43 protein-coding genes are annotated in these 57643 nt (G+C 69.5%); 19 read left to right on the plus strand and 24 right to left on the minus strand.

Features of this window, described 5'->3' with window-relative positions; translation table 11 throughout:
- Positions 1-6477: 6477 nt before the first annotated feature.
- The 3 genes from M1L60_RS32180 to M1L60_RS32190 all read left to right on the plus strand — a co-directional run bounded on the left by M1L60_RS32180 (position 6478) and on the right by M1L60_RS32190 (position 9072).
- Complete coding sequence (locus tag M1L60_RS32180) at positions 6478-7356, plus strand: hypothetical protein (RefSeq protein WP_438862175.1); 879 nt, start codon at positions 6478-6480, stop codon at positions 7354-7356.
- Positions 7357-7697: 341 nt separating this feature from the next.
- Complete coding sequence (locus M1L60_RS32185) at positions 7698-7862, plus strand: hypothetical protein (RefSeq protein WP_253241319.1); 165 nt, start codon at positions 7698-7700, stop codon at positions 7860-7862.
- 70 nt (positions 7863-7932) lie between these two features.
- Positions 7933-9072 carry an aminoglycoside phosphotransferase family protein gene (locus tag M1L60_RS32190; protein WP_253241320.1) on the plus strand — a complete coding sequence of 380 codons (1140 nt, stop codon included), beginning with the start codon at positions 7933-7935 and terminating at the stop codon, positions 9070-9072.
- Positions 9073-9096: 24 nt separating this feature from the next.
- Here the strand turns inward: M1L60_RS32190 and M1L60_RS32195 are convergent, their stop codons facing one another.
- Together M1L60_RS32195 and M1L60_RS32200 are read right to left on the minus strand one after the other, a co-directional pair.
- Positions 9097-10065, minus strand: a complete 969-nt coding sequence (locus M1L60_RS32195; RefSeq protein ID WP_253241321.1) for a D-alanine--D-alanine ligase family protein — start codon at positions 10063-10065, stop codon at positions 9097-9099.
- The gene (locus M1L60_RS32200) at positions 10062-11372 is read right to left on the minus strand and encodes an aminotransferase-like domain-containing protein (RefSeq protein WP_253241322.1); all 1311 of its coding nucleotides are present in this window, start codon (positions 11370-11372) and stop codon (positions 10062-10064) included. The genes M1L60_RS32195 and M1L60_RS32200 overlap by 4 nt, the downstream gene beginning before the upstream one ends.
- 167 nt (positions 11373-11539) lie before the next feature.
- On the opposite strand from M1L60_RS32200, the gene M1L60_RS32205 reads away from it, so the two are divergent.
- Entirely contained in the window at positions 11540-12208 is a 669-nt protein-coding gene (locus M1L60_RS32205) for a GNAT family N-acetyltransferase (protein WP_253241323.1), read from the plus strand.
- On the opposite strand, the gene M1L60_RS32210 is transcribed toward M1L60_RS32205, so the two are convergent.
- The 8 genes from M1L60_RS32210 to M1L60_RS32245 all read right to left on the minus strand — a co-directional run bounded on the left by M1L60_RS32210 (position 12209) and on the right by M1L60_RS32245 (position 20974).
- Positions 12209-13357: an N-acetylmuramoyl-L-alanine amidase gene (locus M1L60_RS32210; protein ID WP_253241324.1), complete on the minus strand. Its 1149-nt coding sequence runs from the start codon at positions 13355-13357 to the stop codon at positions 12209-12211.
- 99 nt (positions 13358-13456) lie between these two features.
- Positions 13457-13783, minus strand: a complete 327-nt coding sequence (gene trxA, locus M1L60_RS32215) for a thioredoxin (RefSeq protein WP_253241325.1) — start codon at positions 13781-13783, stop codon at positions 13457-13459.
- Positions 13784-13815: 32 nt separating this feature from the next.
- Positions 13816-14775, minus strand: coding sequence for a thioredoxin-disulfide reductase (gene trxB, locus M1L60_RS32220; RefSeq protein ID WP_253241326.1), 960 nt, complete (start codon positions 14773-14775; stop codon positions 13816-13818).
- A 133-nt stretch (positions 14776-14908) separates the two neighbouring features.
- Complete coding sequence (locus M1L60_RS32225) at positions 14909-15760, minus strand: RsmA family anti-sigma factor (RefSeq protein WP_253241327.1); 852 nt, start codon at positions 15758-15760, stop codon at positions 14909-14911.
- A complete protein-coding gene (gene sigM, locus M1L60_RS32230) occupies positions 15757-16446 on the minus strand; it encodes an RNA polymerase sigma factor SigM (protein WP_253241328.1) in 690 nt (229 codons plus the stop codon). The genes M1L60_RS32225 and sigM overlap by 4 nt, the downstream gene beginning before the upstream one ends.
- Positions 16447-16483: 37 nt before the next feature.
- A complete protein-coding gene (locus M1L60_RS32235; RefSeq protein WP_253241329.1) occupies positions 16484-17962 on the minus strand; it encodes a protein kinase family protein in 1479 nt (492 codons plus the stop codon).
- A 278-nt stretch (positions 17963-18240) separates the two neighbouring features.
- Positions 18241-20052, minus strand: coding sequence for a murein biosynthesis integral membrane protein MurJ (gene murJ, locus M1L60_RS32240; protein WP_253241330.1), 1812 nt, complete (start codon positions 20050-20052; stop codon positions 18241-18243).
- Positions 20053-20101: 49 nt separating this feature from the next.
- A complete protein-coding gene (locus M1L60_RS32245) occupies positions 20102-20974 on the minus strand; it encodes a hypothetical protein (RefSeq protein ID WP_253241331.1) in 873 nt (290 codons plus the stop codon).
- Between the two features lie 102 nt (positions 20975-21076).
- On the opposite strand from M1L60_RS32245, the gene M1L60_RS32250 reads away from it, so the two are divergent.
- Entirely contained in the window at positions 21077-22510 is a 1434-nt protein-coding gene (locus M1L60_RS32250; RefSeq protein ID WP_253241332.1) for a CCA tRNA nucleotidyltransferase, read from the plus strand.
- Between the two features lie 33 nt (positions 22511-22543).
- Positions 22544-22999, plus strand: coding sequence for a methylated-DNA--[protein]-cysteine S-methyltransferase (locus tag M1L60_RS32255; protein WP_253241333.1), 456 nt, complete (start codon positions 22544-22546; stop codon positions 22997-22999).
- 48 nt (positions 23000-23047) lie between these two features.
- Here M1L60_RS32255 and M1L60_RS32260 read toward each other — a convergent pair whose 3' ends face one another.
- Positions 23048-24127 (minus strand): inositol-3-phosphate synthase, encoded by a 1080-nt coding sequence (locus M1L60_RS32260; protein ID WP_253241356.1) that lies wholly within the window; start codon positions 24125-24127, stop codon positions 23048-23050.
- Between the two features lie 20 nt (positions 24128-24147).
- Positions 24148-24780, minus strand: coding sequence for a PadR family transcriptional regulator (locus tag M1L60_RS32265; protein ID WP_253241334.1), 633 nt, complete (start codon positions 24778-24780; stop codon positions 24148-24150).
- Between the two features lie 158 nt (positions 24781-24938).
- On the opposite strand from M1L60_RS32265, the gene M1L60_RS32270 reads away from it, so the two are divergent.
- From M1L60_RS32270 to M1L60_RS32280, 3 genes are all read left to right on the plus strand, one after another.
- Positions 24939-25406 carry a DUF5318 domain-containing protein gene (locus tag M1L60_RS32270; RefSeq protein WP_253241335.1) on the plus strand — a complete coding sequence of 156 codons (468 nt, stop codon included), beginning with the start codon at positions 24939-24941 and terminating at the stop codon, positions 25404-25406.
- Positions 25407-25598: 192 nt separating this feature from the next.
- Entirely contained in the window at positions 25599-28289 is a 2691-nt protein-coding gene (locus M1L60_RS32275) for a transglycosylase domain-containing protein (protein WP_253241336.1), read from the plus strand.
- A gap of 57 nt (positions 28290-28346) precedes the next feature.
- Entirely contained in the window at positions 28347-29882 is a 1536-nt protein-coding gene (locus M1L60_RS32280; RefSeq protein WP_253241337.1) for a glycosyltransferase family 87 protein, read from the plus strand.
- 65 nt (positions 29883-29947) lie between these two features.
- On the opposite strand, the gene M1L60_RS32285 is transcribed toward M1L60_RS32280, so the two are convergent.
- The 4 genes from M1L60_RS32285 to M1L60_RS32300 form a co-directional block, all read right to left on the minus strand.
- A complete protein-coding gene (locus M1L60_RS32285) occupies positions 29948-30160 on the minus strand; it encodes a hypothetical protein (RefSeq protein ID WP_253241338.1) in 213 nt (70 codons plus the stop codon).
- Between the two features lie 20 nt (positions 30161-30180).
- A complete protein-coding gene (locus tag M1L60_RS32290; protein WP_253241339.1) occupies positions 30181-30444 on the minus strand; it encodes an SMI1/KNR4 family protein in 264 nt (87 codons plus the stop codon).
- A gap of 135 nt (positions 30445-30579) precedes the next feature.
- Positions 30580-32880, minus strand: coding sequence for a hypothetical protein (locus M1L60_RS32295; protein ID WP_253241340.1), 2301 nt, complete (start codon positions 32878-32880; stop codon positions 30580-30582).
- A gap of 22 nt (positions 32881-32902) precedes the next feature.
- A complete protein-coding gene (locus M1L60_RS32300) occupies positions 32903-33679 on the minus strand; it encodes a deoxyribonuclease IV (protein ID WP_253241341.1) in 777 nt (258 codons plus the stop codon).
- Between the two features lie 130 nt (positions 33680-33809).
- On the opposite strand from M1L60_RS32300, the gene M1L60_RS32305 reads away from it, so the two are divergent.
- From M1L60_RS32305 to rplI, 5 genes are all read left to right on the plus strand, one after another.
- Positions 33810-34802: a hypothetical protein gene (locus M1L60_RS32305; RefSeq protein WP_253241342.1), complete on the plus strand. Its 993-nt coding sequence runs from the start codon at positions 33810-33812 to the stop codon at positions 34800-34802.
- A gap of 293 nt (positions 34803-35095) precedes the next feature.
- Positions 35096-35386, plus strand: a complete 291-nt coding sequence (rpsF, locus tag M1L60_RS32310) for a 30S ribosomal protein S6 (protein ID WP_014448192.1) — start codon at positions 35096-35098, stop codon at positions 35384-35386.
- A gap of 66 nt (positions 35387-35452) precedes the next feature.
- Positions 35453-36034 carry a single-stranded DNA-binding protein gene (locus M1L60_RS32315; protein ID WP_253241343.1) on the plus strand — a complete coding sequence of 194 codons (582 nt, stop codon included), beginning with the start codon at positions 35453-35455 and terminating at the stop codon, positions 36032-36034.
- A gap of 36 nt (positions 36035-36070) precedes the next feature.
- Entirely contained in the window at positions 36071-36310 is a 240-nt protein-coding gene (rpsR, locus tag M1L60_RS32320) for a 30S ribosomal protein S18 (RefSeq protein WP_007073789.1), read from the plus strand.
- A gap of 14 nt (positions 36311-36324) precedes the next feature.
- Positions 36325-36774, plus strand: coding sequence for a 50S ribosomal protein L9 (gene rplI, locus M1L60_RS32325; RefSeq protein ID WP_253241344.1), 450 nt, complete (start codon positions 36325-36327; stop codon positions 36772-36774).
- Between the two features lie 84 nt (positions 36775-36858).
- Here the strand turns inward: rplI and M1L60_RS32330 are convergent, their stop codons facing one another.
- Positions 36859-40770 carry a hypothetical protein gene (locus tag M1L60_RS32330; RefSeq protein WP_253241345.1) on the minus strand — a complete coding sequence of 1304 codons (3912 nt, stop codon included), beginning with the start codon at positions 40768-40770 and terminating at the stop codon, positions 36859-36861.
- A 398-nt stretch (positions 40771-41168) separates the two neighbouring features.
- Here M1L60_RS32330 and dnaB point away from each other — a divergent pair, with 398 nt between their 5' ends.
- A complete protein-coding gene (dnaB, locus tag M1L60_RS32335) occupies positions 41169-42623 on the plus strand; it encodes a replicative DNA helicase (RefSeq protein WP_253241346.1) in 1455 nt (484 codons plus the stop codon).
- 4 nt (positions 42624-42627) lie between these two features.
- Here dnaB and M1L60_RS32340 read toward each other — a convergent pair whose 3' ends face one another.
- From M1L60_RS32340 to M1L60_RS32355, 4 genes are read right to left on the minus strand one after another with little or no spacing between them, the layout of a single operon-like run.
- Complete coding sequence (locus M1L60_RS32340; protein WP_253241347.1) at positions 42628-42957, minus strand: hypothetical protein; 330 nt, start codon at positions 42955-42957, stop codon at positions 42628-42630.
- Positions 42954-46586: a toxin glutamine deamidase domain-containing protein gene (locus tag M1L60_RS32345; RefSeq protein ID WP_253241348.1), complete on the minus strand. Its 3633-nt coding sequence runs from the start codon at positions 46584-46586 to the stop codon at positions 42954-42956. The genes M1L60_RS32340 and M1L60_RS32345 overlap by 4 nt, the downstream gene beginning before the upstream one ends.
- Positions 46583-46918: a hypothetical protein gene (locus tag M1L60_RS32350; protein WP_253241349.1), complete on the minus strand. Its 336-nt coding sequence runs from the start codon at positions 46916-46918 to the stop codon at positions 46583-46585. Before M1L60_RS32350 ends, M1L60_RS32345 begins: the two co-directional genes overlap by 4 nt.
- Complete coding sequence (locus M1L60_RS32355; protein WP_253241350.1) at positions 46911-47336, minus strand: YbaB/EbfC family nucleoid-associated protein; 426 nt, start codon at positions 47334-47336, stop codon at positions 46911-46913. Before M1L60_RS32355 ends, M1L60_RS32350 begins: the two co-directional genes overlap by 8 nt.
- A gap of 107 nt (positions 47337-47443) precedes the next feature.
- On the opposite strand from M1L60_RS32355, the gene M1L60_RS32360 reads away from it, so the two are divergent.
- The gene (locus tag M1L60_RS32360) at positions 47444-48640 is read left to right on the plus strand and encodes an SUKH-3 domain-containing protein (protein WP_253241351.1); all 1197 of its coding nucleotides are present in this window, start codon (positions 47444-47446) and stop codon (positions 48638-48640) included.
- Between the two features lie 119 nt (positions 48641-48759).
- On the opposite strand, the gene M1L60_RS32365 is transcribed toward M1L60_RS32360, so the two are convergent.
- The 3 genes from M1L60_RS32365 to M1L60_RS32375 form a co-directional block, all read right to left on the minus strand.
- Positions 48760-49167: a TFIIB-type zinc ribbon-containing protein gene (locus tag M1L60_RS32365; RefSeq protein ID WP_438862174.1), complete on the minus strand. Its 408-nt coding sequence runs from the start codon at positions 49165-49167 to the stop codon at positions 48760-48762.
- A 1-nt stretch (position 49168) separates the two neighbouring features.
- Positions 49169-50494, minus strand: a complete 1326-nt coding sequence (locus M1L60_RS32370; RefSeq protein ID WP_438862176.1) for a glycosyltransferase 87 family protein — start codon at positions 50492-50494, stop codon at positions 49169-49171.
- A 1799-nt stretch (positions 50495-52293) separates the two neighbouring features.
- The gene (locus M1L60_RS32375; RefSeq protein ID WP_253241353.1) at positions 52294-54825 is read right to left on the minus strand and encodes a putative bifunctional diguanylate cyclase/phosphodiesterase; all 2532 of its coding nucleotides are present in this window, start codon (positions 54823-54825) and stop codon (positions 52294-52296) included.
- 516 nt (positions 54826-55341) lie between these two features.
- Here M1L60_RS32375 and moaC point away from each other — a divergent pair.
- From moaC to M1L60_RS32390, 3 genes are read left to right on the plus strand one after another with little or no spacing between them, the layout of a single operon-like run.
- Positions 55342-55833 (plus strand): cyclic pyranopterin monophosphate synthase MoaC, encoded by a 492-nt coding sequence (gene moaC / locus M1L60_RS32380; protein ID WP_253241354.1) that lies wholly within the window; start codon positions 55342-55344, stop codon positions 55831-55833.
- Positions 55830-56324: a MogA/MoaB family molybdenum cofactor biosynthesis protein gene (locus M1L60_RS32385; protein ID WP_253241355.1), complete on the plus strand. Its 495-nt coding sequence runs from the start codon at positions 55830-55832 to the stop codon at positions 56322-56324. Before moaC ends, M1L60_RS32385 begins: the two co-directional genes overlap by 4 nt.
- A 15-nt stretch (positions 56325-56339) precedes the next feature.
- Positions 56340-57551: a molybdopterin molybdotransferase MoeA gene (locus tag M1L60_RS32390; protein WP_253241358.1), complete on the plus strand. Its 1212-nt coding sequence runs from the start codon at positions 56340-56342 to the stop codon at positions 57549-57551.
- Positions 57552-57643: the final 92 nt, after the last annotated feature.

The following is a 57643-nucleotide window of genomic DNA, read 5'->3' on the forward strand; positions in this document are numbered from 1 at the left end:
CGCCGCCCGCCGCCCGCCGCCCGCCGCCCGCCGCCCGCCGCCCGCCGCCCGCCGCCCGCGGTCTGCGGTCTGCGGTCTGTCACACTGCTGGCCAACAAGTCCCCCGGTCCGTCATTCCGTCGGCCGCCATCCCGCCGCCGCGGCTACCAACTCTGTTGGCCACCACCCGCGGCGACCTTGCGGCCTTCCCAGCCCGCTGCCCGGTTGGTCCGCTGCCCGGTTGGTCCGCTGCCCGATTGGTCCCTTGCCCGGTTGGTCCGCTGCCCGGTTGGTTCGTCGCGCGGGCCGTCCGTCGCTCGTTTGGTCCATCGCTCGGTTGGTCGTCACCCTGTCGGCCCGTCGCGCGGTCGGCACGCCGCTCTGCCGGCCCATTACCCTGCCTGCCCGCGACCGATGGCCATCTCTGCCGGCCTGGTCGCGCTCCCTTCTTTTTACCGGGCCTACCCCGTCTCGGCCCTTGAGTGCTGGCACAGGAGAGCCGGTAGTCCCGGTGCGAGGCCCGCTCGCGCACGTTGATCGGTGCTGGGTTGTAGGTCGGTTTCACGTGAAACGGCTAGTCACCATCGCTGATGGAGATCGCGGCAAGGTCGTGGCATTGCTTCACTTGGTTCGGGAAGTCGTGCCAGGCACCGGCAGCAGAAACTCGGCTAGACAATCTGGTCTTGTGCAAAGGGGCCGCCAACATTGTCGGCGCGTTTGCCGTGCTCGATCAAAATCGCCGATTCAGCTCGTACTGTGTGACAGCCCCGAGGCTTCTTCGGGCCTCTGAGGAGGGAACGCCTTTCCGTGGATGCTCGCGTGGGCAAAGGCCACGCATGGGTCCCTGTTCGTCGGTGGCGGCCATGTTCGGCGCCCAGTTCGCCGTAGGACTAGCCGAGCCGCCGGGGGCCTTCGAACCCTGCGCACAGAGTTGGTCAGCAACGCGACCGAGTGGTGAGCGAAGCTTTATCAATTTGCAGGACAGGTTCTCGTTCCTCGCTCCCCGTGCCTCGCTCCCCGCCTCTCGCTCCTCGCTCCCCGCCTCTCGCTCCCCGCCTCTCGCTCCCCGCTCCCGCTCCCCGCCCCTCGTTTCACGTGAAACAAGAGCGTGGAACGAGCAGAACCCTGGCCGATCTTGAAACACTTAAGCAATGGTTCAGCGCTGCTACCTCCGCCGCCTCCTCCACTCCCCCGGCGGCAGCGAGCCTGTCAGCAGACAAATGAGGAGGCCGACGGCCCCACACGGACGGTAGATCCAGCCATAGGCGGTCGAGGCTGGCCTTCGCTCTTCTATGCCAAGCAAAGGGTGACAACCGTCTTGGCGGCGTAACGACTCCTTCATTACCGCCACCCCAGCGATCTTTCCCGCTGAAGAGTGCTGGTGCGACGCGTGGTAGGCGTTACCACGCCGGCCCTCGAAGTCGGATCGGCGAACGCGGCTCGGTCAGGAAGCCAGTAAGGCCAGGCGGTCCTGCGCGATCTGATTCGCCCGCCGGCTGGAGCCGCTCGGCGCTGCCGGTCCGGGATGGTGAGCGGAGTTCGGTTGAGGGCCTGCTGATGCTTCGGTGCTACAGACCATGTTCGCTCAGCGTGGAAGCCCGACTCCAATGGCTCCGCTTACGTTCCACGTGAAACATGTCCGATGTCGACCCAGCTGGGTTGCAGTCACCAGGCCTCAGACCGCTCAGCCGGCATCGAACGAGATCAGTTCTGGTGCAGCCCGGACCAGACCTGATCCGTCCTCGGTCAGATCCTTGTCGTCAGAACGTATTGCGCGGCCTGGAAACCCAGAGCGCTCGGAGCGCGCTGCCGTACCTCTGCTTGCCGGACACCGGCCAGCCAACTGCTGGCTGCCGGCTAAGGTCCTACTGGCGATTCGACCCGCAAGATTCGATGTACTAGTCGTTTCACGTGAAACGACTAGCGAACTAGCATCCCCGGAGCCCGGAGCCCGGAGCCCGGAGCCCGGAGCCCGGAGCCCGGAGCCCGGAGCCCGGAGCCCGGAGCCCGGAGCCCGGAGCCCGGAGCCCGGAGCCCGGAGCCCGGAGCCCGGAGTCCGGAGCCCGGAGTCCGGAGTCCGGAGCCCGGAGCCCGGAGCCGTTTCACGTGAAACGTGTGCGAAAGGCGAAGCCCGCGGGCATGGTCATCGGGTGCTCGCAGGCTCGTCCGTCATGTGCACAGCGTGAGAGCGATGTCATCCGGCCTGAGGCGCGGCCAGATGGGCGCACTTCAGGACAGCGTCGTGGATCTTGCGAAGAATTTCAAACCCGAGCTGAAGCTGGACCACGACTTGCACGTCTGGTCGAGGAGTCGCACTGAATCAGCTCCTGCTGCCGGGCGGTTGTGGCTCTTCCCCGTCAGTTGCCAAAGCCGAAGCTCGAAGCCGAGTGACCGCCGAGCCTATCGGGATCGAGTCTCGGGCCCGGCGTTGCGGTGTCTTTGGTGCACGAGTCGTCCCGACGCTTGTACTTGGGCTGCGAATGCCATGAAGTACTCGCGTGCTTGATATCGCAGCGGCTGTGTTGGTCGCTCGGCTAAGCAAGGCTCGTCAAAGTGCCGGTTACGAAGCAGAGTGATGCAGCCCTGCTGCAGGCTGATTCCAAGCACATGCCAACGGCCGTTCCGCACTCGAGCGGACGGGCAGCGGACCAGAGTCAAAATCCAGCTGATTGCCGGCCGCCGGATCGGCTCGAACCTGACTAGCCAGGGACGCCCTCACCTGACCAGTCAGGGGTCTTTCCGAGTTCAAGGATTTGCGGGCTCTCGGCACTAGCGGGCGTAGCGACGATCAATCCGCGCGTAGCGCCTGCGTTCTTCCGCTCAACCCGTACCCGAGATCACCGTCCTGTCGGCAGATGTGGCCACCTGCCGACCGAGCTTGGCGGATTCCTCCCCGCGCCGTCACCACGATCCGACCCGACTCGGTTGCGGAGTCTCGGATGCACAGTCAGAGCAGCGATAGAGAGGCCGCGCGGGTCATGGTCAATTCGTCAACACTCAACAGCACGGCGGTAAAAGGCCCAGCCGGTCGCTGCCCCCGACGAGGCACAGTTTGTGACGAGATTCTTGGTGGGGCGCAGGTGTGATGAGGCGAAAGAGACGGCCAGGCTCACCGACGTCGGGACAGGCAGGTCGAACCTTCGCCACTTGCACAGAGCGCGCCGCGGCGTTTCAGGAGCCCCGTGATTGGGGCGCCTGCGCGTTGGGGTGCGCGCGTTGGAGGGGTGCGTGCGGGGTGGAGGGGTGCGTGCGCGTTGAAGAGATATTGCGTGCTGGAGGGTGGCCCGCATGTTGGCGGGGGTGGCCCGCATGTTGGCGGGGTACCTGCGCGTTGGCGGGGTGGCCGCGCGTTGGCAGGGTGGCCGCGCGTTGGCAGGGTGGCCGCGTTGAAAGATGCTTGCGCGTTGGAGGTGGCCACGCATTGGAGATGTGGCTGCGCACCGGAGGGGTGCTTGCGTGTTAGCGGGGTGCCTACAAGGTGGAGGCCAAACCTTGTCGGTGCGGACTGAGGTCAGGTGGAAGTCTTGGGGGACGGGCGACGTGTGTGATCGAGTCGGCCGCAGTCGGCTCGATGGTCGGGGTTGAGTAGAGGTCGCCCACGGGTCCGCGGTTGGTACTCCCCTGCTCTGAGCTCGCTCCGTCATCTGCCAGGAGGAACCGGTCTACTGTTCGACAACTCAGTGATCGGGTTACGGGTGACGAAGGGGTCCGCGTCAGAATCACTGTGCGGCTCAAGTGGCATCACATGTGGCTTGAAGGCACGTTGTGATCTGCGTGGCTCATCGCGTAGTTGTGCTTGGTCTCGATGGTGGCGAAACGCTCGTCCCGCCGGTCGACTCTCACCAGACCTACTTGGAAGCCACAGCAGCGTCGCCTGCTGCTCGGCCAGCGGCGCGGCGATCGGCCCACCTTCCCGGCGCGTCTCCCGTCGACAGGCATCAACTGGGCCGACCAGCCTGGTGGGCTCGATTGGAGGGAGGCGCGGCTCTCCACGGGCGGAGTTGGTTCAGCCGCCTGGTGTCCGTACCCGTTGCGGCCAGCGGGCGGCTCGGCCTCGGGCGAGCCGCCCACCGTGCCGCCGCCGACGCCAACGCCGCCGACGCCAACGCCGCCGACGTCAACGCCGCCGACGTCAACGCCGCCGACGTCAACGCCGCCGACGTCAACGCCGCCGACGTCAACGCCGCCGCCGCCAACGCCGCCGCCAACCCCAACCCCAACCCCCAACCCCAACCCCAACGCCGACGCCGACGCCGCCGACGCAGCCAACCCCGACGCCGACGCTGCAGTCGGCGATCTCAAGCGCCACTGCCCAGCGGTCGGAGGGACACGAGAGTGGGCGGTCTGCTTACGGGCCCAAAGCGACCTTCCCGGAACAGGTATCCGACGATGGCGGCAACCCGGCGTGCGGATCGGCGATGTGTGCAGCGGCGCCGAGACCGACATCCGCTGCTACTGCGGGCATGAGCCTCGTCTGTTGCAACTGCCTGAGGCGGCTGGTGGTGTGCTGCCAGATCTGCTGCGAGGAAGCTAGCTCATCACGACTGCATCCCTTCGAAACGATCGCTGTCTCAAGCCGACCCGCTCGCCCTGGAGCCGGCGGGCCGCATTCGAGCTTCTCTGCGGGGGTGCTTGCGCGTCCTTGCTCGGCAATCGATGAGAAGTTGGATTTAGTGCCGTGGCTGGCCGTTGGGGCCACCCCCTTCTTGGGTGCCGCTCATGCTTTGCAAGAGTTGGCTGCATCGGGCCTTACCGATGTGGGTCCGTGGATTGCGTTCGTGCTTGGGCGCGCTCCAGTTGGATCCTGATGCTCACGGCTAGCGGTGTGGAGCGCGGGATATTTATCCGTACCGCTGGTCGAATTTGGTCGGCCGGGCCGGCGCGCGTTGGTCGACGCGCTCGCATGAGGTGACCGGTGCTGGCGATGACCGTTGGCTCTGTCGGTCGCTGCGCGGCTGGACGCCGACGATGCCGACGTCGAACGCTCCCCGAGCTGATCTCAGTTGGACTGGCCGCTGACAAGCGAGAGGAGCGGAGGCTGCTCCGTAACCGCCCAGTCCTTTGCGCCCACGGTCGTGGAGACGGTTACGAATAGGGGGTCTGCGACGCCGATACGGGGCCCGATCTGGTCGGGCACGACCTGCCCTACCGCGACTCCATCGAGCAGGCCAGCGGTGGTGTGACGCGTGGTTGCGGTGCCGGCTGATCCCCCGAGGCCGTCATCGTTGGGGAGACTAACCGTGCTCGGCCATCCACGCCTCCGCGTTCGAAGCGCGACAAGGGCTCTTGGCGAAGCGAGCAACGTGGGCATAGCTGTCGGGTGGCTGGCAGAAGCTGCCTAGCACCAGGCGGCTGGATGCAGGCCCGAGGGCCAGGACGGGGCTCGAGTCAGAACCAATGCGAGTGCTTGGACCAGTGTCGGAGCCGGGCTGAGTCGGAACCAGAACCGAGGCTTCCGAAGCTAAGGCTCGGGGCTGGTACTGGAGGCGGGTCTGGCCCTGGTACTGGGACGCGGGGGCAGGCCGGAACCGTAGACAGGGCCGAGCCGAACTAGAGGCCCAGGACGCCGCAGCCGGAACCCGCCGCAGCCGGCCGAGCAAGAGCCAGGGACAGGCCGAGCTGGCACTAGAGGCCCGCGGCGCCGGAGCCGGGACCCGCCGCGGCGGGCCGGGCAAAGGCTGAGAGTGGGCGAGCTGGAACTAGTGGCCCAAGGTGCCGAAGCTGGGACCCGCCGCGGCGGGCCGGGCAAGAGCCGGAGAAAGGGCCGAGCCGGCACTAGAGGCCCAAGGTGCCGCAGCCGGGACCCGCCGCGGCAGGCCCAGTAAAACCAGAGACAGGGCCGAGCCGGAGCTGGACGCAAGGGCTGGGCGGGCTGGGGACTGGAAGCAGGGCCAGGTGTGGGACCGGGGTGGAGGGGCCGACGGTAGCGCCGGGTTCAGCGACGGCCCGGCGTCCGCCGGATTGGTTCGGCGCCAGGGCCGCCGCCGGCGCCCCATTCAGCGTTGTCGATGGGAGGTGGGGTTGATTTTGAGGGAGGGGTCTGGCCGTCCGAGTTTGGGTTGGGCTTGCGTTTGAGGGTGGGCCCAGCGGTTTGGTGTTGGTGTGAGGGGACGGCGGCGGGGAGTTATCCACAGGCTGTGTGTAACTGCTGTTGAGAACTTGGGGTGGCTGTTTCACGTGAAACGGCGTTGATGTGGTGTGTGGGGTGGGGTTCTGTATCCACAGGGTGCGCAAGTCTGCGACGTGGTGTTTCACGTGAAACTGAGTGGGCTGTGGATAACTTCTGTGGATAACTTTTGGCGTGTGGGGGTGTTCGCGGACGGTGACGATGATCTACGTCATCGGGCGGTGGTGGGGTGGGTTCTGAGGGTGGCTCAGTTACCGCGAAATTGACCCGGGACAGGGGGTCGGGGCTGGGCTAAGGTTCCCGTCGTGGCCGACAACATCCCCCCGCTGCCCGACTTCACGCGCTGGCCGTCGTTCCCGTTCGAGGGCGACATGAGGGTCAAACCGTTGGCTGCTCCCGTTGATGTCGAGCCGCCGCGTAGCGGTGAAGATGCGGCGGACTGCGTTGCCTGTAACACGCCCGACGAGGCGTACATCTGGATCAGCGAACGCTGGCGGGTGCGGGCGATGGACCGGCCTACGGGACTTCCTATGGTCCTCATTCTCGAGTGTCGATCGCACCTCGACATCGGGGACCTTCCGAACCTTCTGGCGGCTGAGTTGGGCGTCATGACTGTTCGGCTCGAGCGGGCGATTCGGTCGCTGGACGGTGTTGCTCGGGTTCACGTGAATCGTTGGGGTGACGGCTCGGCCCATCTGCACATGTGGTTCCTCGCGCGACCGCAGGGTCGGCTGCAGCTGCGCGGCACTTTCCTGACGCTGTGGGACGACATCCTGCCTGCCATCCCCGAGCAACAGTGGCGCGAAAACCTGGCCTTGGTTGCGGCCTGGCTCGCCGATTTCGGTGGCACCGCTCTGGCCGAGCCGCCGCACATCCAGTGGGAATCGCCCTCCACCATCAACTACGCCAGCGACCGATCCGACGCGCACGTTGATGAGCCCATTGACTCCCCCGCGCATCCGCCGTTCGGCACCACCGAGCGGGAGACTGACGCTGCGCCTCCGACCGTGGATCGGGAAACGCACGGAGCGCGCCCGACCACTGATCGGCAGACTGACACCGACCGTCCAACGGTGGACGCTGCGACCTCGGCCCAAGAAGCCGCGTGGTCGGGTGGCGCCAGCGATATTTCAACCTCGTCGAACCGGACTGCCGATGACTTGGCCGGCGAGTCGATCCCGGCCCAACGGACTGGTGATTTGGCGTCGGGCAACCCGGCTACGCTGCCCTCTCACATCACCCACGCATAGATACCACTCGCGCATTCCTCGGTGGCGAACGAGCCATCCCTACGGCTGGCGGATCAGTCGGCGGCGGTGAGGCGGGCGGTCGTACTTACGCGGTCAACCATCCTTCTCGGCTTGGTCGGGCCAATAAGGGTTTTGGCCGCCGCTGCGATCGCCACGACTCGGGCCAGTGAGTCCGGTTCCCGGACAGCACATCGCCGTATGCCATGGGCGGTGGAAGGCTCTTACACCACGCGAGCGGACGTGACCCCCTGGGCGCAGTCGTTCGTGCGACTCGCGAGTGTGGTTGAGCGAGCGCTGGCCGGCTCAACGTAGGCAACGTACCGGTCGCGTTGGCGCAACAGATGCGCGACCGCGCTGTCTTCGAGTGGTCGACCGACACGCTGCGGCTCAAACGCGCGCTACGTGGCTGGCTCGGCGCCGGCCTCGCCGCCCTGCTGCCGAGCACGGGCGCCTCGGCCGCCGGCCGGGGTAAGTCGGTGCGAGCAGGCGCGCGGCGCGGCACGTAGTCGCAGCAGTACGAGCGTGACTTGGTCGAGCGCGTAGATCGGCGCCACCAGCAGTGACGAGCACTGCGCGATGACGGTTACGAACCCGATCGAGAGTGTGGGCGCGCAGTCGGTGGTGGGCGCGGGTCGCGGGCGTCAGGATTTGGCGATGGAGTGGGGGCGTGTTGCCGACCGGTTCGGGCTGGGGGCGTTGACGGCTGAGCCGGTGCGGGTGGTGGGTGGGCTGTCCAATGAGCTGTGGCGGGTGGTGACTGCGGATGGGACGTTCGCGGTCAAGCGGATGGTGGTCAACGCCGAACAACCGCAGTTTGTGGGGAATGTCGAGGGTGCGTTCCGGGTGGAGAGCCACGCCTGGGCGGCGGGGATAGCGATGCCCGAGCCGATCGGGGAACCGGGGACCGGCCGTGCTTTGGTGCGCGTCGGGGGTGAGCTCTTTCGAGTCCATCACTGGGTGGAGGGCTGGGCGGCTACAGATGTGGCGGCCGCGCGGGGAGCGGAACTTCTGGCGGGTATCCATGAGGCCGGTGGTCCTCGGTGGGAGGTTGTCCCGGACATCCGATGGGACGGCTCGCGGTGGAGTCCGGAACTGGCCGAGCTGGGTGACCGGGTCGGGCGGGCGCCGGACCGGATGCTGATGGTGGACAGTCACCGAGACCTTGATCGGAAGAACGCGCTCGTTCGAGAGGACGGGCAGCTGCTCGCGCTCGACTGGGACGCCGCCGGGCCGATCGGGGCGATCCATGAAGTGGTGGCGCTGGCCCTCGACTGGTCACGCCCGGACGAGAAAACGAGCGCAGCCGCAGACGCAGCCGCGGCCGAGCAAGCAAGCAAAGGAGCGGACGCAGCCTCGAGCAGGAGGACGGGCGAAAGCCCGAACGAGAAGCCGGGCGCGACTCAGCTCGGGAGGACGGGATCAGACCGGAGCGGCGACGACCGCGGGCCGGGATTGGGTGATCGGGACGAGTTCGTTGAGGCGATCACGGCCTATCGTCGGCGGACGGGCCTGGTCGTGCCGGCCGAGCCGTGGGTCTTCGGCGGCTGGGTTGCTGCGCTGGGCGGCTGGCTCGACTACAACGCCGACCACCGCGCCGGCCAAGCAATCGGCCGCGCCGAGGTCGAAACGACAAGACAGCGCCTACATGCGCTCGCCGCCGACCTCGACGCGAGGGTGGAGGTGCTCGCGCTGATCAATCCGCGGAGCGAGCACTGATCAATCCGCGGAGCGAACCGCTGATCAATCCGCGGAGCGAGCCACCGCCCGGTCAACCAGCGTCTTGAGAATGTGGCCCAGGTCTTGCCCAGCCGCCTGCACGGCCAACGGCAGCAACGACGTCTCGGTCATGCCGGGCGACACGTTGATGCCCAGCACCTGAGGCGACCCGTCCTCAGCCACGATCAGGTCGACGCGGGACAGGTCGCGCAGTCCGAGGGCCTTGTGCGCGGCCAGCGCCGTCTCCGACACGCGCGCCGCCACCTCGGGCGACAGGCGGGCCGGCGTGTGCCAGGTGGTGAGGCCGGCCGTGTAGCGCGCCGCATAGTCGTAGACGCCGTCGCGCGGGACGATCTCGACGATCGGCAGGGTCTGCGGGCCGGCGCCCAGGTCGACGATCGACACCGCCACGTCCATGCCGGGCACGAACTTTTCAACCAGCGCCGTCGAGTCGTACGCGAAGCAGCCGACCATCGCCGGCGGCAGTGCACTTTCCTCGCGGACCACCGCGGCCCCCAGGCCCGAACCGCCCTGGGCCGGCTTGACCATCAGCGGCAGGCCGAGCCGGTCGACGATGCGGTCTAGCACCGCCACCGCGCCCAGCTCGGAGAACCGGTCGTGCGGCAGCGCCACCCAGTCCGGCGTCGGGATGCCGGCCTCGCGCAGCATCGACTTGGCCGACGGCTTGTCCCAGGCCAGGCGGGCCGCCCGGGCGTCGCAGCCCACGTAGGGCACGCCGCACAGGTCGAGCACCCCGCGCAGCGAACCGTCTTCGCCCGTGGCGCCGTGCAGAGCGATCACCACCGCATCGGGCGGATCCTCTTGCAGCGAGGGCAGCAGAGTTACGTCGGCGTCACGCATCTCGGCACTCAGGCCGGTGGCGCGCAGCGCGTCGAGGACGCGCCGGCCCGAGCGCAATGAGACGTCCCGTTCGTAGGAGAGGCCGCCGGCCAGAACCATCACGCGCACTTCGTCACCCATGCTGGAGATCATGCCAAGTCGGGGCCGGGAGCATCCGCGGCGGCCGTGCCCCGGCGCCGCGCGTGCGAGCCGCCGATGGACGGGCCGAAGACGGCCCGCATCGCCAGCTCTTGCTCCATCACCCCGGACAGGCGCCGGATGCCCTCGCGGATGCGCTCGGGCGAGGAGAACGAGAAGTTGAGCCGCATGTTGTTGCGGCCAGTGCCGTCGGCGTAGAAGCCCGTGCCGGGCACGTAGGCGACCCGCGCGGCGATCGCGCGCGGCATCATCGCCTTGGAGTCGAGGCCCTCGGGCAACGTCGCCCACACGAACAGGCCGCCGGTCGGGTGGGTCCAGCTGCTGCCGGGCGGCATGAGGTCGCGCAGTGAGGTGAGCATGGCGTCGCGGCGCTCGCGGTAGATCTCGCGATAGACCTTGATCTGCTCCTGCCACGGCATCGTCGACAGATACTGCGTCACCGCGCCCTGCGCGAACGCGCTCGGGCAGAGCACGTTGGCCTCGCTCATCATCACGAGCTTTTCCCGTACGGCGTGCGGCGCCAGAATCCAGCCGACGCGCAGCCCCGGGGCGAAGGTCTTGGAGAACGTGCTGACGTAGAAGACACCCTCACGACGGCGCGCCCGCATCGGCAACGGCGCCTCACCCTCGAACGACAACATGCCGTACGGATCGTCCTCGACCACCAGCAGGCCGGCCCGCTCGCAGATGTCGAGCACTTGTTCGCGCCGCTCGGCGGTCAGCGTGACGCCGGCCGGGTTTTGGAACGTCGGGATCGTGTAGAGGAACTTGGCCTTGCGGCCGGACCGTTCAACGGCGGCGATCGCCTCTTCCAGCGCGGCCGGGATGAGCCCGTCGTCGTCCATCGGGACGTGCTTGACCTGGGCCTGGGCCGCCTGAAAGACACCGAGCGCGCCCACGTAGCTGGGGCCCTCGGCCAGCACCACGTCGCCCGGGTCGAGGAACAGGCGGGCCAGCAGGTCGAGCGCCTGCTGACCGCCGACCGTGACCACCACGTCGTCGGGTGACGCACCGTGGATGCCGGACAGGGCCATGACCTCGCAGATGCGCTCGCGCAGGTCGACCGTGCCCTGGCCGATGCCGTACTGAAGAGAACTGGCACCTTGCTCGGCGGCGAGCTTGTTGAGCATTTCGCCGACCGCGTCGAGCGGCAGGGCGGCGATGTAGGGCGACCCGCCGGCGAGCGACACGACCTCGGGACGACTTGCCACTGCGAACAGTGCGCGGATCTCGGAGGTGGTCATGCCACGCACCCGACGCGCGTACCGATCGGTGTAGTCGTCCTGAGTAGTGCCGGTCATGCGGCTTCACCTCGCAGGTGAGAAGACAGTTGGTGGAATCGTAGCCGCGCGGTGCGACAGAAGCCCTCGATTAACCAGTCACTGTGCCCGAGCTGGTCCCGTTCATGACTATTGCGGCGTAGGATCCCACCCGGGGCGCTGGGCCCGATGACGCCGAGGGGGATGCAGTGTCGCGACGCCTGGTCAACCTCACGCTGGACACGCTCGGAGACCTTCCCCGGCCGTGCAGCCAGTGTGTCTTCTGGGAGCTCGACCCGGTCGCGGCCGAGCGCGCGTGCGCCTCGGGCGACCCGGGGCTCGAGAAAGAAGCGTGGGTCTCGCAGACCCTGCTCGAGTGGGGCTCCTGCGGCAAGCTGGCCTACGTCGACGGCATGCCGGCCGGTTTTGTGATGTACGCCCCGCCGGCTTATGTCCCCCGTTCGATGGCCTTCCCGACCTCGCCCGTGAGCGCCGACGCCGCCCTGCTGATGACCGCGCACGTGGTGGCCTCGTTTGCCGGGGGCGGGCTGGGCCGCATGCTCGTGCAGGGCGTCGCCCGCGACCTGACCAAGCGTGGGGTCAAGGCGATCGAGGCGTTCGGCGACGCGAAGTTCGGCGAGGCCGACGACGAGAAGCAGACGGGCTGTGTCGCCCCGGTCGACTTCTTCTTGTCGGTCGGCTTCAAGACCGTGCGCCCGCACCCGCGCTTCCCCCGGCTGCGCCTCGAGCTGCGCACCGCCCTGTCGTGGAAGTCCGACGTCGAGTACGCACTCGAGAAGCTTCTCGGTTCGATGAGCCCCGAGACGTTGCTGCGGCCGGTGCGCCCGGCCACAGCCACCCGTAGCGTCGAGAGCTGATCAGCCCTTGCTCGACAGCGCCATGCGCAGCTGGCGCACGTCGATCGAACCGGTGGGCACGTCGGCCTCGACGGGGTAGTACATGCGCTGCACGGCGGCCAGGATCGCCTCGACGATCTGCTCGCGGAACAGCGGGTTGACCAGCCGGTCCCGGTCAAGCGGCGAGGTCAGATAACCCAGATCCACCCGTACGGCGGGCATGCGGGTCAGTCGCAGCAGCTCCCACGTCTTGGCGTGGATGCGGCAGTCGCGCATGCCGGTGCGTACGACGATCTCGCGCTGGACCAGGTTGGCCAGCCGCTCCCCCACCGTCGAGCTGAGCCCGCTGCCGGTGCCGTAGTGGTAGGTCGCCACACCGTCGGCCACCTCGTTGTCGTGCCCGTCGAGGTGCAGCGAGATCAGCAGGTCGGCGCCGAGGCTGTTGGCCAGCCCGGCCCGCTCGGCGCTGCCGATGGACTCGGCCGGCTTGGGCCCGCGGGTCATGTGGACGCGCATGCCGGCCGCGGCGAGCCGGCCCTCGAGCCGGTTGGCCAGGTCGTAGACGAGGTCGGCCTCGCTCCAGCGCAGCGGACCGTCGGGCACCACGACGCCCTGGTCGTCACCGCCGCCGTGGCCCGGGTCGATCACGATCGTCTTGCCGACCAGGTTGGTGCCGGCCTGCCGGAACGCCTCGGCCTCGCGCAGCCACTGCGGGCGGCCGCCGACGACCTTGCGGCCGAGCTGGCGCAGCGCCTTCATGGTCTGGGGGCCGCAGGAGCCGTCGGAGGTCAGGCCGACCTCGCGCTGGAACTGGGCGACGGCGCGGGCCGTGCGCGGACCGTAGATCGAGTCGGGCCGACCGGAGTCGAAGCCCATCTCGAGGAGTCGTTCCTGCAGGGTGCGCACGTCCTCGCCGACCAGCGCGTCGGGCACCGAGTGGAACAGGGTGCGGGCGCCGAGCCGCCAGCGGGACGCGTCGAGCGCACCCCACGTCTCGTCGCCGACCAGACCGTCCACGCCGAGCCCGCGGCCCTGCTGGAAGGCCCGCACCGCGGTGTCCATGGCGTCGTCGAAGACATCCCCGGCGGACTCCAGCAGTTCGAGTCCGACCAGGATCGACCGGATCTCGGCAACGGCCGGGCCGCTGTCTCCACGTCGGATGGAACGCACGCGTGACTCCCTAGATAACGAAGGACGACTCTGCGCAGAGTACTCCGCACATGCCGACGCCCCGCATCCTCGAGGGGCGCGGGGCGTCGGAAATGACTGTCAGAGAGCCGATTCGATGAAGTTGACCAGGGCGCTCTTGGGCTTGGCGCCGGTGACCGAGCTGACCGGCTCACCGCCCTTGAAGATCGTGAGGGTCGGGACCGACATCACGCGGTAGGCCCGGGTGGTCTCCGGGTTCTCGTCGATGTTGACCTGGACGATCTCGACCTTGTCGCCCATCTCTTTGGCGATCTCGGCCAGCAGCGGGTCGACCTTCTTGCAGGGCGCGCACCACTCCGCCCAGAAGTCGACCAGCACGGGCTTGTCCGCTTGCAGCACGTCGCTCACAAAAGTGGCGTCCGTGACCGCCTTACCTGCAACTCCCACTACGACCCTCCAGGTCTTCTTGCCGCGACTCTTTACAGCTCGACGAATGAGGCGATGAAACGCTCGGCGTCCAGCGCCGCCGCGGTGCCGGTGCCGGCGGCGGTGATGGCCTGCCGGTAGGTGTGGTCGACCAGGTCACCGGCGGCGAAGACGCCCGGGATGTTGGTGCGGGTCGACGGGTGGTCGACCTTGACGTAACCCTCGTCGTCGAGCTCGATCTGGCCCTTGAACAGCTCGCTGCGTGGGTCGTGACCGATGGCCACGAACACACCGGTGACGTCGAGGACCTTTTCCTCGCCGGTCTTGATGTTGCGCAGACGGGCACCGGAGACCTTGCCGTCGTGGCCGATGATCTCTTCGACCGTCGAGTCCCACTCGACCTTGATCTTCTCGTTGTTGAGCGCCCGCAGCTGCATGACCTTGCTGGCCCGGAACGAGTCGCGCCGGTGCACGATCGTCACCGACTCGGCGAAGCGGGTGAGGAAGGTCGCCTCTTCCATCGCGGAGTCGCCACCGCCGACCACCACGATGTGGTGGTTGCGGAAGAAGAAGCCGTCACAGGTGGCACAGGACGAGACGCCGTGGCCGAGCAGTTCCTGCTCGCCGGGCACGCCCAGCGGGCGCCAGGCCGAGCCGGTGGAGAGGATCACGGCGCGGGCGAAGAACTGCTTGTCGCCGACCCAGACCGTCTTGAGGCCCTCGGTGCCGGCCTCGGTCGGCTTGTCGCCCAGCTCGACCCGGGTCACGTCGTCGGTGAGGAACTCGGCGCCGAACCGCTCGGCCTGGGCGCGCATGTTGTCCATGAGCTCGGGACCCATGATCCCGTCACGGAAGCCGGGGAAGTTCTCGACCTCGGTCGTGGTCATCAGGGCGCCGCCGGACTGAACGCCCTCGATCACGAGCGGCTTGAGGTTCGCCCGGGCGGCGTACAGCGCCGCGGTGTACCCGGACGGTCCCGAACCGATGATGATCAGATTACGGACCTCGTCCACTACCGACTCCTCAGTCTGCTCTTCGCCGGGATATCCGCTCGGCGACACTGCACGCTAGAACGCCATGTTGGGTACGCACCATTCCCGCACAGGCAGCCGTGGCCGACCTCACGCGAGTTGTCTGGGGTGCCGTTCAGCGTACCGGGACTTTGTCGAACTCGTCGGCGCCCGCCGGGCGCGTGCCGCAGTCGGCGCCGACGGCCCAGACCCAGTCACCGTTCTCAGCAGTGAATCGGACGATCAGCGCCGATACACCATCGAACCGGGCGAAGTCCACGGTTTGCACCCCGATGACGCCACCGGCGTTCTCGCGCTCGATCGCCTCGAAGCACTCCTGGAGCGCGGCCGGGGCGGACAGGCGGGTCAGGGCCGGATCCTCGAGAGCGATGCGGCTGCGGTCGGCCTCGGCCGCGCCCATGGCCGGCGGGGAGGCTTTGCCGCTCGAGGCGAGGGAACTCGCCGGTTCCGTGGCCAGGGTGGCCCGGGTGTAGTTGGTGCCCGTGGCCAGGATGACCTCGCTGGGGGCGGACATCGCCTGGTCGGCCGATCCGCCGCCGGCCGTGGAACTGGCCGACTCGTCGCTCTGGGTGTCGTTGCTGGTGCCGGCGAGATAGTCGGCGCCGAAGCCGACAAAAGCGATGAACCCCGCCGCGATGGCGATCGGAGTCACCCAGCGCCGGCGGCGGCCCGCGGGCTCGGCGGTGGGCGCCGCGGCGTCCCCCTTGACCAGGGTCAGGGCGGGCGCGCTGAACATGCCGTCGAGCCGCGCGGCCAGGTCGGCCGGCATCGGCTCGGGCTCGAGGCGGCCCAGCTCGGACTGGACCAGGGTGACGCCGCCGCTGAGCGACTCGTACGCCTCGCGCCAGTCCGGATCCTCAGCGATCAGGGTGGCCACCGCGGACTCGTCGGGGGTGCCCTCGAGGGCACCACCGATGTAGTCCGCCAGCAGGTCGATGTCGACCCCGCTGAACTCGGCCCCGGTCACCTCTGGTCCCTCCGTTCGTTGCGTCCGGGTGGCGGCTGCGCCGTACCCGGTCCGGATGGGACGGTTTCCGGCGCGTCCTGGTTCCCGGACCGGGGGTGACCGCTGTCTCTCCCCCGTAACTCGCCGAGCGCGAGCGCCATCCGGGCCCGGCCGCGGGCGCACCGGCTCTTGATCGTGCCGACCGCCACGTCGAGGATCTCGGCCGCCTCGGCCACCGGGTAACCCTGGACGTCGACCAGCACGATCGCGGCCCGCTGGTCGGCCGGCAGATCGGCCAGCGCCTGCCGCACGAGCAGCGACGTCTCGTGGTCGGTGACCGGCGCGGCCGGTTCCACACCCGACGGCCGGTCGTCGGACCGGCTGCCGTCGGGCAGCGGCACAGTCGGGTGGGCCTGGCGGCGCCGGATGCGGTCGAGCGAGGCGTTCACCACGATGCGGTGCAGCCAGGTGGTGACGGCCGAGTCGCCGCGGAACCGGGCGGCGTTGCGATGGGCCGAGAGCAGTGCGTCCTGCACCGCGTCGGCCGCCTCTTCACGGTCGCCGATCGTGCGCAGGGCCACCGCCCACAGCCGGTCACGATGGCGCCGGACCAGCTCGCCGAAGGCCTCGCGGTCGCCGTCGACGTGGGCGCGCAGAAGCTCGGCGTCGCTCGTCCCCGCGTTGTCGGGGCCGTCCCCGGTGTTCACGCTGACACGCTAACGAATAACTCGCGCGGGCGAGTGCTCAGTAACCGGTGAGCTCGATCTTCTCGACATCGACCTGGTAACGACCGTCGTCGCTCTTGGGCAGCTCGGTCAGGAAGACCAGCACGTACTGGTACTTCTGGTTCGGGTTGAAGCCGGAGAACACCTCGCGAGTGCCCTCGGTCTTCTCGGTGCCACCGTCGCCGAGCTTCTTGTACGTGTCGACGATCTTCTTGTCGCCGGCCGAGTTGTCGCCGAAGTCCTGCGTGCCGGTGCGGATGTCCATCGCCACGTTCGGGCTGGACGTCTCGACCGTGACCTCGGACAGCTGACGCGGGGTGCCGAGGTTGATCAGCACGCCCATGCCCTTCTTGATGTGCCCGAAGTTGGCCTGGTTGAAGTGCTCGGTGCTCCACACCGTTTCCGGGTCGTCGTCGACCGTGAACTTCGCCCGGTCGGACTGGCGGCGGTCGCCGTCCGGCGGGTCGACCATGCGGACCATGTCGGCGTTGAGCGGAATCTTCTTCGGCGTGGGCTGGGCCTGGGTCGCGCCGTCGTCCTGAGTGGCCGAATCCTGCCCGCCGGTGTTGGCCTGCGTGGTCTGTGAGGGATTGTCGTCGTTCGAGCCGCTGATGGCCCGGATGCCGAAGACCAGGCCGATGACGGCGATGACGACCAGGGCGGCCACCCCGATGACGATCTTCGACGTGCTGCGGGTGGGCTCGGTCGTCGTGTTCTGCGCGAAACGCAGGGGACCGACGTCCTCGTAGTCCTCTTCGGCGGCGTCGAGCCGGGCCAGCTCGGCGGCGAGCGCGTCGGCCTCGGGCGCGGCGACCCGGGTGTCGAGCAGGTCCATCGTCAGGTCGTCGAGGTAGGCCGGGATGCCGGCGCGGATCTGCCGGGGCGCGGCCGGGGCGCCGGTGGCGTCGCGGTTGGCGTCGGGCAGGGCCGAACTGCCGACCTCGGTGTGCGGCCAGTGACCGGTCAGGGCGAAGTAGAGGATGCCGCCGACGGCGCGGATGTCGCCCTCGACGTTGTCGGCCGAGTCGGCCCGGGCGTCGGCCAGCACGACCCGGCCGTCGTCGCCGATCAGCGTCGTGCCGGGGTGGACGTTGCCGTGCACCATGCCGGTCGCATGCACCGCGGCCAGCGCGTCGGCGATCGAGTGGGCGATCGCGGTGGCGCGGCCCGGGTCGAGCGGACCGTCGGTCGCGACCAGCTCACGCAGCGACTCGCCGTCGACCCACTCGCGCACGACGTAGGCGCGGGCGCCCTCGTCGATCGCGTCGTAGACGCCGACCAGATTGGGGTGGATGACCCGGCTCGCGTCGACCGCGGCCTGCAACATCTCGGCGGCCGAGGCGCCGCCGGGGTAACGCAGCACCACCGCGACCGGGCGGCGCAGGATGACGTCGATGCCGCGCCAGACCTGCCGGCCGGCGCTGTCGTCGTTGACGTGTTCCTCGAGCTGATAGCGCTCGGCCAGGACCTCACCGGCGGTGGGTGCACCGAAAGTCATGACCGGTCCGTCCGCATCGGCCGCGGTCTCGTGGCCTTCGCCGACCTGGGTCACCAGTCCTCCTCGGTGCTCCACGCACGGTTTGCCGTGCTAGGTGCAGATGCTGCTAGCTGCAGGTGCCGTGCTTGGTGCGAAAGGCGACGTGCTGAGAAGCACATGCCGACACCGACCATACCCGCCCGGGGCTATGCCGCGGCAGGTCGTCCCCCCGGCGCGGCTGCCCCGGCCGATGCGTCACGTGATTCCGGTGTGACCCTCGGTGTCGGCTGATCGGCTGATCAGCGGCCGAGTTTGCGCCGCACCATCCCGATCACCTGGCTGACCTCGGAGACCCGCAGAGCGAGGGCCGCGCCCAGGTAGGCCAGCAGAATCACCGCGCCGCCGGCGACCAGTTGCAGAATTGCCTCGCCGCGGCCGGACGGAGATCCAGCGCCGGGCAGGAAGTGCACGACGAGCAGACCGAGGGCGGCGGCGATCGCGGCTGCGACCACCACCTTGATCAGTGCCACGGCGACCGATCCCAGATTGAGCCGGCCGATCTTGCGACGGAGCACGGCCAGCGAGATCACCGCGGAGACGGCGTACGAAATGGCGTTGGCCGCCGTCATGCCGGCCGCGGCCAGCGAAGCCTTGAGCACCTCGGCCAGGACGAAATAGGCCGCGATACGAACCGCGACCACCGGCAGGTTGATCAGCGCCGCGGTGCGATTGCCCTGCAGAGAATAAAAGGTGTAGGTACACAGATAGCTGATCGACAGCGGGATGACGGCGAACGCGGCCACCATGAGAACCGTGCCCGTGGCCAGCGCGTCCTTGTTCTTGAAGGCGCCACCCTGGAAGAGCATGACCGCGAGCGGGGTGCTCAGGACGCCGTACATCACCGAGATCGGGGCCAGCGCCACCGTGACCAGCCGGATGGCCCGGCTCAGATCGGCGCTCACCTCGGCGTAGCGGCCGTCGGCGGCAGCCGCGCTCATCTTCGGCAGCAGGGCCGTCATCACCGAGACGCCGATGATTCCGTGGGCCATGGTGACCAGCAGGAAGACGTTGTTGAAGGCGAGCACGCTGGCGTTGTCCTGGCCGGCGACCCGGTTGAGGATGCGCACCACGACGAAGACGGCGATCTGGTTGGCCCCGACGTAGCAGAGCATCCAGCCGGCCAGCTTGCCGATCTCGCCCAGGCCCAGCGAGCGGGGATCCCAGCGCCACTTCCAGCTGAAGCCGACCTTGCGCAGCGCCGGCAGCAGGCCCACCGCCTGCGCCACCATGCCCAGGAGCAGGCCGCCACCCATCACCGCGATGCGAGCGGGTGTCATGTCCTCGGGCTTCAGGTTGCCGGCGGTGCCGAAGAACGCGATGAAGACACCACAGGCGGCGATCACGACCAGGCTGTTGAGGATCGGCGCCCAGGTCGGGGCGGCGAAATGACCGCGCACGTTCAGAACCGCACCGATCATCGCCGAGAGGCCGGTGAAGAAGATGATCGGCAGAACCAGGTACGCGAAGTGCGTGACCAGGTTGCGGTAGGGCTCGGGGTTGTCGCCGGCCTGGATCCAGGTGATCAGCGGGGCGGCCACCACGACCAGCGCCGTGGCTACGCCGAGCGACACGACGGCGAAGGTCAGCAGCTTGCGGGTGAACTCGAGGCCGCCGTCGGCGTCGGCCTTCTTGCGTCGTACGAGCAGAGGCACCAGGACGCTGCTGAGGATGCCACCGAGCAGCAATTCGTAGATCTGCCCGGGTAGGAACTGTGCGCTGGTGAACGCGTCACCGATGCCGTAACCCAGCGTGATGCCGATCAGGGCATTCCGGACGAAGCCGATGATCCGGCTGACAAAGCTGGCCACCGCCATCATCGCGCTGGCTCCGGTGGTGCTCTGCTCCTCCGGCGGAGGCAGCTGCTCGGGCGGCAGGGCCTGGTCCTCGACCGCAGCCACGCCGGGCACTTCGGAGTCGACCGAGATCAGGGTGACGCCGTCGGCCGGATCGTCGCCCGTAGCGGCGTACGCGCTGCGGTAGACGCCGTTCTCCGCCCTCGGGGGATCACCCTCGGGCGTGGCGTTCGCGCTGCGGTAGATACCGCCGTTCACCGAACCTCCCGAGCATCGTGCGGAACTTCAGCCACCATAGAGGTGCCCCTCACAAACTGTGCCGCAGGAGCGTGCCCGGCTCGGCCCCGGCCAGGGTCTCGACCATCCAGCAGGCCTCGGCCGGCACCAGCGGCTCGCTCAGCGCGTCGAGCACCGTCGGATGATCGCAGCCGGCCTCGGTGAGCGCACCGAGCAGGGCCGGAACCGGTCGAAGATCACCAGTGTCCAGGATGTGCCGGGCGATCGGGCGGGTCTCGGCGTACCACTGCTGGTCGCACACGGCTTCCAGGTGGGCGGCGGACAGGCGTACCAAATCGGCCAGTAACTCGCGCGGAAAGCGCGACCCACCGCGGACGTCGTTGAAGGTGCGCTCGGGCCGGCTGAGCTCGGCGATCGTGGCCTCGTCGAGCACCTGCGGCGACAGCGCCACCGGGGCCGGCCACCAGTCGTCGCTCGCGAAGAGCGGCAGCGGCGCCTGCTCGGGACCGGAGGGCGGCACCGGCGGCACATCCCGGCGAATCGACCGGTACGCCGCCTCGCGCATGGCGGCGACGGCCGGCTCGTCGTCGTCGGGCGTGACCGGCGCGAACGGCGACAGCAGCGCGACCACCAGGCCCGGATGCGGCAGCCGCGGATCTTCCCAGGCGATCACCCGGGCGCACAGGTCGAGCTCCCACCAGCGCAGAGCGGCCGGGGCGGGCCCACCGGCCGGCGCCCAGCCGAGCTGGATCGGCTCGCTGTGCGCGGGACCACGCAGACCGAGCGTGCGCTCGCCGGTGGCCGGATCGAGATCGAGCACGAGGGCGTAGCCGCCGATGACCGGGAAGGTCACCCGCAGCTCGGAGGAGGGGTCGTCGCCGGTCGCGCCAGTCCAGAAATCGGGGTTTTCGGTCAGGCGGAGCAGCGCCTCGGGAACAGGCACGCGCCCATCCTGCCCGCTGCCCACGACGCCTGCCACGGCCTCCCTCCAACCGCCCCACCCGCCGCCCGAAAGAGGACTGAAGGCCTATAACCTGGTTGTCCCATGTCTGTGTTGAACACCGCCCAGCGAAACGCGGTCGCCGAGCTGCTGCGGGTCTCCCCCGTCGCCGACGAGCTGGGGCGCCGGTTCGGCGCCGCCGGCCATGAGCTGCATCTCGTCGGTGGGTCGGTGCGCGACGCGCTGCTCGGCCGCCTCGGCGACGATCTCGACTTCTGCACCGACGCCCGCCCCGAGCAGACCCTCGAGGTCGTGCAGGGCTGGGCCGACGCGATCTGGGAGACCGGTCGCGAGTTCGGCACCATCGGCTTGCAGAAGAACGGCCTGCGCCTCGAGATCACGACCTTCCGGGCCGAGGCGTACGACGGGGTGACTCGCAACCCCGTGGTCGAGTACGGCACCTCGCTGCTGGACGACCTCGAGCGGCGGGACTTCACGATCAACGCGATGGCGGTGTCCCTGCCGGGGCATGTCTTCACCGACCCGTACGGGGGTCTGGAGGATCTGGCCGCGAAGGTGATCCGCACCCCCGCCGCCCCGGCCCAGTCGTTCGGTGATGATCCACTTCGGATGCTGCGGGCGGCCCGGTTCGCGTCCAAGCTCCAATTCACTGTGGATCAGAAGGTCATTTCAGCCATGCGCGACATGGCCGCTGATCTGGGGCGTATCACTGCCGAGCGGATCCGGGACGAGTTCACCAAACTCATGAACGGCGCCGACCCCATCACCGGCCTGCGCCTGCTGGTCGACACGGGTCTCGGCGACCAGTTCATTCCCGAGGTGGCCGGGCTCAAGCTCGAGATCGACGAGCACGCCCAGCACAAGGACGTCTACGAGCACACGCTGATCGTCGTGCAGAACGCGATCCGGCTCGAGGGCGACGAGGGCCCCGACTTCGTGCTGCGGATGGCCGCGCTCATGCACGACGTGGGCAAGCCGGCCACCAAGGCGGTCGGGCGCGACGGCCGGGTCAGCTTCCACCACCACGAGGTGGTCGGCGCGCGCATGACCAAGCAGCGTATGAAGGCCATGAAGTACCCCAAGGACGTCACTTCCGACGTGGTCGAGCTGGTCGGGCTGCACCTGCGCTTCTACGGGTACGGCCGGGGCGAGTGGACCGATTCGGCCGTGCGCCGCTACGTCACCGACGCCGGTCCCCTGCTCCCCCAGCTGCACAAACTGACCCGCTCGGACGTGACGACCCGTAACAAGCGCAAGGCGGCCAACCTGGCTGCCGACTACGACGCGCTCGAGGAGCGGATCGCCCGGCTCGCGGCCGAGGAAGATCTCGCCCGCGTCCGCCCCGACCTCGACGGCAACGCGATCATGGAGCTGCTGGGCGTCCCGCCGGGCCCGGTGGTCGGTCAGGCCTGGCGTTTCCTCAAGGAGCTGCGCCTCGACCGCGGTCCGCTCGACCGCGACGAGGCCGAGGCCGAACTGTTCAAATGGGCCCGCGACAACGGGCACCTTTCCGCTTAGCGACTTGTCGTACCCGAGGAGCAGAATCGGGGCATGTTCGTCGTCGAGTCACCCATCGGGCCGCTCGGGGTCGCCGTCGAGGGCGACACCGTTGTCGGGGTGCGGTTCGCCGCGCGTCCGGGGCCGTCCGGTTCTCATCCCGGTGTCGCCCAGCTCATGGCCTACTTCGCGGGCGAGCTCACCGACTTCACGGTGCCGGTCGAGATGCCCGGCGGGTCCGAGTTCGAGCGCGCGGTGTGGGGCGAGATCGCCAAGATTCCGTACGGGGAAATGGTCACCTACGGCGCCATCGCAACCGCCCTGGGTGACCCGGGGGCGGCCCGAGCGGTCGGCACGGCGTGCAACCACAACCCGGTGCCGGTGATCGTGCCCTGTCACCGGGTGGTCGGGGCCGGCGGCAAGATGGTCGGCTTCGGGGGTGGTCTCGATCGCAAGCGCAAGCTGCTCGAGCTCGAGGCGCGGGTGTCGCTGGCACTTCTGTGGGGCTGACATGCTTCGAGGCCGGACCCGTGCGGGCCCGGCCTCGATCAGCGAGGATCAGCTCTCGATGTCACCGCGGATGAACGCCTCGACGCTCTCCTTGGCGTCGTGGTCGTTGTACTGCACCGGCGGGGACTTCATGAAGTACGACGAGGCCGAGAGGATCGGGCCGCCGACCCCACGGTCCTTGGCGATCTTCGCCGCGCGGACGGCGTCGATGATCACACCGGCCGAGTTCGGCGAGTCCCACACCTCGAGCTTGAGCTCGGCGTTCAGCGGGGTGTCACCGAACGAGCGGCCCTCGAGGCGGATGTAGGCCCACTTGCGGTCGTCAAGCCACGGCACGTGGTCCGACGGGCCGATGTGCACGTCGCTCTTGACCATCTCGTGCGGGATCTGGGAGGTCACCGACTGGGTCTTCGAGATCTTCTTGGAGACCAGGCGGTTGCGCTCCAGCATGTTCATGAAGTCCATGTTGCCGCCGAAGTTGAGCTGGTAGGTGCGCAGCAGCTCGACGCCACGGTCTTCGAACAGCTTGGCCAGCGCGCGGTGCACGATCGTGGCACCGACCTGGCTCTTGATGTCGTCGCCGACGATCGGCAGGCCGGCGTCGGTGAACTTCTGCGCCCACACCGGGTCGGAGGCGATGAACACGGGCAGCGCGTTGACGAACGCGCAGCCGGCGTCGATCGCGGCCTGGGCGTAGAACTTGTCGGCCTGCTCGGAGCCCACCGGCAGGTAGGAGACGACGACGTCGACCTCGGCGTCGCGCAGAGCCTGCACGACGTCGACGGCCTCGGCCGAGGACTCCTCGATGATCTCGCGGTAGTACGTGCCCAGACCGTCGAAGGTCGGTCCACGCTGGACCGAAACACCGGTCGGGGGCACGTCGGTCAGCTTGATCGTGTTGTTCTCGCTGGCGACGATCGCCTCCGCGAGGTCCATGCCGACCTTCTTGGCGTCCACATCGAACGCCGCGACGAACTTCACGTCGGATACGTGGTAGTCGCCGAAGGTCACGTGCATGAGACCCGGGACGCGGTCGTTGGGGTCGGCGTTCTTGTAATACTCCACGCCCTGCACGAGGGACGAGGCGCAGTTACCCACACCGACGATGGCGACGCGGACGGAGCCCATCGCGTTTGCCTCCTTGTTCATCACGGCCGGTCCTGATGCGGACTCGGGGGTTCGGGGGGTGCGTCCCCCAGCGGCTCGGCGGGGAGATCGATCTCTCCTCCGGAGCCGGCGGGGGCGCGGCCGGAACGCTCATTCGTGATGAGCTCCTCCAGCCAGCGGACCTCGCGCTCAGCGGCGTCGAGGCCGTGTCTTTGCAGTTCCAGCGTGTAGGCGTCGAGCCGGCCGGCGGCGCGCGAGAGCACGTCACGCAGGCCTTCGCGCCTTTCCTCTATGCGCCGGCGGCGCCCCTCCAGGATGCGCAGCCGGGTGGCGCGGTCGGTCCGGGAGAAGAACGCGAAGTGGACGCCGAAGCCGGCGTCGTCGTACGTCTCGGGGCCGGCCTGGGCCAGCAGGTCGGCGAACCGTTCCTTGCCGTCAGCAGTGATCTTGTAAACAACGCGGCCCCGTTTGCTGGTCATCGGGGGGATCATCGTCGGGTCCGACGCGGACTCGGTGATCCAGCCGGCCGTCTGCAGTCGCTTGAGCGTCGGGTAGAGGGTGCCGTAGCTGATGGCGGCCCGGAACGTGCCCAGTTTGGTGGCCAGTTCCTTGCGGAGCTCGTAGCCATGCATCGGGGTCTCCTGGAGGAGGCCGAGAATCGCCAGCTCCAGCATCGGCCACCTCCCTGCCCTGTCCCGATGTATCGGCCCGATACATCGCAACCGTAGATCCGTTGCCACGGGTGCGCAAGGTGTTCATGACTGAGCTACTTGCGCGCCACGCTGAGTGATGACTGTCGCCCCTTCACGCTGGACCGCGTACTCTCGTCGCCATGCGAACGCAGCGGCAGGTCGTCGACTACTCGCTACAGAAGCGAGCAGTGCTGCGTGACGTGCACAACGGCAAGATCGGGACGCTCGAGGTCTGTGATGCCTCGCCATACCTCAAAAGTGCAGCTCGATTCCATGGCGAGCCGACCGAGGAGCGATGCCCGATCTGCCGCCGCGACAACTTGACATTGGTTCACTACATCTACGGCGACGAGCTCAAGCAGACCGCCGGCCAGGCTCGTAAGCTCTCCGAGCTGCCGGTGCTGGCGATGACTCTGCGTGAGTTCCAGGTGTACGTCGTGGAAGTGTGCCAGTCCTGCGCGTGGAATCACCTGACCGAGCAATACCTGCTCGGCCGGGACGCGCTCACCGCCGACGAACTCGATCGGGACGAGGCGGTCGCCGCCTCATCCGCCGCGGGCCGCCACCGCGAACCCGGGTTGATGTCACACGGCTGGGACGCCCGCTGATGACGCGGATCGATCTCGCTACCGTTGACACGACCCCGACCGGCTCGCGCATCCAGCGCCACAGCCGGTCATTCATGACATCCGTCAGGGCGGCTGCCGGTATGCAGCCCGAATCGTCCGCGCATGTCGTCGCTGGTGAGGGCCCCTCCAGGGTCCTCCCTGCGCGCGTCATCGCGACCGAGGTGTGACCGCATGAACCCGTACGGCGAACCGCAGTCTTCGCGTGCCCGGGCCCGGGTGCCCGGGCCCGGGAACTCAGCGCCCGACGACGACCAGTCCTCCTATCGCCCGGCGCCGGACGCCTACCGCCGGGGTGCCGGCGGTCGTGCCTCCGTGGGGTCGGCCCCGGCCGGCAGTGCTTCCGTGGGCAGCGCGTCCGTGGGGTCGGCTCGTGTCGGCGCCCGGGCTTCGGTCGGGGCCGCCGCGCCGGTTCGCGGCACCGGGCCGGTCGCGCGCGCGGCCGTACGCCCGGGCCCGCCGGCCCGTACGCCCGATGACGAGGGCAGCATCGGCGGCGGTGGCCGGTCGGGCGGCGGCAAGGACAAGTCGAAGGCGGCCAAGCGCCGCCGTCGCACGAACATCCTGACCGCGGCCGCGGCGGTGCTGGTCATCATGCTCGGCGCCGGTGTGGTCGGCGGCACCTACTTCTTCGACGACGTCGATCTGCCCTCGCCGGTCAGCGAGGACCAGTCGAACGTGATCCTCGACACGAAGGGCGCGGTGCTGGCCAAGCTCGGCGAGCAGAACCGCACGGTCGTGCCCGAGGCCCAGATCAACAAGGTCGTCGAGCACGCGGTCGCGGCGGCCGAGGACAAGAACTTCTACAAGCACCACGGCATCGACATGAAGGGCATCGTCCGCGCCGCGTGGAACAACTTCACCGGTGGCGACCAGCAGGGTGCGTCGACGATCACCCAGCAGTACGCCCGGCACGCGGCCGACCTCAAGGACATCAGCTACAACCGCAAGCTCCGCGAAGCCGTGATCGCCCGCAAGATGGAGGGCAAGTACAACAAAGACCAGATCATGGGCATGTACTTGAACTACATCTACCTGGGCCGCGGTCTGTACGGCATTCAGGCGGCGGCGCAGGGCTACTTCGGCAAGTCGGTGACCACGAAGGCCGGTCAGAAGAACGCCATCACGCCGTACGAGGCCGCGGTGCTCGCCTCGATCATCAAGCAGCCGGAGCCCACGGCCACGCACAAGGGCTACGACCCGACCATCAACCCGACCGACGCCAAGGCGCGGTGGGAGTACACGATGGCCAACATGCTCGAGATGGGCTGGATCTCCCAGGACGTCTACAACAAGCGCAAGTACCCGACGGTCAAGAAGGCCGCCAAGAGCAGCGCCACCAAGGGCGTGGACGGCAAGCCGGTCGGCATGATCATGCGGCACGTGCGGGCCGAGCTGGCCGAGATGGGCATCAGCGAGCAGGAGTTCGACAAGGGCGGCCTGACCGTCACCACGACGATCGACCCGGTCGTGCAGAAGGCGGCCGAGGAGGCGGGCTCGCGCAAGAGCGAGAGCTCCCCCATGAACGACAAGCCGGCCACGTACCAGGCGGCGGTGATCGGCATCGACCCGAAGACCGGGCGCGTGCTCGGCTACTACGGCGGTGACGACCCGACCGGCATCGACTACGGCGGCTACATGCGCGGCGACACGTTGAAGATCGACGGCGGCCAGTCGCCCGGCTCGACGTTCAAGATCTACACGCTGGCCGCGGCGCTGCGGGAGGACATCTCCTTCAAGACGCGCTGGGACGGCACGAAGCTGCGCCCGAACGGCACGAAGATCAGCAACGCCGGCGCCGACCCGGGCACGGTCTGCAAGGGCCAGATCAAGCGGTGTGACCTCGAGACGGCGACGATCAAGTCGTACAACTTCCCGTTCTACTGGATCGCCGACGGCATCGGCCGCGACAAGGTGATCGCGGCCGCCCGTGACGCCGGCGTCGGCCACATGTACACCGACGACGGCAAGTTGGTCGACCTGAACAAGACCGACAAAGAGACCTGGACGAAGAAGGGCTACTTCGACAACGAGGTCGCCTTCGGCCAGTACCGCGTCGTGCCGCTGGAGCACGCCGAGGGTGTCGCCACGATCGTCGGCGGCGGCGTCCACCACGACGCCCACTTCATCCGCTCGGTGTCGCGGGTCGATCCCGACACGGGCCAGAAGTCGATCGTCGGCAGCGAGAAGATCGACGGCAAAGAGGTCTTCAACCCCGACCAGATGTCGAACCTCCAGTCCGTGATGAAGGAGATCGTCGAGGTCGACGACCGCGATCTGCGCAACGGCCAGGAGGGCATCGCCAAGTCCGGCACCTGGGAGTTCAAGGAGGGCAGCGGTGACACCTGGTTCGTCGGTGGCATGCCGCAACTCGCCGCGACCGTCTGGGTCGGCGGGGCCAAGAACAAGGTCGAGCTGAAGGAAGCCAACGGCCGGGACATGTTCGGCGCCGGCACGCCGTCGCGGATCTGGAAGAAGTTCCTGGACGCCGTGATCAAGGCGAAGGACCTGGAACGCGAGGACTTCCCGCGACGCGTCGAGACCGGCAACCCGGACAGCTCCTTCGCCAACGGCCAGGCCGCGCCGCCTCCGCCGCAGAACCAGCCGGACAACAACAACGACGGCTGCGTGCTCGACTTCATCTGCGGGCCGGACGGGAACAACGGCAACAACGGTGGTGGCAACAACGGCGGCGGCAACAACGGCGGCGGGAACAACAACGGCGGCGGTGACCCCGACGACGGTGACAACCCGGACGACGGTGGGGGCAACCCGGAGGACGGCACCAATCCCGACAACGGCAACAACCCCGTACCACCGGCCAGCCCCGGCCAGACGGGCGAGCCCGAGAACGACGGTGACTAGCTTTTCGGTCCAGGTCGTTTCGAGCCCCCGGCGTGAAGTACGGCATGATGCCATGACATGAGCACGAATCCGTCAGACGACGTGGACCGCCCTGACAAGCCGAGCGCGCCCGCGACGTCGGACGGATTCGTGCGCGGCCTGTCCGAGGCCATCGGCGGCCCGCTCGGTTCGCACGCGGTGCGGCCCGAGGCCCGGCGGGGGCGCTTCTGGACGGCGCCGCGGATCATCCTCGCGCTGATCTGCATGACGCTGGCGTTCTCATGGGTCCAGAAGTCGCCGTGCCAGAGCGGCGACTGGCAGCAGAACGTCCAGTACACGCGGTTCTGCTACACCGACGTACTGGCGCTGTACTACGCGGAGCACCTCAACGAGGGCGCCGTGCCGTACAAGGACTGGCCGGTGGAGTACCCCGTCGTCACGGGCTATTTCATGGGCGCGCTCGGGCTGCCGATCCACGCGTACGGCGAGTCCCACCCCGAGATCAACCAGGGCACCTGGTTCTACAACATCAACGCGGTCGTTCTCTCCGCGTTGGCGGTGGCCACGGCCGCCGTGATCCTGGCCCTCCGGCGACGTCGGCCCTGGGATGCGGCGATCTTCGCGGTGTCGCCGATCATTTTCTTCACGGCCACGGTCAACTGGGACTTCCTGGCCATCGGTCTGGCCGCGGCCGGGCTCTATCTGTGGGCGAAGAAGCATCCGGCCTGGGCCGGGGTGTTCCTGGGGCTGGGCGGGGCGGCCAAACTGTGGCCGCTGTTCATCCTCGGGCCGCTGCTGGTCCTCGCCTTACGCTCCAAAGCCATGCGCTCGTGGGGCGCGGCCATGGCCACGGCGGTGGTGAGCTGGGCGGTGGTCAACTTCCCGGTCTTCTTCTGGTACCACGAAAGCTGGCTGCGCTTCTTCCGGCTCAACAGCGATCGGCCGATCGACTGGGGAACGCTCTGGTACATCGGGCGCTACCTCGACGGCAAGTGGAACACGGGCGCCGCGGGTGATCAGGGGCCCTTCCAATGGCTCAGTGATCATGTGCCGACTCTCAACCTGGTTTCGTACGCGTTGTTCGGCCTCGCCTGCGCCGCGATCGGCCTGCTGGCCTGGCTGGCGCCCCGCCGCCCCCGGGTCGCTCAGCTGGCGTTCCTCGTCGTGGCCGCCTTCCTGATCACCAGCAAGGTGTGGTCGCAGCAGTACGTGCTGTGGCTGCTCCCGCTGATCGTGCTGGCGCGGCCGCGGTGGGGCGCGATCATCGCCTGGACGGTGGCCGAGTTCGGCTACTTCACGGCCTTCTACGCCGAGCTGATGGGCGCGAACGGCAAGCCGGTCATCCCCGAGGGCACGTTCGTGCTGGCCTCGACGCTGCGCCTGGTCACGGTCGTGATCCTGTGCGGCCTGGTGATCCGCGAGATCTGGAAGCCGGAGCTGGACGCCGTCCGCCAGAGCTATGACGACGACCCCGACGGCGGCCCGCTGAACGGCCCGGACGCGCCCTGGATCGCCACCCTGCGACGCACGTTCCGGGTCGACCGCTCCCCCGCTGCTCCTCCGGCGCCGGTCGATCCGCCCCCGCCCACCGACCAGACCGTCGTCAAGGTCTGACCCCTCGTCACAGCAGCCGGCCGTTGCCGGTCGGCTGTCGTGGCCGGCCGGACCAGCGTCTCTGCTCAGTCGAGTACGTATAGCGGCCGTCCTCCAACTGCTCGGCGAACACGGTCACCGCGGCGACCCAGGACGGGGGCCTGAACGGTGTACGGATCGTCCGGTACGTCGTCCCAGCGGTGCACCGCCGAGTGGCTCGTGCGGGGCACCCCGCAGACGACGAACAGGTAGGAGCCGTCGTAGCGCACCACCGGCAGCCACTCGGGCCACCAGCGCATTAACTCCTCGGTCAGCTCGATCAGCCGGGCCGGTACTTCAGGGCGTCCGTCAACGACAGCAGCTCCCACGGCCCGGCTCCCATGGTGGTGCCGGGAACATCCGGGACCACGCCGTCGTGCCAGCTCCACCACTGTCGCGTTTCGACCGGTAGGACCAAGCCGGTGGAAGCTTCCACGGCATCGAGTTCGTCCGTGGTCAGCCCGGCCCGCAGGTGATCGACGACCGGTGACTGGTGCCTCAGCCAGGCGGCCCGTAACCGCTCGAACACGTCAACGGCGATCATGGCTGTTTTCTTCGGTGGCTTTCTTCGGCGGCGTGAGCAGGCTGCCGTCCTGGCCTCATCCACTGCTCCCCTGAGCTGCTGCAGGCCCGCATTGTGGGTCGCGGCGCCGCGTTCCTCGGTGTCGGCGCCATGAGGTCAGCGGAGGTGGAAGACGACTGCGTCGTCCAGGTCTTCGCGGCGGATGCCCAGGGCGTCGACCGGGATGTCGCCGGCCCGTTCCCAAGGTGTGCCCGCGGCGTCGGCGCGGATCAGCAGCACCCGGTCGACGTTGATCGAGCGGAGGTATTCGATGCTGGCGGCGTCGGGGAACGTCTGGACCTTGGCCCGCAGCTCGACCTGATGGGCGGCGCCGAATCCGCCTGCGCCATTGGCCAGCGGCTGGAAGCGGGTGGTCGACCACAGCACCACCGAATGGTCGGTGAGGGCGGTGGTCGGCAGCACCAGCATCGGGCCACTGACCGTGCGCATGGCCGCGGGCTGGGCCGGGGCCACCGGATGCGCGGTCGCGTTCCAGCCCTCGAAGAGAACCAGCATCAGCGGTACGAAGGTGGCCAGCCGCAGCCAGGGGCCGGGCCACGGCGGGATGCGCTGCTCGGACAGGTGCTCGGCGCGACGCACGAACTCGGCCACCGCGCCCGCGGCCAGGATCGCCAGCAGCAGCGTTGCCCAGAGCATGAGCCGGCCGGGGATGCGCAGGCCCAACGAGCCGGGCAGGTGCCCGAACAGCGGCAGATAGGTGTAGCGGCCCTCGTAGAAGTTGGTGCCCAGGGTCAGCACGATCGTGCCGGCCAGGGCCGCGAGCAGCAGCAGGCGTTGCCGCAGGGTCCAGATCGAGAAGGCCAGCCCGGCCAGGGCCAGCGCGTAGAGCACGAACCCGGGGAGCAGGGCCATCTCGGCCGGCCAGCCGAGCGAGGCCCGCGGCACCTCGTGCGGAGCGCCCCAGATGCGGGACTCGGCCGGGCCGATCAGCAGGCTGCGCAAGGGTGGTGAGAAGAAGGCGATCTCGGTGCCGGCCGGGCCGGTGTCGGGCACCCGGAAGTACGGGATGGCGAGCAGTCCGCTGAAGCTGGCCAGGAACAGCGTGCCCGCCGTGTTGATGACCAGCAGCCGTGAGAGCGCCGCGCGCTCGGCCGGGCGGCGCAGGAAACGGATCGGCACGGCCAGCAGGAACACGACCACGACCAGGCCGAGGACGTAGAGGAACGGGACGCCGAGCGAGAAACCGAGGCTGACCTGCCACGAGGCGACGATCCAGCCCACCGCGGCCCAGCCCGTGCGGCGCTGGTCGGGGCGCAGGCCGCGGCGCAGCGAGAAGCCGTGCCCGCGGGCCAGCATGGCCAGCGCGAGCGGGATGCCGCCGGCCGAGATGATGTCGAGGTGTCCCTCCTGGGCGAGGCGCCAGGGGGCGAACGCGAAGGCGACGGCGGCCACCGCGGCGCCCGTGCGGCCGGCGCCGAGCTGGCGGACCAGGGCGTAGCCGCCGACCAGCAGCAGGGCGTGGGCCAGCACGAAGAGGATGTTGTAGCGCAGGATCGCCGCGGCCGGTCCCTCGCCGATCATGCCGGTCGGCGCGTAACCGAGCAGACTGCTGCCGAAGGCGTAGGCGTCGGTCAGCGGATAGAAGATGTTGGACTGCCACAGCTGGACCGGGTTGGTCATCAGGGTGTGGCCGACCCAGGCGACCTGCCAGGCCTGGCGGGACGGGTCCCAGATGTCCTGCGGGAGCGTGTGCATCGGGTAGCGCAGGGTGGGCCAGGTGAGGGCGGCCGACATCAGCAGGGCGATGTAGGTGACCAGTGCGTACTCGTGGACCAGCGAGCGGGCGAACCGGCGGGTGCCGCGGCGGAACCAGCCGGGTGGCCGCTCAGCGGTGGCGGCGAAGGCGCGGAACGGGTCGGGCGGGGTGCCGGGGGGCCGCTCGGTCGGGAACGGCTCGGACCGCTTCTTGGTCTCTTGTGGAGCATCGACGGTCTTGGCCGCGTCGTTCTTGAGCGAGTCACCCTTGGCCGGCTCGGTCTTGGCCGCTTCACCCTTGGCCGCTTCACCCTTGGCCGGGTCGACCTTGGGCAGGTCGGTTTTGGTCGGGTCGGTCTTGGGCTGGGTTGCCGCTGTGCCGGCCATCTGGCCCTGGTCGCTGGGCGTAGCGCTCTTGGGCCGGCCCGCGACGGCACCCGGCGAGGCCTTGGCGTCGCTCGGCGCTGTGCTCTCTTGAGCCGGCGGGCCGGCCTGAGCCGGAACGGCGGACGCAGCTCGGGACCGCCGGCGCAGCCAGCCGCGCCGGCGCTCGGCCTTCTCGACGAACTTCGGCGCCTCGCTGGTCGCCGTGGTCGTGGCTTTGTCGTTTGTGGAGGTGGTGCTGGGCGCGGACGGGCGCAACGGCTCGGCGGAAGGTGGAGCCGGCGGGGCGGGGGACGGCCCCGGCTGCTCGGTGGTCATGACCCTCTCCCCGTGCGGCGTGTCACCGGCCGGTCCGCTCCCGCAGGAGCGTGATGTCGGCCGTCTGTCCTTCGGCGCCGCCCGGCGTCTCGACGACGGCCGGCGCACCGGCGGCCCGGATCGCGGCCACGATGAGTTCCGGGTCGATCTTGCCATTGCCGAGGTTGTCGTGCCTGTCCTGCCCGGAGTCGAACCCGCCCTTGGAATCGTTGGCGTGGATCAGGTCGATGCGGCCGGTGATCGCCTTGACCCGGTCGACGACGCCGACCAGATCTTCACCGCCGGCGAAGGCGTGACACGTGTCGAGGCAGAAACCGGCGCCGAAGGAGCCCACCGCCTCCCACAGCCGGGCCAGGTCGTCGAAGCGGCGGGCGCACGCGTTGTCGCCACCGGCCGTGTTCTCGATCAGGATCGGCAGTGGCAGGCCACCGTCGGATTCCGCGTATTCGAAGGCCTTGCGCCAGTTGTCGAAGCCGGCCGCGATGTCGGCCCCCTTGCCCACGTGGCCGCCGTGCACGATCAGGCCCTTGGCCCCCAGCTCGGCCGCGGCCTTGGCATGGGCCATGAGCAGCTTGCGGCTCGGGATGCGGATGCGGTTGTTGGGCGAGGCGACGTTGACGATGTAGGGCGCGTGGATATAGACGTCGACCTCGGCATCGCGCAGCGCGGCCGCATCCGCCCGCGGTTGGGGGGTCTTGTAACCCTGCGGGTCGGTCAGGAAGAACTGCACGGCCTCGGCCCCACGGGCGGCGGCCTCTTCCAACGGGGAAGCGGGATCGACATGGGCTCCGATGCGCATGGGACGAGACTACGACGCGGGTCCGACAGTTTGCTCCGCGCGTCACCGCCTCTCGGCGGGCGTCGTTAGCTCCATTGATCACATTTGACCGATACCGGCCCGCGGGCCGGGGCGACGTGGGAGATGGTGCATGTCTCGGCAGGTCCGACAGCGGGTGACGGCGATCGTGCTGGGCGGTCTGATCTTCGGTGTGCCCATGCTGGCGATCGGCTCGGCCCGGGCGGATCCGATCCCCGAGGGCGACCGGGCGGTGACGTTCTCGGGCAACGGGATGTTCAGCGTCTCGTGCAGCTCGCGGCCGAGCACCGAGTCGATGACGGTGCCGGCGGAGAGCACGATCCGGGTCGTGAACCAGACCGGGTACGCCGCGGAACTGCTGCTCGGCGGTGACACCAGGGGCACCGTGCCGGACGACTCCTCGACCGACGTGATCTTCCGGCGGGGCACCACGTCGGTGGCGCTGCGGCCGAACTGCGCGATCGGTGACGACCCCACGCCGATGATGGTCACGGCGTCGCCGTCGGCCTCGGCGGCGGGTCCGGCCGATTCCGATCAGGCGCGGCCCTCGTCGGCCGACGCGACGCCGATGTCGCTGGCGCCGGACGACGACGATCGGTCCCCGGCCGGATCCTCGGCTCCGGACGTCGCCCCGCCGGCCCAGCGTCCGTCCCGGGTCCGGCCCGCGACCACCCGGCCGGACCCGCCTCGCCAGCCGTCCCAGCACACCCACAGCTCGGGTCAGGCGACCACCACCGCCGCTCAGGCGATGCCCCACGGCACCGCGGCGACCACACCCAAGGCCAAGACCAAGAGCCTTCCCAGTACGGCGGGGAGCGCCGCGCCTGCCTTCGCCGGCATGCCGCCCGGCGACACCCCCACGCTGCTCCCCGGCGTACCAAATTTGGATCTTGACCCGGTGACGGTGGGGACCGAGCCGCCTGCGCCCGCGCCCGTCCCGACCGTGATCGCCGCGGCCGAGCCGGTGGCCGCGCTGGAGCCGATGCGGGAGGGTAACCCGCTCGGCCTGCTGGCCCTGACCGCCGCCGTGTGTGTGGTCGGGGTAACAGTTGCCGCTATTCGGGCATTCGTGTCGCAACGTGCAAATCGGGCAGAGATCGCTTAGTCTTCTCCCACAAGCTCCGCGGGGCGGCCGCGTCCAACCTCATCGGTGTGGTCGTTCCTCCCCAGGTCCCACCCAGCGAATGCGGACCGGACGCCCCGCGGCTCCACCAGGAAAGACCCCGCCCCACCCGGGCGGGGTCCTTCTTTTTGGCCACGCAGTGGTGGTGGGTATGATTGCTCGGTTCGCAGAGTGACCGCCGTGGGCCAAGCCCCACGGTTTTCGTTTGCGAGCGACACAAGACCTCCTGCCGCGGAGAGACCGCGGCCGTTCAGCCCACAGGAGGTGAGAACGTCTTGCGTCATTACGAACTCATGGTGATCCTCGACCCTTCGCTCGAGGAACGCACCGTTGCCCCGTCGCTCGATCAGTACCTGAACGTCATCAGGACCGCGGGTGGCTCGGTGGAGAAGCTCGACGTCTGGGGCCGTCGCCGGCTCTCGTTCGAGATCAACAAGAAGGCCGAAGGCATCTACGCGGTCGTCGACCTGCAGGCGACGCCCGAGGCCGTGGCCGAGCTGGACCGTCAGCTCCGGCTGAACGAGTCCATCCTGCGTACCAAGGTCATCCGGCCCGAGACCCGCTGAGCCTCGTTTTTTGTCGGGGGGTAGTGAGAACCTCCTACGAACGAGCGAAGCGGCGAGGAGAAGATCATGGCAGGAGAAACCACCATCACGGTCGTCGGGAACTTGACCGACGATCCTGAGCTGCGCTTCACCCCGTCGGGTGCGGCAGTGGCCAAGTTCCGCATCGCTTCGACGCCGCGGACCTTGGACCGGCAGTCGGGCGAGTGGAAAGACGGCGAGCCACTCTTCCTCGCGTGCAACATCTGGCGTGACGCCGCCGAGCACGTCGCCGAGTCGCTTCAGCGCGGCTCACGGGTGATCGTGCAGGGCCGGCTGCGCCAGCGGTCTTACGAGACGCGTGAGGGCGAGAAGCGCACCGTTTACGAGCTCGAGGTCGACGAGATCGGCCCGTCGCTGCGGTACGCCACGGCGAAGGTGCAGCGCATGAACCGCTCCGGCGGTGGCGGCGGAGGTGGCTTCGGCGCCTCCGGTGGTGGCGGCGGTGGCAGCCGGCAGTCCAGCAACAGCGGTGGCGGCGGAGGAAGCAACAACAACTTCGACGACCCGTGGGCGACGGCGGCACCGGCCTCTTCCGGATCCGGTTCCGGCGGCAACCGCTCCGGCGGTGGCGGCGGCAACTCCTCGTTCGACGACGAGCCTCCCTTCTAGCCCACCCGGGCTTCTTTGACATCAGGAGTAAGAGCAATGGCTAAGGCTGCGGCGCTTCGCAAGCCGAAGAAGAAGGTGAACCCGCTCGACAAGGACGGGATCACCTACATCGACTACAAGGACACCGCCCTGCTGCGGAAGTTCATCTCCGACCGGGGCAAGATCCGTGCCCGCCGGGTCACCGGGGTGACCTCGCAGCAGCAGCGGCAGATCGCTCGCGCGGTCAAGAACGCCCGTGAGATGGCGCTTCTGCCGTACACGGCGACGGCGCGCTGAGGAGGATCACGAATATGAAGATCATCCTCACCCAGGAGGTGTCGGGCCTCGGCACCCCCGGCGACGTCGTCGAGGTCAAGAACGGCTACGGCCGTAACTACCTCCTCCCGCAGGGTTTCGCGATCCGGTGGACCAAGGGCGCCGAGAAGCAGGTCGTGGTCATCAAGCGGGCGCGCGACGCCCGCGAGATCCGCGACCTGGGCCAGGCCAACGAGGTCAAGGCCCAGCTCTCCGGCCTCAAGGTGACGCTGACGGCCCGCTCCGGCAACGGTGGCCGGCTGTTCGGCTCGATCACCCCGGCCGAGATCGTCGACGCGGTCAAGACCGCCGGCGGTCCGTCCCTCGACCGGCGCCGCCTCGAGCTGCCCGGCCACATCAAGACCACGGGCGCCTACAACGTCCAGGTCAAGCTCCACCCCGAGGTCACCGCGACGTTCCCGGTGAACGTCGTCGCCTCGAAGTAAGACCGCTTCACGCGTTCGAAAGGCGCGTCGGGATCTTCGGATCCCGGCGCGCCTTTTGTGTTCCCGGCCGTGGGGGCGTGCGGATCAGCTGAGGCTGTTGCCGGTGATGGCCGAGGTCAGCACGGTGGCCAGCCCGCCCCCGACCACGGCCGCGGCCAGGCCGACGCTGACCGCCTTCCACGACTGGCTCACGAAGCGCAGGCCCAGCGCCACCAGGACGCTCAGCACCAGCGAGATCAGAAACTGGGGTGCGGCCTTGCCCAGAGTGCCGAGAGCGTGGCCTTGGGCGCCGGTGCCGACCACCAGCATGTACGCGACGAACAGGACGACCGGGACGCCGTACCAGACGACGGTGTAACCGACCACGGCCAGCGGGCTGCCGGACTCCTGTTCGTCCTCCTCGTCGTCCGGATCGAGCAGGTCGTTCTTCCGGCCCGTCGGATAGCCGCTGGTGACCGGGCGGCGCTCGTACGCCCCGGACGGGCCGTTCCAGCTGGCGGCACCCCGCTGCGGAGCCGCGCCCGCCTCACGCGGGATCGGCGCGATCAGCGAGGTCGACGTGGTGGATAAGTTTGATTGTCCCTGGACCGCGGCTGAGCCGCCGGACCGAAAGGGCACGTAATCCGATGTGCCGAAGCGGCGGGATTCGCCCTCGGCCAGGTCGCTCTGATCGGACAGGTCGCGCCGCCAGTCGCCACCACCGCCCTCGCGGTAGGTCGCGCTGCCGCGGGCTCGCTCGCGGCGCTCGTCGAGATGCCACTGGCCCGTCTCGGACTGCCCGCCGGTGTCGTCCGGACTGTCCAGCGACCAGGGCGGGGCGTCGGCGGGACGCCCGGTCTGCCAGACCTCGGGGCTCAGCGGTTCGGCGGCGTACGCGGTCGGGTCGATCGCGGCCCGGCGGCCGGTCGGCGCGTCGTCGTCGGCCCGCCGGCGGCCGGAACGTTGCGGCTCCTCGAGCGGGATGTACTGGGGGACGCCGCCGGCCGGGGCGGTGGCCGAGCCCGGAGGCAGGGCCGGGGCGCCCGCATAGCCGCGCGGCGAGCTGACCGGGGCGGAGCCGATCGGGCCGCCCGCTCCGCCGTAGCCCGGGGCGCTGCGGGGGGCGCTCGGGAGGGCGGGCTGGCTGCGGTACGGGGTGGTGCCGCCGCCGTAGGCCGAGCCGCTGCGCGGGGCGTTGCCCGGTTCGTCGGAATAGGAACGCCGGGGCAGCGACGTGGTCGGCGTGCCGCCGTAGTCGTCGTACTGGTCGCGGCTGGGGACGGAGCTGGTGGGCGCGCTGCCGTAACCGCGCGGCTCGCCGTAGGGGTCGCGGGCGGGAACCGAGCTGGTGGGGGCCGAGCCGTAGCCGCGGGGCTCGCGCTCCGGGTCGTCGCCGTACGCATCGCGGCCGCGGGGTTCGTCGTACGGATCGCGGCTCGGGATGGCGCTGGCCGGGGGGCTTCCGTTGGCCCGCGGACCGCCGAAGCTGGTCGGCTCGTCGTACCGGTCGCGGCCGCGGCCTTCGCCGTAGGGGTCGCGGTCGGGCGCGGAGCCGCGCGGTTCCCCGTAGGGAACGGCACTGGCCGGGGCGCTGCCATTGGCCCGCGATTCGCCGTAGGGCCGACGGGTGGGCGGAGCGCCGAAGCTGGTGGGCTCGTCGTACCGGTCGCGAGCGGGCGCGGCGCTGCTGTAGCCGCGGGGTTCGCCGTACGGATCGCGGTCGGGCACCGAGCTGGTCGGCGCGCTGCTGTAACCCCGCGGTTCGCCGTAGGGCTGGCGGGTGGGCGGGGCGCCGAAGCTGGTGGGCTCGTCGTACTGGTCGCGAGCGGGCACGGAGCTGCTTGGAGCGCTCCCGTAGCCGCGCGGTTCGCCGTAGGGGACAGCGCTGGCCGGGGCGCTGCCGTTAGCCCGCGTGCCGCCGTAACCGGTGGGCGGGTCGTCGTAGCGGGCCGGGCTGGTCGGCGCGGCGCCGTACGGGTCGCGGGCCGGCTCCGCGCTGCCGTAGCCGCGCGGCTCGTCGTACGGGTCGGCGGCGGGAGCAGCGCTGCGGGGCGTCGGGCCCGGGGGCAGCGGCGGCGGAGGCGTGTTGCGCCACCCCGTCGGCGGGTCGGGCTGGCGGGCCTCGGGCTCGGCCGCGGCGGGGGGAGGCGGCGGCAGGGCACGGGGGCCCTCACCCATCGCCTCGCGGCGGGCGGCCTCGCGCCGCCAGGCCAGGATGCGCGGGTCGTCGTCGGAACGGCTCCACTGGCCGGTGTCGGGGTCGCGGACCCAGCTGCTGGTGTCGGGCTCGGCCTCCCACGACCCGGTCTGGTCGCGCCAGTCGTCGCCGCCCGCCTTGTATTTCGCGCGGCCCTTGGGCGGGCCACCACGCGGCGCGGAGACCTGCCCGGTGGGCATGGGAACCGCACTGCGTGGCGCCGACGACGGGGGCGCCGGCATGGGCACGGCGCTGCGCGGGGCGGACGACGGCGGCGCGGGCATGGGCACGGCGCTGCGCTGGGCCGACGTGGGTGGCGGGGCCGGCATCGGGACCGCGCTGCGCTGGGCCGACGTGGGCGGCGGGGCCGGCACGGCGCTGCGCTGGGCCGACGTGGGCGGCGGGGCCGGCATCGGTACGGCGCTGAACGTGGCGGTCTCGTCCGACTCGGAACGGGACCGGCGCGGGGTACGCGGCTCGGGCGGCGCGAACGAACCGGTGTCACCGCGGCGGGGCGCGTCGGGCTCGTCGGCGTAGCGACGGCGGCGACCACGGCCGGTCGCCGGCTCCTCGGTGTAGCGGGGCGGCTCGTCCTCGGCGTAGCGCGAACCGTAGCCGGTGGCTGTGGGCTGGCGCGGCGGTGGCTCGTACGGCGTCGCCGGAGGCATTTCGTAGCCGGGAGGATCCCCGTACGGGGCCTCGCGGCGATCGGCCTCCTCACGCCGGTTGACATTGCGGGAGCCGAAACCGACACCCGTGCCCCAGGCGGCCGGCGCGGGTGAGTCCCCGTACAGCTGAATGCCGCCGGTGTCGGTGTGGCGGGCCCAGTTGTCGGTGTTCTCACCGTTCTCGGCCTCGGAACGGCCGCTGGACCAACCCGTACCGCCGGACGGTGCGTAACCCGGCTCAGGAGCCCGCCGCCGCCCGACCGGGGGTGACCCGCCGCCGGCCTCGCGTCGCCACGCGGCGCGGTCGTCCTCGCGGACCAGGTGGCGCCCGTCGTCGCGCGGGTCTTCGCGGAGCCAGGTGGTGCCGGTGTCGGACGGGGCGGCCGAGCGCTGTTCGGTCAGATCGGTCCAGGTCGCGGAACCCTCAATGGCATCGCGCTGCCAGGACGGGCGGGAGTTCCACGACGGCTGCGGCTGCTGTTCCGGTTCGACCAGCTGCTGCCAGGACGGAGAGCTTTCCGCCGGCGTACGCGGGGAGGGCTGTTGCCAGCTCGGCGTGGTCGACTCGCCGGGGCTCGACCGCTGGCGGCCGGGCGTCTCGGGTTCGGCCGGCGAATCGGTGAACTGCTGCCAGGCGGGCCGGGTGTCGGTGCCGGAGTCGCCGGACCAGGCGGAACTCGAGATGGCCGGCTGTGCCATCGGGGTCTCGGACTCGGGCGGGTACGAGTTGTTGCCGTCGGCCTGCCAGGCCTCGGTGGTCGACCGCCAGACATGGGAGCCGGTGGTCGACCGCCACTCGGTGGTCTGCCGCCAGCGGGCGCCGGCGGCGCGCCACTCGGCCGTCTCGGTGCGCCAGCCGACGCCGTCGGCCGGGAACGTGGGACGGCCGGTGGCGGCGACGTCGGACCAGCGGTTGGCTGGTTCGACGGCCTGGTGAGGATCGGGTTCGGCCTGCTGGGCCCACTGGTCGGCCCGGCGCTGCCAGTCGAGAGCCTCGGCGCTGGGCTGCAGGCTGCCGGTGTCCGTCAGGGATGACCATTTCTGGTCAGGGTCGGCGAAATCGGGTGAATCCGAGGTACGGGGGGACCACTGATCGGCGGCACGTCGCTCACGCGACATGCGGGCGCCGTAGTCCCACTCCCGTTGGTCCACGACAAAAGCGTGCCTTCCGCGCGTCGGAACCGCAACGCCTCCGCGCGACGGCTTGCTCACGCCGGGCACCTTTTCGCACTTGTGCAGGACTTTTTCCCCCTCCACAGGTGGGGACAGCAAAACGCCTGCTCGGGAAGGCACAACCCGCGTCGTCCCCAGGAGTTGTACACAGGCTGTGCACAGGGCTGCCCACAGGCTGGGGCGGGATGTCCACAGGTTGTCCCGAGGCTTGTCCACCGGTGCGGTTGGGCAGGTGGCGGCCGGGTTCGTACAGTGGTGCCGCCGCAGGCGCGGGGCTTGATCGGGAGTTTTTCCTGATCATGGCGGGGATCAGCCGAAAGTGTCATACCCCAGCGGTTTGATCAGGGGTGCACGTACGGCTAATGGAGGAGGTCCGGGTGTCGATCACCGACGAGACACGGCCGCCGGCCCAGTCCGGGGGCGGGCCGTCGGGTGGCGGGCCTTCCGGCGGCGGGTCGTCGGCGGGTGGGCCATCGGGCGGCGGGTCGTCCCGGGGCGGCGCGTTCGACAAGTCCCCGCCGCAAGACGTCGCTGCTGAGCAGGGCGTTCTCGGCGGCATGCTGCTCTCCAAGGACGCCATCGCCGACGTCGTCGAGATCCTCAAGGTGCAGGATTTCTACCGTCCGGTGCACGCGTCGATCTACGACGTCATCCTCGATCTGTACGGGCGGGGCGAGCCGGCCGACGCGCTGACCGTAGCGGCCGCGCTGGCCGACTCGGGTGATCTGCAACGCATCGGCGGCGTGCCCTACCTGCACACGCTGATCGAGAGCGTGCCCACCGCGGCCAACGCCGCCTACTACGCGCGCATCGTCGGCGAACGAGCCATCCTGCGCCGCCTCGTCGAGGCCGGCACCAAGATCGTCCAGCTCGGTTACGGCGCCAACGGCAACGGCGGGCGTGACGTCGACGACATCGTCGACCTGGCCCAGCAGGCGATCTACGACGTCACCGAGAAGCGCGTCAGCGAGGATTTCGCCTCCATCGGAGACATGCTCCAGCCTACGGTTGACGAGATCGAGGCGATCGGCGCGGCCGGCGGCGGTATGGCCGGCATCCCGACCGGCTTCTCCGACCTCGACCGGCTGCTCAACGGTCTGCACCCCGGCCAGCTGATCATCGTGGCCGGGCGACCTGGTCTCGGTAAGTCGACGGCCAGCATGGACTTCGCCCGCAATGCGGCAATTCGCGCAAACTGCGCAAGCGCCATTTTCTCGCTCGAAATGAGCAAGATCGAGATGGTGATGCGTCTGCTGTCGGCCGAGGCCCGGGTACCGCTGCACGTGCTGCGTTCCGGCCAGCTCACCGACGACGACTGGAGCAAACTGGCCCGCCGCATGGGCGAGATCAGCGAGGCCCCGATCTTCGTCGACGACACCCCGAACATGAACCTCATGGAGATCCGGGCCAAGGCGCGCCGCCTCAAGCAGCGGCACAACCTCAAACTCCTGGTGATCGACTACCTGCAGCTGATGTCCTCGCCGAAAAAGACCGAGAGCCGTCAGCAAGAGGTCTCCGAGCTGTCCCGTGGCCTCAAGCTCCTGGCCAAGGAGATCGAGTGCCCGGTGATCGGCGTTTCCCAGCTGAACCGTGGTCCCGAGCAGCGCACCGACAAGCGCCCCCAGCTGTCCGACCTGCGTGAGTCCGGCTCGATCGAACAGGACGCCGACGTCGTCATCCTGCTCCACCGCGACGACTACTACGACAAAGAGTCACCCCGCGCCGGCGAGGCCGACTTCATCGTCGCCAAACACCGAAACGGCCCCACCGACACCGTCACGGTCGCGGCCCAGCTGCACCTGTCCCGCTTCGTCGACATGGCCATCACCTGACAGGTCATCCCCGGGGCGGGCCGTAATTCCAGCCGTTGCGCTCGCCCTCGTCGGACATCTCGGACAGCACGGCCTCACTGGGCAACTCGGTCCGCAGGACGTCGCGAGATATCTGCTCGGCTGTCGGCCGGTCAACGGGGCGGCCACGGTCTTGTTCCTCGTCGTCGTAAAGGACGGAAGCAACCAGGTTGGGCGCATAGATCCATTGATGGCGCGGAACGCTCCAGAGCACCGCGCGGAGGGTCTGCTCGCCGGGCTGATAGGCGACGAGGCTGGTGATGGTCGATCGATCGTCGCTCCGCAGGATCGCCTTGTAGCTGAAGCCTTCCGTCATTCGATCAAGCCCATCCCCTCGAGGCCGGGTACGTCGTCGCGTCCGAGGCCACGCCGCTGAAGTTCGGTTTCGAATGATATGCCGCGAGCTTGAAGATCCATTTTGTACTGAGAGAGTGTGGCCGCTTCTGACTGGAGCCATTTGGCCAGGGTGGTCACCTTTTCGTTGACGTCAGTGATCAGGTGCAGGTCGGGTGGCCGATGAGCATAGATTTCGAGCTCCTTGTTGATCGCGATGATGTCGAGGAACGCGCTCACTCGCTTGTAGGCCGGCTCGGTTCCGAGGCGCACGATCTCGTAGTAGTCGTGAGTCCTGCTTCCTGCCGTTTGCGATAGCGGCGTGGGGAACTGGACCTCGATCCGGAACCCCTCCGGCGTGGTCAGCCAGATGTTGAGACCGTTGTGGCGCCCATGGTTCGCCCAAAAGTTTGCGGCGCTTGTGCGTTCGTAGCCGCGTTCACGGAGTCCGGCGAGTACCTGCGTGACGGTGCGGCCGTAGTTCTCCTCAGGCGTTTCGACCGAGAAGCGGACACGATCTTTCACACGGTTGATGAACTCGTCGAGTCCTACGTTCTCGGTCTCGTAGGCCTCCAAGAACTTCCTGCTCAGACTCTCGACCGATTTGACGCGGTGTTCCTCGCCGACAAGTCGCGCTGTGCTGTGGTCGAGGGCCTGAACCACTGCCCCAAGATCGTCGGATACCCGTTGGGCTACGAGGTCAGCCTCGGTTCTCGTAGCGCTGAGGAGTGTCTGCTGGTCGGGCGTCAGTAAATCGAAGGCCGGCCGTATCCCACCGTGATCAGTTCCCGTCGGGGGCTGGGCGGACCAGGCGCCGGGGGCGTGGTGGGGAAGGGGGGTGGGGTGGCCTGAGGCGTTTACTACCAAGGCTTCCAGGGAGACGACGTTGATGGGGGTCGGAACTCCGTGGTGGTGGTAGAGGGGGGCGTTCTCGGAGATTCGGCCGATCTGGGGGTCTACGTAGAGGACTGTGCCGTTCTGGTTCAGGGCGGCCCAGGAGTGGCTTCCGCCGCCTTCCAGGTCGGTGATGAGGAAGGCGTAGGAGCCGTGGCCGGTGTTCAGCAGGTGGTTGGTCAGGTTTTGTACGGCCTGGTCCATGGCGGGTTTGGCCTGGGTCGGGTCGGCGTCGCCCAGGTGGGGGCACAGGTTCTGGAAGTCGCCGCCGGTGGCCAGGCGGATGCGGTTGATTCCTTCGACCTCGCCGCCCAGTGGGCGGTCGGGGTTGCCGTTCGCGTAGGCGTCGAACGTTCGGGGGGCCGACACCCGGGGGCGGCCGTGGATGTAGGTGTCGAACAGGGCCAGCGTGCCGTCTACGCAGTTCAGGCCCCTCGTCGGGTCGGCTGCGGGGCCGCCGTCGTTGGCCAGGCGGAACCAGGTGCCCTCGCGGGGGTCGGGTAGGCGGGAGACGTTGCCGTTGCTGTCTCGGGGGACGGCGTTCTCGATGTCGGTCTGGTGCACGGCCAGTGGGGGACGCAGGCCGCCGGCCGAGTTGTAGTGGCGGGTGCGGTCGATGGGTGGGCGGCCGGCGAAACCGTCCAGGGCCGAGCGGTCGCCGGTGCGGACGCCGCCGGGGGCCAGGTGGCCGACGTCGTTGTTGATGCGGGCCCATTCGGGTGGGTCGACCTCGACCCGGTCGGGGGCCAGCGCGCCCGAGCGGACCTGGGTGATCTGGTCCTCGATCTCGGCGACGATCTCGCTCAGGCTGAACGCCTGGCGGCGGTCCTGGGCCTCGCGCAGCGTGAAGCCGGCCCGCGCGGCCTGATCGGCGCTTCGGCCCAGGTCGAGGATGCGGGCGCGGTTGTCCTCGGCGATCGATCCGAGATAGGCCGCGTACTCGTCGCGCCGGTTCTGCTCGTGGGTCTCGCGGGCGTGGGCGGCATAACCGAAGTACGCCCGCTCGTCGCGGATCTCCGGTGGCGGGGCCGACCGGGTCGTGGGGGTTTCAGGCTTGCGTACGGGGTTCCGGGGCGCCGGGCGTGGGCCGAGCGCGTCGGCGATGCGCTCCAAATCGGAGAGTGGGCTTCGCCGTAGGCCGGGCGCGGCCGAGCCGGGGGTACCGAGCGGTCCGAACACCCCAGCCGGACCGATGCCGCCGGTTGAGGTCAGCGGTGGGCCGGCGACTGGTGTCGACGATGAAACCGGCGCCGTCGTCAGCGGGTCGGCGAACGCGACCGAGGCAGCTAGTACGCCCGACCCGTCCGACACGGAAGGCGACGGTGGTGTCAACGAGAGCGGGGTCGGGGACATCGGGTCGTGGGGGGACGGCGTGAGCTGCGGATCAACAGACGTAGACGTAGACGATGGGGGTGGGGATGAGGGCGTCGCGTCGATGGAGGGCGGCGTGAGCTGAGTGTCGACGGTCGACAAAGTTGAGGACGCGGGGGTTGGGGACGGGGAGGTCGGGTCGTTGGGGGACTGGGCCTGCGGTGAGGGAGTCGCGCTGAGCGAGGGGGTGGACGACTGGGGAGCGTCAGGGGTTGTCGTGGAGAGCGAGGGGCCCTGCTCTGCGATTGGTGACGGTGTGGCATTCGCGGCCAGCCCCTCGATGAGGGCGCTCCCGCCGGATAGATCAGCGCCTACCGTCGTACTTCCAAGAGGTTCGCTATTGGCCGAACTGGGCAGCGAGGCGGCGTCGAAACCTTTGAGATGACCGATGTCGATCGACGAGGGCATTCCGTGCAGGCCCGCGCCGACCGCGCCCGAACTGGCGGACTTGGCGATTCCCGTCGCGTCGGGCAGTTCGCCGAAAGTCGCGGCCGCGCCGAATTCGGCCATGACCTCGCCGCCGGCGCCGCGCATCATGCCGCCGTGTCCGTGCGAGCCGGCGTGGGCCCCGGTCGAGGCGGCTCCCCCGGCGAAACCGGCCAGCGCGGTCCGGCCCAGATTCTCGAGGTCATAACCGTCGGAGCGCCCGGTCGACTGCTGGTACGTCTGAATTCCGCCATTGATCGCGATCTCTTCGCGAGCCTCGTCGAAGCCTTCGTCGAGCGCTTGGCGGCCCAGGCGTTTCAGGCCTTCGCGGCTGGTCACCTGTTTGATCGCGCGACCGGCGGTCTGCTTCAGGGCCTTGGTGCCGAGCTGCTCGACGAGGCGGCGGAAGATCTGCTGGATGGCGAGGCGGGTGGCGACGATGAGGCCGCCGGCGGCGGGGGATGCGACGCCCAGGGTGAGCGCGACGGTGACGGCCATGCCGACGAGTTCGATCAGGAAGATGCCGATCTCGATCCAGGCTTCGATCTTGGCGGCTTCGAGGTCGGCACCGCAGCCTTCGACGAGTTTGCCCAGCTCACCTGAGACGCGCAGCAGGTCGTGGAGCGGCGCGTTGTCGTCGCCCGCGACCATCTGCCAGGCGTCGGCGAAGCCGTCGGCCGTGATGCCCGTGCCGCCGTAGCCGGAAAGGAACCGGCCGGCGGCCGAAATCGCGGCCTCGTTCGGCTCGGCCAGCGACGTGGCCAGGGAGAACCAGCGGTCGGCGACGTCCCAGGTGGCGACCTCGTTGCCGGCCGGCCAGTCGAAGCCGACGACCCACTCGAGCGCCTCGTAGGCCCAGGCCGGCACGTCGAACGGGCTGAACTCGAGCGGGTGGGGAATGGGACTCGGCAGGACAGTCATGATCGACCCCGGTACGTCGAACGGATGCGGCCTGCGGCGTCGGCGTCGGCGGCCAGGTTGTCGCGGACGGACAGCGCGGCGGCGTCGCCGAGCCCGGCCAGATAGGTCGCGAGCTGTTGCCACGCGTCGAGGACCTGCTGTTCGAACGGGCGGTAGTGCTGGTCGAAGGACTTCCCGTAGTCGTCGCGGCCCCACGGGACGGTCGAGCTGGCGGCCGCGATCTCGGCGCCGGCCCGGTTGCGGCGCGCGCCGAGGTCCTCGCCGGCCGCGCTCAGGGCGCGCGATCCGGCCAGGGCTTCCTCGGCGTCGAGCCGCAGCCGGGCGTCAGACATCGCGGCCGGCCAGGTCCTGGACGATCTCGTCGGACCGTCCGAGCAGCGAGCCGAAGTTGTGGTCACGCAGATAGCGAAGAGTGCCGGAGTCGGCCGGGAGATAGTCGGCCATCAAAGTCTGAATGCGTTCCGCGGCCTGCTCGGCGGCAGTGTGGACGGTGGTCACGATCGTCCGGGAAACGTATTCGTTGTCCATGTTCCGAGTCGCCCGGCGAATGAGCCGCAAATCGATCAATTCGCCGCGCGGCCCGACCGTCACGCGGACCAGTCCGTCGGTCGAAACAACGGTGACGCGGACGTCGGCGAGGCGCCTTTGAAGATCGTCCAGATCGGACCGCAGACGCGCATACCGCTCGTGCACCTCTGTCAGTCGGTCGCGCAGTTCCCGATTCGCGTCGCGATTCGCCGTAACAGCCACCGGGTCACACCCCTCGTCCGTGTCGGGACTTTGCGTGTTCGGTTAACTTCAATCTGCGAACGTCGCCACGGGCGATCGGGTTCAGGACATCGGGAGGGGAGGGCGCGATGATCACTCGAGCGGAGGCCGAGGCGATCGCGGAGCGCTGGGCGCGCAACGAGTCCGAGCAGCGCGGTTACGGGTGTGAGCCGATGCTCACCGAGTTCGACCTGGGTTACGTGATCTGGACCAAGCAGCCGGCCACTGTGCTCTCCGTGCCCGGCGACGGCGCACGCACGGTGATCGATCGAGAGACGGGCGTCCTGTCCACGTGGCCCGGAGTGCCGCCGGACGAGATCGCTGCCATCTATCGCGACCGCCGTCCGAGCCCGCCGGGAACGGTGGATCCGGCGGTCGCGCTACTCCGGTTGACACGGCGCCGGCCCACTCCGACCACGATGGCCCACTTGACTGTGGGTGAGCGGCTGTTCCGGGCTCAGGGCGCGAAGGGTGACCAGCGGATCACTCACCATCAGTTGGTGATGGACCGGCTCGGGATGCTGGGCGCGGAGAGTCAGGTGCGCGGCGTCGAGCGGCACGCCGAGTTGATCGCCGTCTCCGACGCGCTGCACGCGGCCACCCGCACGCGCGGGCGTGAGATGGGGCTCGACGACGCGCGGGCCTGGCTGACCGGGGCCGAATTCACTGCTTTTCTCGTACGCGACCAGGGTGATCCGGTGGGCGGGGAGGAGCACCGGCCGTGCGAGACGTGCATCAGCGTGCTCGTCGACCTGGCGGTGCTGCCGTGGTCGGACCGGGCGTTCGTCAGCGAGTGGCGGCACGGTTCCGATCGGATTCCGGTGGCTGGGCGGTTCCCGCACGAGGTGGCTCGGACGCTGGCCGGCGGCGGGTGGATCGGGGCGGGCCCGGCCGCGGCGGCGATCGAACGGGCGGTCGAGGCCTCGGGCGGGCGGCTGCAGGCGTTCGAGGCGGCGCGGGCAGCGGTCGCGGACTTTCCCGGGGTGCGCTGCGCGCGGCGGGGGCCGGGGCTGCGACGGGCCATTCGGCTGCTGCGGCTCGACCCGGAGCCGGGGGCCTACGCGGTGGCCGCGCTGAGCGAGTTTGCCGAGTTCACGGGCGTGCCATTGTTTCCGATCGGGATCGAAGGGGGCGACGCGGTGGTGGCGATCGACGAGCTGGCGCGGGTGTTCGTTTTTGATCAGGGTGGGGAGTGGTTCGTCGGCAGCACGCTCGATGAGGCGCTGACCGGGTTGCTCACGGGTGACGGGCCGGCGCGGCGCGTGCGCGACGACGGCACGTGGTGAGCGCGGGTTGACCTTGGCGCGGCCGGTGGCGCGCGTTGATTCTGGCGCGGCCTGTTGTGGGCGCGCGTTGACCCCGCCGCCGGCCCTTGGCGGGCCGGCGGGCGGTGGTCAGTGCTTCCTCAGTCGAACAGGTTGTGCAGGAAGCTCTTCTGGCGGCGGTAGTGGCCGTGGTGGCCGCGCCGGTAGTGGCCGTGGTGGCCGTACGCGGGGGCGTGACCGGGGACCGGCGCCGGCGGGTAGCCGTGCGTCGGCTGGCCGTAGCCCGGCGCGGGCGGCGGAGGCGGCGGGGCGTAACCACCCGGCTGCGGCTGGCCGTAACCCGGCTGCGGGGCGGCGGCCGGCCGCGGGGGCGGAGCGGACTGCGGCGGAGCCTGACGAGTGTTGTAGCTCGACTCGGCCTCGAACAGCTTTTCCAGCTCACCGCGGTCGAGGAAGATCCCTCGGCACTCGGTGCACTGGTCGACCGTGACGCCGCTGCGCTCGTACACTCGCATCTCGCCGTGACACTTCGGACAGGTCATCTGCATCTCACAGACGGTACAAGGCCGCGTCATCCAACGGGCGACTTGTGGCTGTGTGGTTCCTGTGTGCCGGGCGCAGGGCGGCCGCCCAGACCATGAACGCGACCGGATACAGCAGGTAACCGAAGCGGGTCGTCGGCATGAGCAGGATCGCCGCCAGCAGACCCCAGCCGCAGATCAACGCGGCGGTGTCGGCGCGGCGTGGGGGCCACCAGAGCATCCGTACGGTGATGACGACCGCCACCGCGGCCAGTAGTCCGAGCGTGAGATAGCGGCCGTGGGGCACGTTCTGTGCGATCAGGTAGCCGGGGAACGGGGACTGGGCCGGGCTGGTGACGAGTCCGTGCCCCAGCGGGAAGCGGATCACGTTCTCGAGGAAGCCGTCCTGGTTGACCTGGAACGGCGGGATCAGCACCAGAATCGGCAGACCGATCGCGCCGGGCAGCAGCCGGCCGCCACGGGCCACGGCCATAGCGAGAATGGCCAGGACGGCGACCACCGGCAACGCGAAGAGTTTGCAGGCGGCGGCCGCGCCGACGGCGACACCGGCCCAGCCGTAACGGTCCGTGGCCGCGAGCGCCAGCGCCAGCAGGCAGAAGGCGAGCACCGGGATGTCGTCGCCGCCGGTGGCCAGGGTGAGCGCGCAGATCGGCAGAACGGTCACTGCCTGCAACGCCCGGACGGTCGGGAACGTCCGCGCGGACCGCAGGACCATGACGGCGGCGATGAGAGCCAGGGCGGTGAACACGGCGAACCAGACACGGGAGTCGGTCCACCAGACGTCGCCGAAGAGGGCCCGCGGAATGCCGAAAATGGACATTCCCGGCTGGTACGGGCTGTAGCCCATCAGACGGTCGGCCTCGGGCAGGGCGGCGATCGTGTCCCGGGAGAGATACGGGGTGCCGTCGTTCAGCAGGCGCTCGCCCATGTGCTCGACGACCAGCACCTCTTCCTGTGCGCGGTCGGTGCGGCCGTCGGCTCGCTGCATCGCCTGGACGACCAGCGGAACGAGCGCGGCAGCGGCCCACACGGCCCAGGTGACGGCGGCCCGACTGCCATTCCCGAACAGCGCGGCGACGCGGCTGCCGGCGCGGCGGCGGGTCAACAGATAGCCGGTGAACTGAAGCGCGGCCACGACGAAGGCACCGGTGTAGGCCCAGACGGCGATGGAACCCCAGGCTCGGTGCGGCAACAGGGTCGAGTTCGTCGCCGTGATCAGTGCAAATCCCGCCGACAGTGCATAAAGCACGAGGTCGACGGCGTAGCCGCCCGCCGCCCGATCGACGCGGGCAAAGAACCGACCTACCCGTCCGAGTGGCGCCGGCTCCCCCACGGGCCGCGCAGCCTTCTTGGCACCCGCGGTCTTCGCCCCGGCGGCCTTGGACGCCACGCTCCGAGCTTCCGCATCCTCGGACGCGGCATCCTCGGACGCGGCATCCTCGGACGCGGCATCCTCGGACGCCGCGCTCTCGGACGCGGCTGCCTGGGATGCATCGGCCTCGGATGCAGTTGCCTGGGATTTGGCGTCCTCGGACGTGGCTGCCTGGGATGCAGATGCCTTGGACGTGGCGGCCCGGGATGTAGCAACCTCGGACGTGGCTGCCTTGGACGTGGCTGTCTGGGATGTATCTGCCTCGGATGCAGTCGCCTGGGATTTGGCGTCCTCGGACGTGGCAGCCTGGGATGCAGAGGCCTCGGAAGCGGCGGCCTGGGATGCAGAGGCCTCGGATGCGGCGGCCTGGGATGTAGCGACCTCGGATGCGGCTCCCTCGGATGCGGCTCCCTCGGATGCGGCTCCCTCGGATGCGGCTCCCTCGGATGCGGCTCCCTCAGATGCGGTTGCCTGGGAGGTGGCGGGCCCGGATGTAGTCGCCTCGGAGGTTGTCAGCTCGGATGCGACAGGCTTTGGGGTGTCGCTCTTGGTTGCTGCGGCCTCGGATGTCGCCCGTTCCGCGGTGGCCGCCGTCCCGGGACCAGCGATCGTGGGATCCTCGGTCCTGGGATTTGCGCTCCCGGGATTGGCGGATTCGCTGGCGGGCGTGCCCTTCGCTGGGGACTCCACGTGACCGACGGTCCCGGAAGGCTTTTCGGCTACAGCGTCGGCGCGGGTTGCAGCGAGCGCTTTACCCGACTTGTCCGTGGACTTGGCGGGCGAGCCGGGCTTAGTTGCTGAAGCGTCGTCGGACGCCGAATCGGGCTGGGTATCGGAGTCGTCGACCGGTTGCGCGCGCAGCTCAGTCGCGGACCCCCCGTCGAGCTCAGGCGCAGAATTATTGTCGGGCTCAGGGCGCCGCTGGATCGCGGAGGTCTTGTCAGGCTTGGCGCTTGTTTCCGTTGCGGGAGTTTTGTCGAACGCGGGGCCCGGCGCCGTCGAGGGTGGACTGCCAAGAGTTGTAGTGCCGACGGGCGTGGCATCCACCTTCGCCGGATCTTCGAATGTTGCGGTCGGCTTGGCGGGCCCCGGGTTCGCGGAATGCTGCGGTGCTGATGAATCGTCCCGTCCCACCGGCGACTCGGCAGCCGAAGGAGTGGCTGAGCTGGAGGCTGCGGGCGGCCGGTCAGGTGACTGACCAGCAGGTTCGGCGGCCGTTCGGGGCGTTGACGGCTCGCTGGTCGCAGGCCGTGCTGCGTCCGCAGATTCCGCCGGCGGTCGGGGCGTTGACGGCTCGCTGGTCGCAGGCCGTGTTGTGTCGGCAGGTTCGGCGGCCGTTCGGGGTGTCGACGGTTTGCGGGTCGCAAGCCGTGTTGCGTCAGCAGGTTCGGCGGCCGTTCGGGGTGTCGACGGTTTGCGGGTCGCAAGCCGTGTTGCGTCAGCAGATTCCGCGGGCGGTGTTGCGGGCTTGCCCGTAGCTTCACCGGCGGCGAGAGGCTTGGCGGCGATCCGGGACGTTTTTTTGGGTTTTGCGCCGTTGGTAGTGAGCGGAAGGTCGCTGACGACGACGTACATGCCGACTTGGGCGCCGGGACCGGCGGGGACTTCGGGCGTGACCGTGGTTGGGGGCTCGGGCGATTTGTCCGCTGAGGGCGGCCGGCTGGGGGCGCTGCCCTCCGGCGTACGCGGGGAAGGGTTTTCGGCCGAGGGCGAGGCGGGCCCTTCAGCTGCGGGTTTGCGCGCCGTCTGCCCTGGTTCAGTCACGCGGGCAAGTGTGGCAGAGCGGATCTGCCCGATCCCCCGGACCGCCGCCGCGACATGCGGACGACTGCGCCACCGTCGTGGAGTGATGCGGCCAGGGTGCCCGGCCGGCCGGCCGTTCCGCGTTGCATCGTGGCCAGCAGGCGGGCGGCCGACATCGGGCGGGCGAACAGGTGACCCTGACCGGCCACGCAGCCCAGACTCCACAGCGCGTGCCGCTGCGGTTCGCTCTCGACGCCGTCGGCGATCACCGACAGGTGCAGGCTGCGGGCCAGGTCGACCGTGGAGCGGATGACCGCCGCGGCCTCGGACGACGTCTGCACGGCACCGACGAACTCGCGGTCGATCTTGAGCTGGTGGACCGGGATGTGGGAGAGCACCGACAGCGGGGTCACACCGGTGCCGAAGTCGTCGAGGGCGAGCCGCACGCCCGCCTCGCTCAGCTCGTTGAGGGCGCGGCCCACCACGTCGAGCTGGCTCAGGGTCAGCGTCTCGGCCAGCTCGAAGATCAAGCGGTCGGCCGGAACGGCGTGCCGGCGCAGGCGGGCCAGCACCGTCTCGGGGAAGCTCGGGTCGAGCAGGCTGCGCGGCGACACGTTCACCGCCACCGGCAGGTCGAAGCCCGCCTCGCGCCACAGGTCGGACGCCTCGAGTGCCTGGTCGAGCACCGCGTCGGCGAACGCCGGCAGCCGGCCCGAGCGTTCCACCGTCTGCAGGAACTCCATCGGCGTCAGGTAGCCGTGTTCGGGGTGGTGCCACCGGGCCAGCGCCTCGGCTGCCGTGACCTCGCCGCTGCCCAGGTCGACGATCGGCTGGAAGTCGACCACGAACTCGTGTTCGGCCACCGCCCGCTGCAACTCGCCGCCGAGCACCAGACGGCTGACGTCGGCCGTGTCCTGCGCGTGGGCGTAGGTGGTGGTCGGCAGCCCGGCCCGTTTGGCCTGGTACATAGCGATGTCGGCGCGACGCATCAGCTCGTTGACGCCGCCGCTGCCGGGGGCCAGGGCGATGCCGCCCGCGGCCTCGACGGTGATCTGCATGCCCTCGACCGTCACGCTCTGTTCGAGGGTGGCGAGCATCGTCTTGGCCCGGTGGGCGGCCAGGGCCGGGGTGGGCAGGTTGGTGAGCAGCACCGCGAACTCGTCGCCGCCGAGCCGGGCCACCAGGTCGCCCGGCTCGGCCGCGTCGGCCAGTCGCCGGGCCACCTCGCGCAGCACGGCGTCACCGGCGGCATGCCCGAGGGTGTCGTTGACCTCTTTGAAGTGGTTGAGGTCGATGAGCAGCAGCGCGGCCACGCCGTCGCCGGAGCGGCCCTGGAACTGCTGGTCGGCGTGGTCGTAGAGCTCGCGCCGGTTGGCCAGCCCGGTCAGCGGGTCGTGGGCGGCGTCGTACGCGTTCTGCTCGTTCAGCCGCTGCAGTTCGGCATACGCGGTGGCGTTGCGGATGGCCGTGCAGAGCGCCGCCGAGAAGGTCTTGAGCTTGTACTGTTCGAACTCGTTGAGCTTGACCCGGCCGTGGAAGCCCAGAGTGAGTAGCCCGGCGCGGTAGCTGTGGTCGCCGGTCTCGAGGTCGGACGTGATCTCGGTGACGTAGGCGTCTCGGCTGGGCCGGGGTCCGTCGTGCACCACGTCGCTGCCGCGGGCCCGCACCACCCGGTCGACCCCGCTCACGGTCAGGTCGATCTCGACCTCGTCGGACGAGAAGACGCGGGCGCCCTGGGTAGCCGCCACGTGCAGCACCTGGGTGAGCTCGACCGAGTTGAGCTCGTCGGTCGTCTTGGCCAGCTCCCGCCAGGAGCGCCGCTCTTCCTTGGTACGCAGCTGGCGCGAATGCCACAGGTGGAGGCAGACGATAAGTAGTGGCACGAAGCCCAGCAGGAGCAGGTTGGCTCCCGTGGCGAGGATCTCGATGACGTAGACGACAGTGGCCAGCCGGACCACGTGCGCGATGAGCCGGTCGCCCAGGTCTTTCCGGATTGCCTGCAGGATCGTCGTGCGGGACGCGACGGCGAAGACCGGCATGAAGACGACCTCGTCGACCAGCGACATGGCCACGTACGCCAGTGCAACGGCGCCGCCGGCGGTGCCGGGCGAGTGGGGCGTCGGCGGGAAGCCGGCCAGGGTCAGCACGAGGCTGGCCGCGCTGATGATCAGCACTTCCTTGGCCAGCGAGAAGATCGCGCGTTGGGGGGCCGCCCGAACCATGATCTTGACGATGGCGATGCCGGCCACGCAGCACAGGACGACCCACGCGTGCGGCAGGAAAGCCAGCCCGACCAGGGTAGGGATCTCGCCCCAGGTGGTGCCGTTGTGGCTGGACCGCACACGCACGTAGACCTTGACGCGGTTGGCGACGGCCGCGCCGACGATGAGCAGCGCGAGAAGCCCGACGTGGGGAACCGGCTGCGGGTGGGTAAACGCGAACCAGAAATCGGCCGCCGCGACGCCTGCCGCCAGAACGACGACGAGACCGATGAGCAGCGAGAGCTGCCGACCGGTCGCGTCGTCGTTGGAGCTGTGGGTATTCGGCAAAGCAGTCGTCCAGTCGCTGAGCGCTTCGGAGGCAGGTCCGGGCTCAAGCGTAAGCAAGCGTGCGCGTTTGCGCACCAACCTCACTCCCAGTCGTGCACGTTCATTGTTCTTCTCCTCGCGGTGTGGACCATCGAGCGGTCCGGAGATTGGAGCTTTCAAGATCTGTGTGTCGCGACGAGAGGAACAATATGCAATGAGAAGTGATTTTGATACCGATTCATGTCGTATTGCGCAGAAACTGATAACACGACATGATTTGACTACACGGCGTCCCGGGTATACGACTCTTAGCTACTTGAGTCGACGTTTTGGGTGCAGTGTCCAAATCGCGGAGCGTGCCGTTTGGCTAACGCTCCGGATTGTCAATGATCGTGTGAAGGTTCCCCGTTTTCCAGCCCCGCCATATGGTCGCTGACCTGCGCATAGATCGCCAACATTTCACGCAAACGAATCGTGAGGAGAAGGCCACTATTGCGCCGCGGAGTATCTCGGGAGTTGTTTCTATAAACTCCCGGTATGCCCGACGAATCCCTGCTGACTCACGTTGACGAGGCCGGCGCCGCGCGCATGGTCGACGTCTCCGCCAAGGCGGTCAGCACCCGCCGTGCCGTTGCCGCCGGACGAGTGATCACTACTCCTGAGGTCGTCGCCCTGTTGCGCGGGGACGGACTCCCGAAAGGCGATGCGCTCGCCGTGGCCCGGCTCGCCGGGATCATGGGGGCCAAACGCACACCTGATCTCATCCCGCTCTGCCATCCGATCGGTTTGCACGGCGTCGTGGTTGATCTCGAGTTGACGGCGAACACGGTCGAGATCACCGCGACCACGAAGACGGCCGACCGCACCGGTGTCGAGATGGAAGCCCTCACCGCGGTGGCGACGGCCGGGCTCACGATGATCGACATGATCAAAGCGGTCGACCCGGCCGCGAGCATCGAGTCGGTTCGGGTGCTTCGCAAAGAGGGCGGCAAGACCGGCGATTGGGTACGACCGGAGGACCGGCCATGACCATGTCCGCGCGCGTGATCGTGGCCAGCAACCGGGCCGCCGCCGGGGTCTACGCCGACACGAGCGGCCCGCGCCTGGTCGCCGGTCTGCGCGAGCTCGGCTGCACGGTCGGCGAGCCGGTGGTCGTACCCGATGGTGAGCCGGTGGCCGACGCGCTGCGCCTGGCCGTGGCCGACGGCGTCGACGTCGTGCTGACCAGCGGCGGCACCGGCGTCACCCCGACCGACCGCACGCCCGAGGCGACCCGCGGCCTGCTCGACTTCGAGATCCCGGGCATCGCCGAGGCCATCCGCGCCCACAGCCGCGACAAGGTGCCCGCGGCCGCGCTCTCCCGCGGGCTGGCGGGCGTCGCCGGGCGCACCCTGATCGTCAACCTGCCCGGCTCGACCGGCGGGGCCAAGGACGGTCTGGCCGTCCTCGGTCCGTTGCTCCGGCACACGGTCGACCAGATCAACGGCGGCGATCACCCTTCGCCGGGCGCGGCTGGATAGGCTCAGCCGGTGAGTATCGACTGGGAAGAGGCACGCCGGCTGGCCTACGAGGCGGGCCGGGCGGCGATCGGCCCGGGCGAACCGGTCGCGTTGCCCGACGCCGACGGCCGCACGCTGGCCGAGCCGCTGCGGGCCCTGACCGACCTGCCCGCGTTTCCCACCTCGAGCATCGACGGCTGGGCCGTGCGCGGCCCGAAGCCATGGCGCCCGGTGGGCCGGGTGCTGGCCGGGGGCGTGGCCCCGCCGCTGACCGAGGACGGCACCTGCGTCGAGATCGCCACCGGTGCGATGGTGCCGGCCGGCGCCGACGCGCTGGTCCGCATCGAGGCGTCCACTCGCGACGGTGACGGCCGGGTGCTCGGGGAGCCCCGTGTGGGTCCCGTGCCGGAGTGGCGCCTGCCCGGCGAAGAGGCGACCAAGGACGAGGAACTGCTGCCGGTCGGCTCGGCGGTCGACCCGGCTGTGATCGGTGTCGCCGCCACGTGCGGCTACGAGTCGCTCAGCGTCCATCGCCGGCCGCGGGCCGGGCTGCTGGTGTTCGGCGACGAACTGCTCACCGGCGGCATCCCGGGCGCGGGTCGGGTCCGCGACTCGCTCGGTCCTCAGGTGCCGGGCTGGCTGCGGCGGTACGGCGCGACCGTCGACCCGTCGGCCGTCGCCGGTCCGGTGCAGGACACCCTCGAGGCGCACCTGTCCGCGGTCCGTGGTGCGCTGGCCGAGGCCGATCTGGTCTGCACGACCGGCGGCACGATGCACGGCCCGGTCGACCACCTGCACCCGGCCCTGACCGAGCTGGGCGCCGAGTACCTCGTCAACACCGTCGCCGTCCGGCCCGGCTTCCCGATGCTGCTGGCCCGCGTGCCCGGTCCCGACGGGCGGCCGCGCTTCCTGGCCGGCCTGCCGGGCAATCCGCAGTCCGCCGTGATCGCGCTGATCACGCTGGTCGCCCCGCTGCTGGCCGGTCTGCAGGGCCGCCCGGCTCCGGTCCTGCCCACGGTCGAGACCACGGACAAGGTGCGCGGTCGCGGCGGCGACACCCACCTCGCGCTGGCCCGGCTCGGCCACGATGGACGGTCGGCGACCCCGGTCGGCCACGTCGGCTCGGCGATGCTGCGCGGCCTGTCGAACGCGCACGGCTTCCTCGTCGTCCGCCCGGGCACCGAGGCCGCGGCCGGCGACCTGCTGCCGTTCCTGCCCCTGCCCCTGCTGACCGGGGAGCGCCCGTGATCGCCACCGCACTCGTGACCGGGGAGCGCCCGTGATCGCCACCGCACTCGTGACCGGGGAGCGCCCGTGATCGCCACCGCACTCGTGACCGG

This window comes from Paractinoplanes aksuensis (assembly GCF_024137025.1).
Classification (GTDB): Bacteria; Actinomycetota; Actinomycetes; order Mycobacteriales; family Micromonosporaceae; genus Actinoplanes; species Actinoplanes aksuensis.

What these genes read in the sequence shown, in the direction of transcription:
- M1L60_RS32180 (WP_438862175.1), top strand. Translation starts at nt 6,478, where the DNA reads ATGAGGGTCAAACCGTTGGCTGCTCCCGTTGATGTCGAGCCGCCGCGT.
- M1L60_RS32185 (WP_253241319.1), top strand. Translation starts at nt 7,698, where the DNA reads ATGCGCGACCGCGCTGTCTTCGAGTGGTCGACCGACACGCTGCGGCTC.
- M1L60_RS32190 (WP_253241320.1), top strand. Translation starts at nt 7,933, where the DNA reads ATGACGGTTACGAACCCGATCGAGAGTGTGGGCGCGCAGTCGGTGGTG.
- M1L60_RS32195 (WP_253241321.1), bottom strand. Translation starts at nt 10,065, where the DNA reads ATGATCTCCAGCATGGGTGACGAAGTGCGCGTGATGGTTCTGGCCGGC.
- M1L60_RS32200 (WP_253241322.1), bottom strand. Translation starts at nt 11,372, where the DNA reads ATGACCGGCACTACTCAGGACGACTACACCGATCGGTACGCGCGTCGG.
- M1L60_RS32235 (WP_253241329.1), bottom strand. Translation starts at nt 17,962, where the DNA reads ATGACTTTCGGTGCACCCACCGCCGGTGAGGTCCTGGCCGAGCGCTAT.
- M1L60_RS32250 (WP_253241332.1), top strand. Translation starts at nt 21,077, where the DNA reads ATGTCTGTGTTGAACACCGCCCAGCGAAACGCGGTCGCCGAGCTGCTG.
- M1L60_RS32255 (WP_253241333.1), top strand. Translation starts at nt 22,544, where the DNA reads ATGTTCGTCGTCGAGTCACCCATCGGGCCGCTCGGGGTCGCCGTCGAG.
- M1L60_RS32260 (WP_253241356.1), bottom strand. Translation starts at nt 24,127, where the DNA reads ATGGGCTCCGTCCGCGTCGCCATCGTCGGTGTGGGTAACTGCGCCTCG.
- M1L60_RS32265 (WP_253241334.1), bottom strand. Translation starts at nt 24,780, where the DNA reads ATGCTGGAGCTGGCGATTCTCGGCCTCCTCCAGGAGACCCCGATGCAT.
- M1L60_RS32270 (WP_253241335.1), top strand. Translation starts at nt 24,939, where the DNA reads ATGCGAACGCAGCGGCAGGTCGTCGACTACTCGCTACAGAAGCGAGCA.
- M1L60_RS32275 (WP_253241336.1), top strand. Translation starts at nt 25,599, where the DNA reads ATGAACCCGTACGGCGAACCGCAGTCTTCGCGTGCCCGGGCCCGGGTG.
- M1L60_RS32280 (WP_253241337.1), top strand. Translation starts at nt 28,347, where the DNA reads ATGAGCACGAATCCGTCAGACGACGTGGACCGCCCTGACAAGCCGAGC.
- M1L60_RS32285 (WP_253241338.1), bottom strand. Translation starts at nt 30,160, where the DNA reads ATGCGCTGGTGGCCCGAGTGGCTGCCGGTGGTGCGCTACGACGGCTCC.
- M1L60_RS32290 (WP_253241339.1), bottom strand. Translation starts at nt 30,444, where the DNA reads ATGATCGCCGTTGACGTGTTCGAGCGGTTACGGGCCGCCTGGCTGAGG.
- M1L60_RS32295 (WP_253241340.1), bottom strand. Translation starts at nt 32,880, where the DNA reads ATGACCACCGAGCAGCCGGGGCCGTCCCCCGCCCCGCCGGCTCCACCT.
- M1L60_RS32300 (WP_253241341.1), bottom strand. Translation starts at nt 33,679, where the DNA reads ATGCGCATCGGAGCCCATGTCGATCCCGCTTCCCCGTTGGAAGAGGCC.
- M1L60_RS32305 (WP_253241342.1), top strand. Translation starts at nt 33,810, where the DNA reads ATGTCTCGGCAGGTCCGACAGCGGGTGACGGCGATCGTGCTGGGCGGT.
- M1L60_RS32315 (WP_253241343.1), top strand. Translation starts at nt 35,453, where the DNA reads ATGGCAGGAGAAACCACCATCACGGTCGTCGGGAACTTGACCGACGAT.
- rpsR (WP_007073789.1), top strand. Translation starts at nt 36,071, where the DNA reads ATGGCTAAGGCTGCGGCGCTTCGCAAGCCGAAGAAGAAGGTGAACCCG.
- rplI (WP_253241344.1), top strand. Translation starts at nt 36,325, where the DNA reads ATGAAGATCATCCTCACCCAGGAGGTGTCGGGCCTCGGCACCCCCGGC.
- M1L60_RS32340 (WP_253241347.1), bottom strand. Translation starts at nt 42,957, where the DNA reads ATGACGGAAGGCTTCAGCTACAAGGCGATCCTGCGGAGCGACGATCGA.
- M1L60_RS32345 (WP_253241348.1), bottom strand. Translation starts at nt 46,586, where the DNA reads ATGACTGTCCTGCCGAGTCCCATTCCCCACCCGCTCGAGTTCAGCCCG.
- M1L60_RS32350 (WP_253241349.1), bottom strand. Translation starts at nt 46,918, where the DNA reads ATGTCTGACGCCCGGCTGCGGCTCGACGCCGAGGAAGCCCTGGCCGGA.
- M1L60_RS32360 (WP_253241351.1), top strand. Translation starts at nt 47,444, where the DNA reads ATGATCACTCGAGCGGAGGCCGAGGCGATCGCGGAGCGCTGGGCGCGC.
- M1L60_RS32365 (WP_438862174.1), bottom strand. Translation starts at nt 49,167, where the DNA reads ATGCAGATGACCTGTCCGAAGTGTCACGGCGAGATGCGAGTGTACGAG.
- moaC (WP_253241354.1), top strand. Translation starts at nt 55,342, where the DNA reads ATGCCCGACGAATCCCTGCTGACTCACGTTGACGAGGCCGGCGCCGCG.
- M1L60_RS32385 (WP_253241355.1), top strand. Translation starts at nt 55,830, where the DNA reads ATGACCATGTCCGCGCGCGTGATCGTGGCCAGCAACCGGGCCGCCGCC.